The organism is Burkholderia sp. Bp9012, from assembly GCF_003853825.1.
GTDB classification, from domain to species: Bacteria; Pseudomonadota; Gammaproteobacteria; order Burkholderiales; family Burkholderiaceae; genus Burkholderia; species Burkholderia diffusa.
The window spans coordinates 227,311-284,094 of record NZ_QTQA01000008.1 but is presented as its reverse complement, the minus strand read 5'-3'; the positions used below and the strand labels follow the sequence as shown (position 1 = coordinate 284,094).

Genomic DNA, 56,784 nt, shown 5'->3' with positions numbered 1-56,784 from the left:
AACGGGCAGTTCCTGATCGTCTGCAATACGAATGAAGACCCGCTGCAGGGGCGCGCGTATCTCGACCAGATCGCCGGTACGATCTCCGAAGGCATCCTCGTGACGAACGCGAACCTGCACCTGCCGGATCTCGCCGACGTTGCGCGGCGCGGCGTGCCGGTCGTGCTGTGTCTGTGGGAGCGGCCCGATGCGCCGCCGGAAGGGTTGCCGTGCGTCGCGGTGGATTTCCGCGAGGCGGGGCGGATCGCGACGCGGCATCTGGTCGAACTCGGGCATCGCGAGATCGGCGTGATCGTCGGCGGGTCGGCAAACGGCGTGCAGGCCGCGCGCTACGACGGTTTCGTCGATGTGATGCGCGAAGCCGGGCTGGACGCGTCACGCGTCGGCGCCGGGCACGATTCGATCGAAGGCGGCGTGCACGCGGCGGGGCAGTTGCTGGACGCGCATCCCGGGCTGACCGCGCTGGTCGCGACCAACGACCTGCCCGCGATCGGCGCGCTGCACGCGGCAGCCGATCGCGGCAGGCGCGTGCCCGACGACCTGTCGATCGTCGGCATTACCGATATTCATCTGGCGAGCGATACGCGGCCTACGTTGACGACGGTCGCGATCCCGACCGGCGAGGCGGCGGGGCTCGCGGTCGAGCTGCTCAATGCATTGCGCGAGGCGGGCGGGCAGATCGACGATGCGTCGCGCGTGCGAACGGCGTCGGCCCCGCGGCTGGTGGTGCGCGGTACGACAGGCCGTGTATCGAGTGAGAGCGCGACGCGGTAGATATCGCGCGGGGCGGCGCGGAGCACTTCGAGGTTCCCGCCGCAACCGGCGCGGCCCGCCGCGCAGCCGCGTGCGGTGTGGAACACGGCAGACGCGGTGCCGGCCTCAACCGCCTTCGACGAGCCGCATCACGATGCTTCTGGCCGATTCGAGGTGCGCAACCGTCATCGAACGGGCGGCGCGCGCATTGCGCGCGCGGCACGCCTGCAGGATCTCCTCGTGCTCGACCTGGAACGACGGCGTATCCGCGAGCAGCGTGGTCTGCAAGCGCTCGTAGCGTTCGACCTGGCTGCGCAGCTCCCCGATCGACTTCAACTGCCGCGCGTTGCCGCAGCACTTCGTGCTCGAAGAAGTCAACGCGGGCGGGCCACACCCCCCGTCGCCGCGTCACAGCGCGACGCCGTAAACCTCCCGCGCAGCCGCCCGAATCGCGTCGGCCATCACCTCGACGGCCGGCGAATGCAGCCGGTCGGTGCGCGTGATGATTCCGAAATCGTCCATCCGGCAGTCCATCTCCAGCGGCAGCACCGTGACGATCCCGTGTCGCGCGTAGTACCGCGCGACATCCTCCGCGAGCACCGCGATCATGTCGCTCTGCTCGATCAACTGCGTGATGAACAGTAGCGCGGCCGTCTCGACGACGTTCGCCGGCGGCGCGAGGCTCGCGCGCTGGAACACGAGCTCGAACCGATGGCGCAGCACGCTGCCGGCCGGCGGCATCACCCACGCGGCGCGCTGCACGTCGGCGAGCGACAGCGGCGCCTGCGCGAGCAGCGGATGGCCGGGCCGCACGACCGCGGCGACCGGCTCGCCGGTCAGCGGCTCGTAGCGCAGGTGCAGCTTGTCGTGTTCGGCGGACAGCCGGCCGAGCACGATGTCGAGCTTGTCCTGCGCGAGGTGTTCGAGCAGCGCGTTGCTCGTGTCGATCGCGACGGACACGCGCACGTTCGCATGTGTCCCCTTCACGGCCGCGACGGCCGGCGGCACGAGCCGCAATCCCGGCGACGTGATCGCGCCCACCGCCACGTGCCCGAGATGGCCGGCCTTCAGCGCGGCCAGTTCCTCGCGCGCCTGATCGAGGCTGCCGAGCGCCGCGCGCGCGTGGCGGATCAGCGCGTCGCCGTACAGCGTCGGCCGCATCCCGCGCGGCAGCCGCTCGAACAGCACGGCGCCGATCGATTCCTCGAGCTCGCGCAGCAGCTTCGACGCGGCCGGCTGCGTCATGTTCAGCGCGGCCGCCGCGCGGTGAATGCTGCCTTCGTCGGCGAGCGCGACGACCAGCAGCAACTGGCGCGTCTTCAGGCGATTGCGGTTTCCCCACGGGCTGGCTTCGGTCATCGTACGGGTTTATATCGATATCGGAATCGATATCGTAATCGCCTAAAACGTCATTAGCGAGTTATCAAAATTCTGCCTAGACTGCGCCGGTATCCCGTCACCACAGGACTGACGATGTCGGCAACAAAACCCAGGCTGCGCTCCACCCAATGGTTCGGCACGAACGACAAGAACGGCTTCATGTACCGGAGCTGGATGAAGAACCAGGGCATTCCCGATCACGAATTCGACGGCCGGCCGATCATCGGCATCTGCAACACGTGGTCCGAACTGACGCCGTGCAACGCACACTTTCGCAAGCTCGCCGAGCACGTGAAGCGCGGGATCTCGGAAGCCGGTGGCTTCCCGGTCGAGTTCCCGGTGTTCTCGAACGGCGAATCGAACCTGCGGCCGTCCGCGATGCTCACGCGCAATCTTGCCTCGATGGACGTCGAGGAAGCGATCCGCGGCAACCCGATCGACGCAGTCGTGCTGCTCGCCGGCTGCGACAAGACGACACCGGCGCTGCTGATGGGCGCGGCGAGCTGCGACGTGCCGGCGATCGTCGTATCGGGCGGCCCGATGCTGAACGGCAAGCTCGAAGGCAAGAACATCGGCTCGGGCACGGCCGTGTGGCAGCTGCATGAAGCGCTGAAGGCCGGCGAGATCGACCTGCATCACTTCCTGTCGGCCGAAGCTGGAATGTCGCGCTCGGCCGGCACCTGCAACACGATGGGCACCGCGTCGACGATGGCGTGCATGGCCGAGGCGCTCGGCGTCGCGCTGCCGCACAACGCGGCGATTCCGGCCGTCGATTCGCGCCGCTACGTGCTCGCGCACATGTCCGGCATTCGCATCGTCGAGATGGCGCTCGAAGGGCTCGTGCTGTCGAAGGTGCTGACGCGCGCCGCGTTCGAGAACGCGATCCGCGCGAACGCGGCGATCGGCGGCTCGACCAACGCGGTGATCCACCTGAAGGCGATCGCGGGCCGCATCGGCGTGCCGCTGGAACTGGAAGACTGGATGCGCATCGGCCGCGGCACGCCGACGATCGTCGACCTGATGCCGTCGGGACGCTTCCTGATGGAGGAGTTCTATTACGCGGGCGGGCTGCCGGCCGTGCTGCGCCGGCTCGGCGAAGGCGGGCTGCTGCCGCATCCGGACGCGCTGACGGTCAACGGCAAGTCGCTGTGGGACAACGTGCGCGAAGCGCCGAACTACGACGACGAAGTGATCCGCCCGCTCGACCGGCCGCTGATCGCGGACGGCGGAATCTGCATCCTGCGCGGCAATCTCGCGCCGCGCGGTGCGGTGCTGAAGCCGTCGGCGGCGAGCCCCGAGCTGCTGAAGCATCGCGGCCGCGCGGTGGTGTTCGAGAACCTCGAGCACTACAAGGCGACGATCAACGACGAAGCGCTCGACATCGATGCGAGCTCGGTGATGGTGCTGAAGAACTGCGGGCCGCGCGGGTATCCGGGGATGGCCGAGGTCGGCAACATGGGGCTGCCGCCGAAGCTGCTGCGCCAGGGCGTGAAGGACATGGTGCGGATCTCGGATGCGCGGATGAGCGGGACCGCGTACGGCACGGTCGTGCTGCACGTGGCGCCGGAAGCGGCTGCCGGCGGGCCGCTCGCCGCCGTGCGCAACGGCGACTGGATCGAGCTCGATTGCGAGGCCGGCACGCTGCACCTGGATATTACGGATGACGAACTGCAGCGCCGCCTGTCGGACGTCGATCCGACCGCGGCACCGGGCGTGGCCGGGCAGCTCGGCAAGGGCGGTTACGCACGGCTGTATATCGATCACGTGCTGCAGGCCGACGAGGGGTGCGACCTCGACTTCCTGGTCGGCACGCGCGGCGCGGACGTGCCGAGCCATTCGCATTGAGCGGCGGGCAGGTGCATACCGACACGGACGGCGGCGGGGCCTGAGGGAAGCAGGGTGATGCGCTGGATGTGGTCGAGCGCTCAGGAAGGCGTAGCGTAAGGGCTAAGGCGCAAACGCAGACCGACCGCGAAGCATGGGACGTACGCAAGCGCCAAAGCGCTAACGCAGACCGACAGGAGACAAGATGACGACGCAGTACACGCCCGCGCACATCGCGGCGGAACAGTCCGATTCGCCGGCAGCCGTCGACGAACGGCAACTGACCCGCCTGCTTACGCGCAAGCTGGTGCCGTTCCTCGCGCTGATCTACGTGGTCGCCTACGTCGACCGCACCGTCGTCGGCTTCGCGAAGCTGCACATGAACGCGGCGATCGGCCTCGGCGATGCCGCGTACGGACTCGGCGCCGGCCTGTTCTTCATCGGCTACTTCCTGTGCGAGGTGCCGAGCAACCTCGCGCTCGGACGCTTCGGCGCGCGCGTGTGGTTCGCGCGCATCCTCGCGACGTGGGGCGTGATCACGATGGCGATGGCGCTCGTGCAGGGGCCGACCAGCTTCTACGTGCTGCGCTTTCTGCTTGGTGCTGCCGAAGCCGGCCTCTATCCCGGCATCCTGTACTTCCTCACGCAATGGTTCCCGATGCGCGACCGTGCCCGCGTGATCGGCCTGCTCGTGCTCGCGCAGCCGCTCGCCGGCATCGTGACGGGCCCGCTCGCCGGCTGGCTGCTGTCCACGCACGGGCTGTTCGGCCTGTCGGACTGGCAGACGCTGTTCGTCGTGAGCGGCCTGCCGGCCGTGCTGCTCGCATGGCCCACGCTGCGGCTGCTTCCGGAGTCGCCCGCGCATGCGCGCTGGCTGAACGACGACGAACGCCGCTGGATCGCGCGGCAGCTCGCCGCCGACCGCGACACGTATCGCCCCGATTCGCACGGCAATCCGCTCGCCGCATTGCGCGACCGCCGCGTGCTGCTGCTCGCCGCGCTGTTTCTGCCGTTTCCGCTGTGCATCTACGGGCTCTCGCTGTGGCTGCCGACGATCATCCACGCATTCGGCACCGGCGATGCGGCGACCGGGCTGCTGTCCGCGGTGCCGTACCTGTTCGCGGTGGCCGGCCTGCTCGTCGTGCCGCGCCATTCGGATCGCAAGCGCGAGCGCTACTGGCACATCGTCGTCGTGTCGGCCGCCGCCGCGGTGACGATGGCCGCGAGCGCGTGGGTGCGGCAACCGGCGCTGCAGTTCATGTTCATCTGCCTGACCGCGTTCTCGCTCTATTCGATCCAGGCCGTCGTGTGGGCGCTGCCCGGCGAATTCCTGACCGGCACGAGCGCGGCGGTCGGTATCGCGGCGATCAATTCGCTCGCGAATCTCGGCGGCTACTTCGGGCCGTACGGGATCGGGCTGATCAAGGCATCGACCGGCAGCCTCGCGGCCGGCCTGTATTTTCTCGCGGCCACGCTGCTGTTCGCGGTGCTGATGACGTTCGTGGTCCGCGCCGCGCTGCGCACGCCCGAGCCGGCCGCGGGCGCGTTCGCCGGCGAATCCTGAACGCATTGTTTTCCGGCTGAACGCCGCTTCGACTGACGCAGGACCGAACCATGACATCGAGCAGCACACCGCGCTATCGCGGCATCTTCCCCGTCGTCCCGACGACGTTTACCGACACCGGCGAGCTCGACCTCGCGAGCCAGAAGCGCGCGGTCGATTTCATGATCGACGCCGGCTCGGACGGCCTGTGCATCCTCGCGAACTTCTCCGAGCAATTCGCGGTCACCGACGACGAGCGCGACGTGCTCACGCGCACGATCCTCGAGCACGTCGCCGGCCGCGTGCCGGTGATCGTCACGACATCGCACTACAGCACGCAGGTCTGCGCGGCGCGCAGCCTGCGCGCGCAGCAGCTCGGCGCGGCGATGGTGATGGCGATGCCGCCGTACCACGGCGCGACGTTCCGCGTGCCCGAAGCGCAGATCTTCGATTTCTATGCGCGCGTGTCGGATGCGATCGACATCCCGATCATGATCCAGGACGCGCCCGCGAGCGGCACCGCGCTGTCCGCGCCGTTCCTTGCGCGGATGGCGCGCGAGATCGAGCAGGTCGCGTACTTCAAGATCGAGACGCCCGGTGCGGCGAACAAGCTGCGCGAGCTGATCCGGCTCGGCGGCGACGCGATCGAAGGGCCGTGGGACGGCGAGGAAGCGATCACGCTGCTCGCCGACCTGCATGCGGGCGCGACCGGCGCGATGACGGGCGGCGGGTTTCCGGACGGCATCCGGCCGATCCTCGAAGCGTTCCGCGAAGGGCGGCACGACGATGCGTTCGCGCGCTATCAGGCGTGGCTGCCGCTGATCAATCACGAGAACCGCCAGTCCGGGATTCTGACTGCGAAGGCGCTGATGCGCGAAGGCGGCGTGATCGCGTGCGAGCGGCCGCGGCATCCGATGCCGGAACTGCACCCTGATACGCGTGCGGAGCTGATCGCGATCGCACGCCGGCTCGATCCGCTCGTGCTGCGCTGGGCGCGCTGAGCGAATGGCGAAGGAGAAACGCAAATGAGCAAGGTGATTTCGCTGGGCGTGATCGGGATCGGCAAGATCGCGCGCGACCAGCATCTGCCGGCGATCGCCGCCGAGCCGGGCTTCATGTTGACCGCCTGCGCGAGCCGTCACGCGGAGGTCAACGGGGTACGCAATTATCCGGATCTGACCGCGCTGCTGGCCGCCGAGCGCGAGCTCGACGCCGTGTCGCTGTGCGCGCCGCCACAGGTGCGCTACGCGCAGGCACGCGCCGCGCTCGAAGCCGGCAAGCACGTGATGCTCGAGAAGCCGCCGGGCGCGACGCTCGGCGAAGTGGCTGCGCTGGACGCGCTCGCGCGCGAACGCGGCCTCACGCTGTTCGCGACCTGGCATTCGCGCTGCGCGAGCGCGGTCGAGCCGGCGCGGGCATGGCTCGCGACGCGCACGATCCGCGCGGTGCAGGTGCGCTGGAAGGAAGACGTGCGACGCTGGCATCCGGGGCAGCAATGGATCTGGGAGCCGGGCGGCCTCGGTGTGTTCGATCCAGGCATCAACGCGCTGTCGATCGTCACGCGGATCCTGCCGCGCGAACTCGTGCTGCGCGAAGCGACGCTCTATGTGCCGAGCGACGCGCAGATGCCGATCGCGGCCGAACTCGATTGCGCGGATACGGACGGCGTGCCGGTGCGTGCGGAATTCGACTGGCGCCACGGCCCGGTCGAGCAGTGGGAGATCGCGGTCGACACGTCGGACGGCGTGCTCGCGATCAGCCGCGGCGGCGCGCAGTTGTCGATCGACGGCGCGCCGGTCGAGATCGGGCCGGAGCGCGAGTATCCGGCGCTGTATGCGCATTTCCGCGCGCTGATCGCGCGCGGCGAAAGCGACGTCGACGTACGGCCGTTGCGGCTCGTCGCCGACGCGTTTCTGTTCGGGCGGCGCGTCGGGACCGACGCGTTCGGCCGCTGACACCGTGCCGGCGCACGCCACAGCGAGCGCGACCCGGCGCGATGAGTATTGAAGACCCCAGCCAATAGACAAGGAGACACCGCATGAACCGAACCAACCGAACGATTCGCCGGCACACCCTGCGCGCGCTGCTGGCCGCGCTTTGCATCGCGCCGCTCGGCATGCACGGCGCCGCGCATGCCGACGCGCCGCTGAAGATCGGCTTCCTGGTGAAGATGCCCGAGCAGGCATGGTTCATCAACGAGCAGAACGCGGCGTCCGCGCTGGGCCAGAAGGAAAACTTCTCGGTCGTGAAGATCGGCACGCCGGATGGCGAGAAGGTGCTGGCCGCGATCGACAACCTCAACTCCCAAGGCGCGCAGGGTTTCGTGATCTGCGCACCCGACGTGCGCCTCGGGCCGGCGATCGCCGCGCGCGCGAAGCGCTACAACATGAAGTTCGTGACGGTTGACGACCAGCTCGTCGACTCGACCGGCAAGCCGCTCACGAATGTGCCGCACCTCGGGATGTCGGCGACCAAGATCGGCAACCAGGTCGGCCAGGCGATCGCCGACGAGATGAAGCGACGCGGCTGGAAGCCTGAGGAAGTCGGCGCGTTGCGCATCACCAACTACGAGCTGCCGACGGCGAAGCTGCGTACCGACGGCGCGACGCAGGCGTTGCTCGCGAACGGCTTCCGCAAGGAGAACATCTTCGACGCGCCGCAGAAGACGACCGATGACAGCGGCGGCCTCGAAGCGGCCTTCCCGGTGCTCTCACGCCATCCGAACGTGAAGAAGTGGGTGGTCTTCGCGCTGAACGAGGAAACCGTGCTCGGCGCGGTGCGCGCGACCGAACAGCTGCACATCCCGGCGGCCGACGTGATCGGCGTCGGCATCAACGGCGCGGGCGAGGCGTTCGCCGAATTCCAGAAGAAGGAACCGACCGGCTTCTACGGGACGATCGCGGTCAGCTCGACGAACCACGGCAAGGACAGCACGCAGAACCTCGTCGACTGGATCCGTAACGGCAAGACGCCGCCCGCCGACACGCAGACGAGCGGCAAGCTGATGACGCGCGCGAACTGGCAGGCCGTGCGCACCGAGCTCGGCATCTGAGCGTGCGGGGCGACGACGCGATGACGATGCAGACGATGACGGCCGTGTCCGACAACGACGACGCGGCCACCTCCGGCGGCGCACTGCTCGCGCTCGACGGCATCACGGTGACGTTCCCGGGCGTGCGCGCGCTCGATGGCGTGTCGCTGTCGGTGCGCGCGGGCGAAGTGCACGGGCTGATGGGCGAGAACGGCGCGGGCAAGTCGACGCTGCTGAAGGTGCTGTCCGGCGTGAACCAGCCGCAGGCCGGCACGCTGACGCTGAACGGCACCGTGCAGCGCTTCGCGTCGACGCGCGCGGCGCTCGAGGCCGGCATCGCGATCATCTACCAGGAGCTGCATCTGGTGCCCGAGCTGACGGTCGCGGAGAACCTGATGCTCGGCCAGTTGCCGAGCCGGCTCGGCGTGGTCGACGAACGTGCGCTTGCCGTACGCGCGCTCGATGCGCTGGAGCGGCTCGGCGAGCACATCGATCCGGGCATTCCGGTGAAGTATCTGTCGATCGGCCAGCGCCAGATGATCGAGATCGGCAAGGCGCTGATGCGCGACGCGCGCGTGATCGCGTTCGACGAACCGACCAGCTCGCTGTCCGCGCGCGAAACCAAGCAGCTGTTCCGCATCATCCGCGCGCTGCGCGCGGAAGGCCGCGCGATCATCTACGTCACGCACCGGATGGAGGAAGTGTATGAACTGTGCGACCGCGTGACCGTGTTTCGCGACGGCCGCCGCATCGACACGTTCGAATCCGTCGCCGATCTCGATCGCGACCGGCTGATCGGCTGCATGGTCGGCCGCTCGATCGAGGACGTGTACGGCTACCGGCCGCGCACGGCCGGCGACGTGCTGATCGAGGCGAAAGGGCTGGCGGGGCCCGGGTTATCCGAGCCCGTGTCGTTCGCCGCGCGGCGCGGCGAGATCGTCGGCTTCTTCGGGCTCGTCGGCGCGGGCCGTTCGGAGCTGATGAAGCTGCTGTACGGCGCCGCGCGCCCGAGTGCGGGGCACGTCGAGCTGAACGGGCGTCGCGTCGCGTTCGGGAGCCCGCGCGACGCGGTGCGTGCCGGCATCGCGCTGTGCCCGGAAGACCGCAAGCAGGAGGGCATCGTCGCGATCGCGTCGGTGGCCGACAACCTGAACATCAGCGCGCGCCGGCATTTCAGCCCGGCGCGCGTGCTGCTCGACGCACGGCGTGAACGCGAGCTCGCGCAACGCTACATCGAGCGGCTGGCGATCAAGACCCGCGACGGCGAGACGCCGATCGGCGCGCTGTCGGGCGGCAACCAGCAGAAAGTCGTCCTCGCGCGCTGGCTGGCCGAGCGCATCGACGTGTTCCTGATGGACGAGCCGACGCGCGGCATCGATGTCGGCGCGCGCGCGGAAATCTACAACCTGTTCTACGAGCTCGCGGAAGCGGGCCGCACGGTGATCATCGTGTCGAGCGACCTGGCCGAGGTGATCGGCGTGTCGGACCGGATCGTCGTGATGAAGGAAGGACGGATCGCGGGCGAGGTCGCGAAGGCGCAGGCGACGCCCGACGCGCTGATCAAGCTCGCGCTGCCGCGCTAGCGCCCCGCAATGATCAACCGGATGCAAATGAAATGAGCCAGGCAATGCAACCCCAACGCACTTCCCCGTCCCCCGATGCCGCCGCCGTGCCCGCACGCGCGCGCGGCGGCGTGTGGCAATTGATCAACCGTTCCGGCATCGTGATGGTGTTTCTCGTGCTGTTCGCGACGCTGTCGCTGACCGTGCCGGACTTCCTCACGCCCCGTAACATCCAGGGCCTGCTGCTGTCGGTCACGCTGATCGGCTCGATCGCGGTGACGATGATGTTCGTGCTCGCGCTCGGCGAGGTCGACCTGTCGGTCGCGTCCATCGTCGCGTTCTCGGGCGTCGTCGCGTCGACGCTGATCACCGCGACGCACAGCGTCGTGCTCGGCATCGCGGCCGGCGTGCTCGCGGGCGGTGCGGTCGGGCTCGTCAACGGCGTGCTGATCGCGCGCTGGCGGATCAATTCCCTGATCGTCACGCTCGCGATGATGGAAGTCGTGCGTGGGCTCGCGTTCATCACGTCGAACGGCGACGCGGTGATGATTTCGGAGGAGCGCTTCTTCGAGCTCGGCGGCGGGTCGTTCCTCGGCATCTCGTATCCGATCTGGAGCAACATCGTCGGCTTCGTCGTGTTCGGCTTCCTCTTGCGCAAGACGGTGTTCGGCAAGAACGTGCTGGCCGTCGGCGGCAACGGCGAGGCCGCGCTGCTCGCGGGGCTGCCGGTGATGCGCATCAAGATCGCGGTGTTCGTGCTGCAGGGGCTCGTGACCGGCTTCGCCGGCGTGATGCTTGCGTCGCGGATGAGCCTCGGCGATCCGAAAACGTCCGTCGGCCTCGAGCTCGGCGTGATCTCCGCGTGCGTGCTCGGCGGCGTGTCGCTGACGGGTGGCGTCGCGACGATTTCCGGCGTGCTGGTCGGCGTGCTGATCATGGGTTCCGTGCAGGACGCGATGAGCCTGCTGAACGTGCCGACCTTTTACCAATATCTGATACGCGGCGGAATTCTGTTGCTCGCGGTGCTGTTCGACCAGTATCGTCGCAACCAGCGGCGCGCGATGAAGATCTGACCCTGACGAACGCGCGGCCGCCCGCGAAGGCGACAGACATCGGGAGACGGCATGCAACAGATTCATCCGGGCGCGGCGGCGCTGCTGGTCGACAGCCGCAATACGCTCGGCGAAGGCGCGACGTGGTGCGACGCGACGCACGCGCTGTACTGGACGGACATCGAAGGCGCGCGGCTGTGGCGCTGCCGCGCGGACGGCTCGCACCTCGCGCAGTGGCCGATGCCTGAACGGCTCGCGTGCTTCGCGCTGACGAACGAGCCGAATGTGCTGCTCGTCGGGCTCGCGACGCATCTTGCGTTCTTCGATCTGCGCAGCGGCGAATTCACGCGGATCGTCGACGTCGAACCCGATCTGCCGACACGCCTGAACGACGGCCGCTGCGATCCGTTCGGCGCGTTCGTGTTCGGGATGAAGGACGAAGGCGGCGACCCGCCGCGCGCGGTCGGCGGCTTCTACCGGCTCAATCCGGACCTCACGCTCGACCGGCTTGCGTTGCCGGCGGCGGCGATCGCGAACAGCATAGCGTTCTCGCCGGACGGCACGAAGATGACCTTCTGCGATTCGATGGTGCGCGAGATTCGCGTCTGCGATTACGGCGCGGGCGGCGACGTGGCCAATGTGCGGCCGTTCGCGCGACTGACCGATGCGGACGGCGACCCGGACGGCTCGACGATGGATCGCGACGGCGGCCTGTGGAACGCGCAGTGGGGCGGCCGGCGGGTGGTGCGCTACGGGCCGGACGGCGTCGAGACGGACCGCGTTACCGTGCCGACTGCGCAGCCGAGCTGCGTGACGCTCGACGGCGAAGGCCGGCTTTATGTGACGAGCGCCCGTGTCGGGTTGAGCGATGACGCGCTGGCGAGCGATGCGCACGCCGGCGGCGTATTCGTCGCCCGGACGCGCTACATGGGGCTGCCGACGGCGCGATTCGCGGGGGCGCCGCGCGGCTGACCGCGTATCGGATCCCGTTCATGGGATGCGTCTGACGCGGCGAGCCAGGCGATCAGGCGCGCGGTCTGCCGCGCATGCACGAACGCACGGTGGCAGTCCGGCTTGCCGGAGCACGCCGTTCGCGCCCCGACGTGCTGGTAAGATGGCCCGCAATTCCATCCCGCCCGCACCATGAGTTCCGCACCGACCAAGCCCGCGAACCCGAAAAACGCCGCGAAGAACGCCGCGAAGAACGCCGCCCGTGCGACGCGCGACAAGCCGAAGGCCCGCGTGCCGCAGCGCCTGACCTACGTGGTCGGCAGTCTCGAACGGCTGCTGCGCCGCCACATGACCGACGCGCTCGCGCCGCTCGGCATCACGCTCGCGCAATACACGGCGCTGTCGGTGCTCGAGGCGCGCGGTGCGTCGTCGAACGCGCAGCTGGCGGAGCGCTCGTTCATCACGCCGCAATCGGCGAACGAGGTCATGAGCGTGATGGCCGCCCGCGGTTTCGTCACGCGCGAAGCCGACCCGTCGCATGGCCGCATCATCCTGCTGACGCTGACCGACGAAGGCGCGGCGATGCTGCGCGAATGCGAAGCCGTGCTGCGTCCGCTCGAGACGCGAATGCTCGGCGACGTCTCCATCGACGACGCGACGCACGTGCAGCGCGCGCTCGAACTGTTCGCACGCAACCTGCGCGGCTGACCCTTTCCCCGAACCTCCACGACACGGGCCCGTGCGGCCCGTGTTCGCTTTCCCGCCTGCTCACCGGTCGCCTGACCGTTCCCCGATTTCATCGTTGCCGCCGCGTTCCGCTCCGGGTTTACACCGGCGCTCGTGCCGCTTGCAATATCAGGTAGCCTGATATTAAATGAAGCCGTCCGCAGCAGGAATGCTGCGCACCGAATCGCACAGGAACGAACGACAGGAACCGACATGAGCAAGTACGACAACCGCTGGCAGACCGTTGAAGTGAAGGTGGAGGCCGGCATCGCGTGGGTCACGCTGAACCGCCCCGAGAAGCGCAACGCAATGAGCCCGACGCTGAACCGGGAGATGCTGGAAGTCCTCGACGCGGTCGAATTCGACGACGAGGCAAAGGTGCTGGTGCTGACCGGCGCGGGCGCCGCGTGGACGGCCGGCATGGATCTGAAGGAATATTTCCGCGAGATCGACGGCGGCTCCGACGCGCTGCAGGAAAAGGTGCGACGCGACGCATCGGAGTGGCAGTGGCGCCGCCTGCGGATGTACAACAAGCCGACGATCGCGATGGTGAACGGCTGGTGCTTCGGCGGCGGATTCTCGCCGCTCGTCGCGTGCGACCTTGCGATCGCGGCGGACGAAGCGGTGTTCGGCCTGTCGGAAATCAACTGGGGCATCCCGCCGGGCAACCTCGTCAGCAAGGCGATGGCGGACACGGTCGGGCATCGCCGCGCGCTGCACTACATCATGACCGGCGACACGTTCACCGGTGCGGAGGCCGCTGAAATGGGCCTCGTGAACAGCAGCGTGCCGCTGGCCGGCCTGCGCGACGCGACGATCGCTCTCGCCGCGCGGCTGATGGACAAGAACCCGGTCGTGCTGCGCGCGGCGAAGCACGGCTTCAAGCGTTCGCGCGAACTCACGTGGGAGCAGTGCGAGGATTACCTGTATGCGAAGCTCGACCAGGCGCAGCTGCGCGATCCGGAGCGCGGCCGCGAGCAGGGGCTGAAGCAGTTCCTCGACGACAAGACGATCAAGCCGGGCCTGCAGGCATACAAGCGCTGATACAAGCGCCGACGCAATCGACAGAGACAGGCAAGGCAGGAGACGACATGACCGACAGACGGATGCTGATCGCCGGCGAGTGGTGTACCGCCCGCGACGGCCGAACCTTCGACCGATTCAACCCCGCGACGGGCGCGCTCGCGTCGCGCGCGCCGGCGGCCGGCCTGGCCGACGCCGACGCGGCGATCGATGCCGCGCACCGCGCATTCCCCGCATGGGCGGCGCTCGCGCCGACCGAGCGGCGCCGCCGGCTGCTGAAGGCGGCCGACCTGATGGACGCACGCATCGACGCGTTCATCGCGACCGGCGTTGCCGAAACCGGCGCGACACCCGGCTGGCTCGGCTTCAACGTGACGCTCGCGGCGAACATGCTGCGCGAGGCCGCGTCGATGACGACGCAGATCGACGGCGACGTGATTCCGTCCGACGTGCCCGGCAATCTCGCGCTCGCGATGCGCGTGCCGTGCGGCGTCGTGCTCGGCATCGCGCCGTGGAACGCGCCGGTGATCCTCGGCACACGCGCGCTGGCGATGCCGCTCGCGTGCGGCAATACGGTCGTGCTGAAGGCGTCCGAAGCGTGCCCGGGCGTGCACGCGCTGATCGGCGCGGTGCTGGATGACGCCGGGCTCGGCGCGGGTGTGGTCAACGTGATCACGCACGCGGCGGCCGACGCACCCGAACTCGTCGAGCGGCTGATCGCGCATCCGCACGTGAAGCGGATCAACTTCACCGGGTCCACGCACGTCGGGCGCATCATCGCGCGCCATGCGGCCGCGCACCTGAAACCCGTGCTGCTGGAACTCGGCGGCAAGGCGCCGGTGCTCGTGCTCGACGATGCCGATCTCGATGCGGCCGTCGACGCGATCGCGTTCGGCGCGTTCTTCAACCAGGGGCAGATCTGCATGTCGACCGAACGCGTGATCGCCGCGCGGCCGGTCGCCGATGCGCTCGTCGAACGGCTGACCGACAAGGCGCGCACGCTGGTCGCCGGCGATCCGCTGGCGGGCCATGCGCTCGGCACGATGGTCGATGCGGCCGCGGCCGCGCGTGCCGCGTCGCTCGTCGAGGATGCGCGTTTGCACGGCGCGCGCCTGCCGCTCGGCTGCCGGATCGAGGGCGCGACGATGCAGCCCGCGATCGTAGACGGCGTCACGCGCGACATGCGGCTTTATCGCGAGGAATCGTTCGCGCCGGTGGTGGCGATCCTGCGCGCGGACAGCGACGACGAAGCCGTCGCGCTCGCGAACGACAGCGAGTTCGGGCTGTCGGCGAGCGTGTTCAGCCGCGATATCGCACGCGCGATGACGGTCGCGCGCCGGATCGAATCGGGGATCTGCCACGTCAACGGGCCGACCGTGCACGACGAGGCGCAGATGCCGTTCGGCGGCACGAAGGCGAGCGGCTACGGCCGCTTCGGCAGCCGCGCGTCGATCGCCGAATTCACCGAGCTGCGCTGGATCACCGTGCAGACCACACCGCGTCACTACCCGATATGAGCGAGCCGACGATGAATGTTGCGACGCCCGCGAGCGGGCCGGCGAACGACACGGACGGCGTGCGCTATCGCGCGGCGGCCGTCGCGGTCGGCTCGGCCGAAATTCGTCGCGCGGAAAACGGCACGTGGTACCTGCGCTCGCGCGAACCGCTCGGCGACTATCCGACGCGCCTGACCGACTGCCTCGTGCGCGGCGCGCACGCGCATCCCGACCGCGTGCTCGCCGCGCGGCGCGGCGCCGACGGCCGCTGGATCGAGATCACTTACGCGCGGATGCTCGAACGCGCCCGCGCGCTCGGCCAGGGCCTCGTCGATCTCGGGCTGTCGGTCGAGCGGCCGCTCGCGGTGCTGTCCGGCAACGATCTCGAGCATCTGCAGCTGATGTTCGCGGCGATGCTGGCCGGCGTGCCCTATGCGCCGATCTCGCCCGCGTATTCGCTGGTGTCGACCGACTACGGCAAGCTGCGTCACACGCTCGGCGTGCTGCGGCCGGGCGCGGTGTTCGTCGCCGAACGCGCGCCGTTTGCGCGTGCGCTCGACGCGACGCTGCCGGCCGATGCGGCGCTGATCGTCGCGAACGATGCGGATGCGGAAACCGGCGCGGCGGGCGGCGTCGTGCCGCTGTCGCGCCTGCTCGCGACCGTACCGCGTACGATCGACGCGATCCATGAAGCGATCGGCCCCGATCATCTCGCGAAGATCCTGTTCACGTCGGGTTCGACGAAGCTGCCGAAGGCGGTGCCGACCACGCACCGGATGCTGTGCAGCAACCAGCAGATGCTGCGCCAGACGATGCCCGAGCTGACGCGCGAACCGCCGGTGCTGGTCGACTGGCTGCCGTGGAATCACACGTTCGGCGGCAGTCACAACCTCGGCATCGCGCTGTACAACGGCGGCACGCTGTACATCGACGACGGCCGCCCGATGCCGGGCCGCTTCGACGAAACCGTGCGCAACCTGCGCGAGATCGCGCCGACGATCTACTTCAACGTGCCGAAGGGCTGGGAAGAGTTGACGGCCGCGCTCGAGCGCGATGCCGTGCTGCGCGACACGTTTTTCTCGCGCGTGAAGCTGTATTTCTTCGGCGGCGCGGGGCTGTCGCAGGCCGCGTGGGATCGGCTCGACCGCGTGACCGACGCGCATTGCGGCGAGCGCATCCGGATCATGGCCGGCCTCGGGATGACGGAGGCGTCGCCGTCGTGCCTGTTCACGACCGGGCCGCTGATGCGCGCCGGCTACATCGGCCTGCCCGCGCCCGGCTGCGACGCGAAGCTCGTGCCGTGCGGCGGCAAGCTCGAACTGCGCTTCAAGGGGCCGAACGTGATGCGCGGCTACTGGCATGCCGACGTCGATCCGCGCGATGTGTTCGACGAAGAGGGTTATTACCGCAGCGGCGACGCGGGCGTCTTCGCCGATCCGGCGCGGCCGGAACTCGGGCTGCTGTTCGACGGCCGGCTGACCGAGGATTTCAAGCTGAGCAGCGGCACGTTCGTCAGCGTCGGGCCGTTGCGGGCGAACGCGGTGTCGAGCGGCGCGCCGTACGTGCAGGACGTGGTCGTCACCGGGATCAATCGCGACGACATCGGGCTGCTGGTGTTTCCGCGCATCGACGCGTGCCGTGCGCTGGCGGGGCTCGCAGCCGATGCATCGGTTTCCGACGTGCTGCGCGCGCCGGCCGTGCGCGCGGCGTTCGCAGCATGGCTCACCGGGCTGAACCGGCATGCGAGCGGCGGTTCGACGTTCGTCGCGCGCATCCGGCTGATCGACACGCCGCCGTCGCTCGATCTCGGTGAAGTGACCGACAAGGGTTCGCTGAACCAGGCGGCCGTGCAGAAGCATCGCGCGGCGACGATCGACGCGCTGTACGACCCGGCGCGACGCGATCCCGACGTGATCTACGCGTAAGCAGAAGCAAACCGAAGCAAGCAGGAACAACGACCTGCCGGCCACGATACCGGCAGGCATTCTTGCGGCCAGTGAATCAGGCTGCCTGATAAGGTCGGCCGGTACGGGCCGACCGACTACAAGACATGGGACTGGAGACACGATGAACACTTACGTTGCCGAAAAACCCACGGTCGCGACCACGCTCGCGCTGTGTTTCGCGATCGCACTCCTCGAAGGGCTCGACCTGCAGTCGGTCGGCGTCGCCGCGCCCCGCATGGCGCGCGAATTCGGGCTTTCCGTGTCGCAGATGGGCATCGCGTTCAGCGCGGGCACCTTCGGGCTGCTGCCGGGCGCGATGCTCGGCGGGTGGCTCGCCGACCGGATCGGACGCAAGCGCGTGCTGATCGCGTCGACCGTGCTGTTCGGACTGCTGTCGATCGCCACCGCGCAGGTATCGACCTTCGCGATGCTCGTCGTCGTGCGCGTGCTGACCGGCATCGGCCTTGGCGGCGCGATGCCGAACCTGATCGCGTTGTCGTCCGAGGCGGTCGAGCCGCGCTCGCGCAGCAGCGCGGTGGCGACGATGTACTGCGGCATCCCGTTCGGCGGCGTGATCGCGTCGCTGATCGGCGTGCTGCTCGCCGGCGACACCGAATGGCGGCACATCTTCTACGTCGGCGGCGTGGGGCCGCTGCTGCTCGTGCCGCTGCTGGCGTTGTTCCTGCCGGAATCGCGCGCGTATCTCGACGTCGCCGGCACGCCGGCCGCGCGCACCAGCGTCGCGCGCACGCTGTTCGGCGACGGCCGTACGACGTCGACGGTCGCGCTGTGGGTCAGCTACTTCTGCACGCTGATCGTCCTCTACTTCCTGTTGAACTGGCTGCCTTCGCTGATGGCCTCGCGCGGGCTCGATCGCGCGCACGTCGGCCTCGTGCAGATCGCGTTCAACGTCGGCGCGGGGCTCGGCGCGCTCGGCATCGGCGCGGCGCTCGACCGGATGCGCGCGTCGCGCGTGGTTGGCGGCATGTATGTCGGGATCGTGCTGTCGCTCACCGCGCTCGCGGCCGCGCCCGGTTTCGCGTCGCTCGCGGCGGCCGCGTTCGCGGCGGGGATGTTCGTGGTCGGCGGGCAGTCGGTGCTGTATGCGCTCGCGGCGATCTATTACCCGACCGCGATGCGCGGCACCGGCGTCGGCGCGGCGGTGGCAGTCGGTCGGCTCGGTTCCGTCGTCGGGCCGCTCGCGGCCGCGACGCTGCTGGCCGCCGGCCGCAGCGCGCCCGTCGTGATCGGCGCGAGCATCCCCGTCACGCTCGTCGCGGCCATCGCCGCGCTGGTGCTGATTCGCCGCCCGCAAGCGAGCGACTGACGTTTCGTTTTTATCCATGCGCGCCGACAGAGCGCGCAATTCATCAAGGTCTGGAGACGCAACGAAATGAAGACGAAGACAAGGAACGGCCTGCTGGCCGCCGGCGCGTGCTGCGCGCTGGCCGCGCCGGTTGCGCACGCGCAGTCGAGCGTGACGCTGTACGGGATCATCGACACCGGCGTCGAGTTCGTGTCGCACGCGAACGCCGCCGGCGACCACGTCGTGCGCATGCCGGGCGTGACGGGCGAGCTGCCGTCGCGCTGGGGCCTGCGCGGCACCGAGGATCTCGGCGGCGGCTACCAGGCGGTATTCACGCTCGAAAGCGGCTTCAACGTGCGCGGCGGCGATCTCGGGCAGGGCGGCAGGCTGTTCGGGCGGCAGGCGTTCGTCGGGCTGAAGAGCGGCTTCGGCACGCTCGCGTTCGGCCGCCAGTACACGATGACCTATCTCGCGCTGCAGGGCGCGGACATCATCGGCCCCGACATCTACGGGCTCGGCTCGTTCGACGCATACGTGCCGAACGGCCGCGCCGACAACGCGGTGACCTACGTCGGGACGTATCGCGGCGTGACGCTCGGCGCCGCGTATTCGTTCGGCCGCGACGGCGCCGGCACCGGCAACTCGCCGGGGCAGGGCACGTGCGCGGGGCAGGTGCCGGGTGATGCCGTCCAGTGCCGCAACTGGTCGGTGATGCTCAAGTACGACAGCGCGTATTTCGGTGCGGCGGCGTCGTACGAGGAGCAGCGCGGCGGCACCGGCGCGGCCGCGAATTTCTTCGACGGCGTGGCGCCCGTCCCCTTCACCAGCAGCGGCGGCAAGGACGCGCGCACGCACGTGAGCGCCTATGCGCAGGCGGCCGGCGCGAAGATCGGCGCGGGCTGGATCGGGCGGCGCGTGTCGACCGGTTCGCCGGCCGCGCCCGGCGCGCATTCGGACCTGTTCTTCGTCGGTGCGTCGTATGCGATCAAGCCCGACTTCGTCGTCGACGGCGAGGGTTACCGGATCGTCAACAGCGCGCACGACACGCGCGCGACGATGGCCACGCTGCGCGCGACCTATCTGCTGACCAAGCGCACGGCTGTCTATGCGCAGTCGTCGTATCTGTGGAACAGCGCGCATGCACGCTACGCGGTCAGCGGCGGCGGGCCCGGCACGACGCCCGGCGCGGGGATGGGGCAGCTCGGCGCGATGGTCGGCGTGCGGCACATGTTCTGATCCGGCAGCCTGACGAACGGGAGCTATCTTGAACAGAAAATCTGCATTCCTTTGCATTGCACCGCTGTCGGCGGCGACCATGCTCGCCGGGTGCGGCGGCGACGATTCGGTCAGCGCCACGCCGACGCACCTGAGCGCCGCGACGCCGGCCGCGATGACGCAGACCTGCGACGCGCTTGCCGCGAAGCTGTCGTATGCGAACACGTCGTTCACGTCGGTGACGACCGCGGCCGCCGGCGCGCTGACGGTGGCCGGCAAGCCGATCGCCGAGCACTGCGTGATCGACGGGAAGATGAACGAGCGCGTGAGCGCGGTCGACGGCAAGACCTATGCGATCGGTTTCGAGATGCGCTTGCCGAAAGCGTGGAACGGCCGCTTCTTCTACCAGGCGAACGGCGGGCTCGACGGCAACGTCGTGACCGCGACCGGCGAGATCGGCGGCGGCGGACCGCTGACCGACGCGCTGAACATGGGCTTCGCGGTGATCAGCTCGGATTCCGGGCACAGCGCCGCGCAGAACCCGCTGTTCGGCGTCGATCCGCAGGCGCGCATCGACTACGGCTACGGCGCGGTCGACGCGCTCACGCCGATGGCGAAGCAGGTGATCCGGCTTGCATACGGCAAGGCGCCCGACCGCAGCTATTTCGGCGGCTGCTCGAACGGCGGCCGTCATGCGATGGTCACGGCTGTGCGCAACCCGGCCGACTACGACGGCATCATCGCGGGCGACCCGGGCTTCCATCTGCCGAAGGCGGCAATCGGCGAGATGTACGGCGCGCAGCAGTTCGCGAAGATCGCGTCGGCGACCGGCTCGAACGGGCTGCCGGACATCCGTAGCGGCTTCACCGACACGGAGCGCCGGTTCGTCGGCGCGACGATTCTCGACAAGTGCGATGCGCTCGACGGCGCGGCCGACGGGATGGTGCAGGACGTCGCCGCATGCCAGGCGCATTTCAGCGTCGAGACGGACATCCCGACCTGCGCGAACGGCACGCGTACCGGCACCTGCCTGACGATCGCGCAGAAGAGCGCGCTCGAGAACGTGTTCGCGGGCGCGCGCAACAGCGCGGGCACGGCGCTCTATGCGAGCTTTCCGTACGATCCGGGCATTGCCGGCGGCGGCTGGGCCGCGTGGAAGCAGTCGAATTCGATCACGCTCGACCCGGCCGCGATGGCGTTCACGTTCATGACGCCGCCGAAAACCGCCGCGACGCTCGCGAACCTCGCCGGCTTCGCGCTCGGCTTCGACATGGACAACGACGCGCCGGCGATCTTCGCGACGAACGGCCCATACACGCAATCCGCGTGGTCGTTCATGACGCCGCCCGACGAGACCAACCTGTCCGCGCTGAAGTCGCGCGGCGCGAAGCTGCTGGTCTATCACGGCACCGGCGACCCGGTCTTCTCGTACAACGACACGAGCGACTGGTACGGGCGGCTCGCGCAGGTGAACGGCGGCGACGCGTCGGACTTCGCGCGCTTCTATCCCGTGCCGGGCATGAACCACTGCTCGGGCGGGCCGGCAGCCGACCAGTTCGACATGCTGACGCCGCTCGTCGCGTGGGTCGAGCAGGGGCAGGCGCCCAAGGCGATCGTCGCCGCGGCGCGCGACACGACGAACGCGGTGCCGAATGCGGACGTGCCGACGTCGTGGGGAGCGGGGCGCACGCGTCCGCTGTGTCCGTATCCGCAGGTCGCGCGCTACAACGGGTCGGGCGACGTGAACTCGGCGGCGAGCTTCAGTTGTCGCTGACGTAGCGGGCGTGTGAATGTACCGATGCGCGGGTGCATCGGTGCATTCACCGTCGTTTTGCAGGGGAAGTGGCGATCGTGCCGGCCTGAACGGAAGCGGCGATGCGCCGCGCACGACGATGGCGTTTGCCGCCGGACGCCGCATCCGGGGATACTATGGCGCTTTTCCATCGGCGCGACGCGTCCTGATCGACGTTGCCCGCCAGGTATCCTTCCTCTGATTCGACCATGCAAACCGTTGCGGTACTCGACTTCGAAACAACCGGGCTTTCCCCGAACATGGGAGACAGGGCGACCGAGATCGCCGTGATTCTTCTGCGCGACGGCGAGATCGTCGACCGCTACCAGAGCCTGATGAACGCGGGGCGCCGCATTCCGTCCGACGTCGTCGCGCTCACCGGAATCACGAATGAGATGATTGCGTCGGCGCCGCCGGTGTCGAAGGTCATGAAGGAAGCCGCCGCATTCGTCGGAAGCCACCCCGTCGTCGCGCACAACGCCGGCTTCGACAAGCGATTCTGGCAGGCCGAGCTCGGCATGCTCGGCATGGCGGCCGAGCATGCGTTCGCGTGCACGATGCTCGTCGCGCGGCGCATCTACCCGCACGCTCAAAGTCACCGGCTGTCGAGCCTCGCCGACATGCTGCGGCTGCCGAAGGCAGGCCGTGCGCACCGCGCGATGGTCGACGCGGAGATCGCGAGCCATCTGTGGTGCCGGATGCAGCGCGACATCGGCGAGACTTACGGGCTGCGACAAGTCGATCACGGGCTCATGTCGCGATTGCAGGCGACGAGCAAGGCCAAGGTCGCGATGTTTTTCGGTTCATTGGCCGCCGACCGTCGCTGACGTCGATCGTCACTCGCCGATCTCCACCGGCACTTCGAGCCCGACCTTCACGCGGCTCACGCTCACCAGCGTCTTGAACCGCTTCACGTTGTTGTTCGCGAAGAACAGCTCGCGCGTGAGCGCGTGGTGCCGATGGCCGGTCGGTGCGCGCTATTTCGCGGAAGTGGCGCGGCGCGCGTTGAAGGCGGTGTAACGGGCGTCAGGCCGCCGGAACAGGGCGGCTGTCACGAAGCGCTTACGCTTCGGCCGCCCGCTTGCCCGGCGCGTCGGCCGTGCTCGTGCGATCGAGGATCGCCAGCACTTCGCGCGCGGTGTTCTCCGAATGGCTGCGCAGCACCTGCGGCAGCTGCGTGTGGTCGGGATCGGCGAGCGCGGCCATGATGGCTTCGTGCTCGTGCAGCGATTCGGCCCAGCGCAGCGTGTCCGCGTTCGCGGCGCCGCGTGCGCGGTGCACCTTCGACATCAGCGACGCATAGATGCCCGACATCACCGGGTTGCCCGCCGCGTCGACGATCATCTGATGAATCTGCTGGTTCAGCCGGAAATATTCGACGCGCTTGCCGGCCTCGTGGCACTCCACCATCCGCCGGTGCTTCGCCTGCAACGCGGTGAGCGTCGACGCGGCGATGCGCTTGCGCAGCAACTCTCCCGCCATCGCCTCGAGCCCGTGCAGCAGCTCGAACGTCGATACGAGATCGTCGACGTCGATCGGTGCGACGCGATAGCCGATGTACTGGCGATGCGTGACGGCGCCCTCCGCGACGAGGACCTTCAGCGCTTCGCGCAGCGGCGTTTTCGACACGTCGAACGCGAGGCTCAGTTCCTTTTCGTCGATCCGCGCGCCGGGCGGCAATTCGCCTTCGTCGATCATCACGCGCAGGCGCGCGGCGATCTCCGCGGCCATGCCGCGGGTGCGCAGAAGCAGGGGATTGCGGGGTGTCTGGCTCATGATGGGGCAAGCTTATCACGATATCGGGGCTTACCCTGCACCATCTTAGTGATACAACAAATTCAATTAAACCAAGTGTTTACGCTAACGGTAATTATAAATTTCTAATCCTATACTCGGCTCCACGTTGCGCGACGTCCTGACCATCCTCGTTCACTCCTGGAGTCCGTCCATGTCTTCAACCTCCGGTGTCGCCGCCATGACGGTCGGCAAATCCGCCGTCCGCTGGAAGATATTCGTCGTCATGCTGAGCCTCATCGCGATCAACTACGTCGATCGCGCGTCGCTGTCCGTCGCCATGCCTTACATCTCGCAAGAGTTCAACATCGGGCCGGCGATGGAGGGTCTGATCCTCAGTTCGTTCTTCTGGACCTATGCGGTGATGCAGATCCCGGGGGGGATGCTGGCCGACCGGTTCAAGCCGCGCATCGTGATCGCGACGGCAACCGTGTTCTGGGGCTTCTTCCAGGCGATCGCCGCGCTGTGCACGAACGCGCCGTCGCTGTTGCTCACGCGCCTCGGCCTCGGCGCGTCCGAAGCGCCGATCTATCCGGCCGGCGGCAAGCTCAACGCGATCTGGATGACGCAGACCGAGCGCGGTCGCGGCGCCACGCTGCTCGACGGCGGCGCGCCGCTCGGCGCGGCCCTGGGCGCGGTACTGATCGCCGGGCTGATCGCGCTGCTCGGCTCGTGGCGGCTCGCGTTTGCGGTCGCCGGTGTCGGCACCGTGCTGGCCGGTTTCCTCGCGTGGTACTACATCCGCAATACGCCGCGCGAGCATCCGGGCGTCAACGATCTCGAAGCCGACTACATCGAGGCGTCGCACGCGAGTGATCTCGCGGCCGAGCCGGCCAATGCGTCGGGCCGCTCGCGCGATTTCTTCAAGTACCGCTCGGTGTGGTGCATGTTCTTCGGCTGGATGTGCTTCAACAGCGTGTTCTACGGGCTGCTCACGTGGATGCCGAACTACCTGCACAAGGTGCACGGCTTCGACATCAAGCAGATGGGCGGCTCGACCTTCATCATCTTTTTCTGCGGCTTCGTCGGCGAGCTGCTCGGCGGCTGGATCGCCGACAAGTGGAAGGCCGCGGGCGGCCGTCCGAACGTCGTGATGCGCACGCTGTTCGGCATCGCGGCCGTGATCGCGACCGTGTCGATCTTTTCCGTCGCCTACGTGAAGAGCCCGGTCGTGTGCGTCGCGCTGCTGTCGTCGACCCTGTTCTTCCTGCGTTGGTGCGGGCTGTACTGGTGCATTCCGTCGTCGCTCGGCACGCGCAACAAGATCGGCTTCCTCGGCGGCTTCATGAACCTCGGCGGCAACATCGGCGGCATCACCGTGCCGATCGTCGTCGGCACGATCGTGCAGTTCACCGGTTCCTATTTCCTTGCGCTGATGGTGTTCGCGGCGGCCGGCGTCGGCCTGCTCGTGTGCTCCAGCGCGATCGACTACGAAAACAAGCTCCCGGTCTGACCGACCACTTTCACTGCATCGACTGCATTCACTGGTAGAGAGAAATCCATCATGAAGAAACGTACCCTGCTCGGCATGCTCACCCCGTCGTCCAACACGTCGCTCGAACCGCTGACGAGCGCGATGGTCGCCGGCCTGCCGGGCGTGTCCGCGCACTTCGCGCGCTTCCCGGTCACCGAGATCTCGCTGACGGGCCAGGCGCTCGGCCAGTTCGACGACGACAAGATCATCCAGGCCGCGATGCTGCTCGCCGACGCGAAGGTCGACGTGATCGCGTGGAACGGCACGTCGTCCGGCTGGCTCGGCTTCGAGGCCGACGAGCGGCTGTGCCAGCGCATCACCGAGGCGACGGGGATTCCCGCCACGACCTCCGTGCTCGCGCTCAACGAGATCCTGAAGAAGACCCACGCGCACGAGTTCGGCCTCGTTACGCCGTACCTCGACGACGTGCAGACGAAGATCGTCGACAACTACCGCCGCTCGGGGCTGAACTGCATCGCCGAGCGCCACCTGAATCTCAAGGTCAATTTCTCGTTCTCCGAAGTGACCGGCGACCAGATCGGCGGGATGGTGCGCGAAGTCGCGAAGGCCGGCCCGCGCGCGATCTCGATCTTCTGCACGAACCTGAACGCCGCGCACCTGGTGCCGGCGCTCGAGGAAGAGACGGGCATTCCGATCTACGACACGATCTCGACCGTCGTGTGGAAGTCGCTGCAGCTCGCCGACTACGACACGCGGCAGGTGAAGGGCTGGGGGCGTCTCTTCAGCGACGTGATCTGAGGCGCGCGCCATGTCGAACGATCTCGATTTCGTGATCCGTCACGCGGACGTCGTGACGGCGGCGGACCGGTTCTCGTGCGACATCGGCATCCGCGCGGGGCGCGTGGCCATGCTCGGCCACGGGCTCCCGCGCGCGCCGCGCGAGCTCGACGCGACCGGGATGCTGGTGATGCCGGGCGGCGTCGATGCGCATTGCCATCTCGACCAGCCGATGCCCGACGGGCTGAAGATGGCCGACGACTTCCTGTCCGGCACGCGCTCCGCGCTGTGCGGCGGCACGACCACCGTGGTGCCGTTCGCCGCGCAGGCGAAGGGGCAGTCGCTGCAGGCGGCCGTCGACGACTATCACCGGCGCGCGGAAGGGCGCGCGCTGATCGACTACGGCTTTCACCTGATCGTCGCCGATCCGACGCCGCACGTGCTGGCCGAGGAACTGCCGCGGCTGATCGCGAACGGCTACACGTCGTTCAAGGTGTACATGACCTACGACGACCTGAAGCTGAACGACCGGCAGATGCTCGACGTGCTGTCGGTCGCGCGCGAGCACGGCGCGCTCGTGATGGTGCATGCGGAGAACTCGGACTGCATCGGCTGGCTGACCGAGCGGCTGCTCGGCGACGGCCACGTCGCGCCGCATTTCCACGCGCATGCGCGGCCGGCGGTGGTCGAGCGCGAGGCGACGCATCGCGCGATCGCGTTCGCGGAACTCGTCGACGTGCCGATCCTGATCGTGCATGTGTCGGGTGCCGAGGCGATCGAGCAGATCCGCTGGGGGCAATCGCGCGGATTGCCGATCCTGGCCGAAACCTGCCCGCAGTACCTGTACCTGACGGCAGCCGATCTCGGCCATGGCGGTCACGACGGGTACGAAGGCGCGAAGTGCGTGTGCAGCCCGCCGCCGCGCGATCCGGCGAACCAGCAGGCCGTGTGGAAGGCGTTGAAGCAGGGCGTGTTCTCGGTATTCTCGTCCGATCACGCGCCGTTCAACTACGACGATCCGTGCGGCAAGCATCCGGGTGGGCATGCCGTGTCGTTCGACCATATCCCGAACGGAATTCCGGGGCTCGAGACGCGCTTGCCGCTGCTGTTCGACGGCGTGCGCAAGGGGCACCTGTCGCTGCACCAGTTCGTCGAGCTGACGTCGCTGCGGCCCGCGAAGCTGTACGGGCTGTATCCGCGCAAGGGGACGATCGCGGTCGGCGCCGATGCGGATATCGTCGTGTGGGACCCGGACAAGCGCGTGCGGATCGCGAATGCGTCGCTGCATCATGCTGTCGACTACACGCCTTATGAAGGGATCGAGGTGACGGGCTGGCCGCGTCATTGCCTGTCGCGCGGCGAACTGCTCGTCGAGGATGGCCGGCTGCTCGCCGCAGAGCCGGGGCGCGGGCAGTTCCTGCCGGCCGGCAAACCGTGTCTCGACTGACTTCACGGCAATTTGATGTGACGCTCCGCCGACAACGGCGGATGCGCATTTCCACAGGAGCAAGCATGAGCATTTCCCACGCAATGCGCGGCATCGCGGCCGCCGCGATCGTCGCCGGGTCGTGCGGCGGCCCGGCGCTGGCCGCGGGCGGCGGGCCGCAGGACCTGCCGAGCGTCGTGCCCGAAGCGGCCGGCGTCGATTCCGCGCCGCTCGTGCGGATGTCCGAATGGCTGCGCCGCGACCGGATGGACGTGCGCAGCCTCGTCGTCGTGAAGGACGGCAAGATCGTGTTCGAGCGCTACGGTGACGGCCTCACGCGCGACAACAACTACGAGTTGTATTCGGTGACGAAGACGATCACCGCGCTGCTCGCCGGCATCCTCGACGGCGAGGGCAAGCTCGGCCCGTCGACCAAGGTCGCGCCGCTGATCGCGGCCGCGCGGCCCGATCTCGCGAGCGAACTCGCGGACAAGCAGGATATCGAGCTGCGGCATCTGATGTCGATGTCGAGCGGCTTGCGCTACACGACGCGCGAAGGCACCGATCCGCTGTACTACGACGCGCCCGACCGGTTGCGCGTCGCGGTGACGAGCCGGGCCGCGCAGCCGCCCGGCGCGCATTTCGACTACATCGACGTGAACCCGGTGCTGGTCGGCACCGCCGTGTCGATCGCCGCGCGGGAGCGCGAGGACGACTTCGCGCGCAAGCGGCTGTTCGAGCCGCTCGGCTTCGCGCATTACCGCTGGAGCGGCGCCGACGGCACCGGCGCGGTGGCGGGCGGCTGGGGCCTGCGGCTGCGCGCCGTCGACATGGCGAAGATCGGCATGCTGCTGCTCGACAACGGCCGCTGGAACGGCAAGCAGGTCGTGCCGGCCGGCTGGGTCCGGCAAATGACCACGCCGTCGCCGGCCGCGGCCGACTACGGCTATTACTGCTGGATCAGCCACGTCGTCGAACACGGCACGCCGGAATTCGGCGCGATGGGCTTCAAGGGGCAGTTCATCACGGTGCTGCCCGCGCAGCGTGCGGTCATCGTGATGACGAGCCTGCTGCCGACCGACGGCGGCTTGCGCGACGCGACCTATCTGAACCTGTATCGGCGGATGGTCGGCGACTACATCCTGCCGGCGCTTGCGCCCGCGCAGCCGCCGGTCGAGCGCGCGGAAACCACGCAGGCGCTGCGCGACGAACTCGCGCGCAGCCGTCGCACGAAAGGCGTGCCCGGGACCGCCGCCGCGTTCAACGATGCGCCGGAGATTTGATGAGGATTGCAAATTTCATTGACCGTTTGTCCATGTGGCGTCGCGATGGGCGGCGCCCGGCGGCGCCTTTCATGCGACGGCTGCTCGCGCGGGTTGCGGCGCTGCTGATCGGCGGCGGCGCGCTGGCGTCGGCGCCGGTGCTATCCGTGGCGCACGCGGCCGATGCGCTGCCGCCGCTGCATGAAACCGGCATCGCGGCGGCTGCGCCGGAAGACGTCGGCGTGGATTCGCGCAAGCTCGTCGAGCTGTCGCGCTGGATCCGCGAGCAGAAGCTCGACGTGTACAGCCTGCTCGTCGTGAAGGACGGCAAGCTGATCTTCGAGCGCTACGGTGCGAACGCGTCGCGCGATTCGACCTACGAGCTGTATTCGGTGACGAAGGCCGTGACGTCGCTCGTCGCGGGCATCCTGGTCGATCGCGGTGCCGTGCATCTCGACGAGCCGGTGGCCGCGCGGCTCACCGCGTGGCGCCCCGATCTCGGCGACGCGCTCGCGGACAAGCGCGACATCGAGCTGAAGCACGTGCTGTCGATGTCGAGCGGCCTGCATTACGACTTCAGCCCGAAGGACGATCCGATCTACTACACCGCGCCGGACCGGCTGAAGCTCGCCGCGTCGGCCGCGCCGAAGGTAGCGCCCGGCGCCGCGTTCGAGTACACCGACGTGAATCCGATCCTCGCATCGGCGATGTTGAGCGCGGCGGCCGGCGAGCCCGTCGAGCGCTATGCGCAGGCGCACCTGTTCGGCCCGCTCGACATGAAGCGCGCCGCATGGGAGCGCGCGGACCGCACGGGGCTCGTATCGGCCGGCTGGGGGCTGCGGCTGCGCGCGGTCGACATGGCGAAGATCGGCATGCTCGTGCTCGACGGCGGGCGCTGGCAGGGGCGCCAGGTCGTGCCGCAGGCGTGGATCGCGCAGATGACGTCGCCGCGCGTGTCGCCGCATTTCGGCTACTACTGGTGGATCAACAACATCGTCGAGCGCGAGCCCGAATTCGACGCGATGGGCTTCAAGGGGCAATTCATCACGGTGCTGCCGAAGCGCAACACGGTGATCGTGATGACCGGCGTGCTGCCGGTGGACGGCGGCCTGCGCGACGCGGAGAACGTGAAGCTGTTCCGGCGGATGGTGAACGGCTACATCCTGCCGGCGCTCGATGGCGCCGCCGCGTCGGGGCAGCGGGTCGGCGGCGGCGATCCGCGTGCGGCGCTGCGCGACGAGCTTGCAGCGAGCGCGCGCACCGCAGGCGTGCCCGGCACGCAGGTCGATCCGACGGATTTGCCGAAGTAGCGCCGGGCGTGCGTTCGGCTTGCCGCTGCGGGCGAGCCGAACGGCCGCCGCATCACGTCACGCCAGTTCGCCCAGGCATGCGTCGAACCGCGCGACGAGCGTATCGACGTCGTCGGTCGTCGTCTGCGGGCATACGAGCATCATGTTGTGGAACGGCGTGATCAGCACGCCGCGGTTCAGCAGGTACAGATGCACGATGTGCTCGAGCTCGCTGTCGAGCTGTTCGCCCGCAATCGTGCCGTTGCGCGGCGGCACGGGCGTGAACTGGAACTCGGTGCGCGCGCCGATGCGCGTCACGCACCATGGCAGCCCGTGTTTCGCGATTGCCCGTTCGAGCCCGGTCGCGAGCCGCGCGGCCAGTTCGAACATGTGCGCATACGCGGCATCGGTCGCGACTTCGGCGAGCGTCGCGCGCATCGCGTGCATGGCCAGCATATTCGCGGTGAGCGTCGTGCCGATCCCGGAATGGCCGGGCGGCGCGTTCAGCTTCGCCTCTTTCGCGCGCTCCGCGAATTCGGCGCTGAACCCGTAGACCGCGCACGGCACGCCGCCCGCGATCGGCTTGCCGACCACCAGCGCGTCCGGTTCGAGGCCGTGCGCGGCCGCGTAGCCGCCGGGGCCGCTGCTGATCGTGTGCGTTTCGTCGATCACGAGCAGCGTGCCGTAGCGGCGCGTCAGTGCGCGTGCGGCTTCCCAGAAGCCCGGATCGGGCAGCACCATCCCGATGTTCGTCATCGCCGGCTCGGCGAGCACGCACGCGACGTCGCCGTCCTTCAGCGCCGCTTCGAGCGCGTCGAGATCGTTGAACTCGACGACGCGCGTGTTCGCGAGCAGATCGTAGGACTGCCCGAGCAGGCTGTCGCGCTGCACCGGGCGGCCGTCCACGAGGTCGACGAACACGTCGTCGACCGTGCCGTGATAGCAGCCGTTGAACACGACGATCGTGTTGCGGCCGGTGGCCGCGCGCGCCCAGCGCAGCACGAAGCGGTTCGCGTCGCTCGCGCTCAACGCGAATTGCCAGACGGGTAGCTTGAAGCGGCGCGCGAGTTCGCGCGAGACCCACGCGGCGTCCTCGCTCGGCAGCATCGTCGTGTAGCCGCGCGTCGCCTGTTCGGCAAGTGCACGCGCGACCGGCTCGGGCGCATGGCCGAACATCGCGCCGGTGTCGCCGAGACAGAAGTCCGCGTAGCGATGACCGTCGACGTCGGTGAACGTCGCGCCGCGCGCCTCCTTCACGACCAGCGAGAACGGCGTCGACCAGTCCTGCATCCAGTGCAACGGCACGCCGAACAGCAAATGCTCGGACGCTTCCGCGGACAACGCGCGGGAGATCGGCATGGCTTCGGTGAATGCACGGCGCTCGCGATTGAACAGCGCGCGGGCGCGGATGAGGTCGACTCCGTGGCGGGTCTGCAATTGAGGCTCCTGTGACGGGTTTGCATGGACGGGTGATGCCTCCGAGAGCTTGTCATATTCCATGCGCGCGGTCGATTCGGGCCTGACCGCGTATCCATCAGACATCGAGTTTCTGCGCATAAAGATACGACAACATATGTCTTTTCTCTGTCACTGAGAAGTGAGTGTGCGCACACATTCCGGCGAAGGCAGCTTTGAAACGAGGTAAGCGACAGATGCATCCTCGATTTCGATCACGGCGAGGCTTTGCCGTGTGGTGCGACGACGTATGAATGGAGGTCCGCCGCCTGGCGTGTCGATACCCCAACCATTGAAGGAATGCCCATGGCCGCAAACCGCTGCCGTTCGCCTTCGTCCGTCCGATCGCCTTCGCCGCAGCAGAGGTGTCGTGCCGCGATTTCATCGGCTGGACCAGCGCACTCGCAGGCGGCGCTGTGCTCGGCGGACCGCTCGCGGCCACACGAGCATTGGCTGCCGGCACCGTGCCCAACGCGGCGGTTGACCTGACGAACGTGACGATCGCCGGGCAGGCTGTCAACACGACGATCATCGACAAGCGATGACGTAACGACGTGGAGGGGCGTTCGCGTGCGACCGGCCAAGGGCGCGCGAACGCGACGCGTCATGCCAGCGTTTTGACCATGTGGTGTTCGTCGTAGAAGCGGCCGTCGACGAACAGCGAACGCGGTTCCGTGCCGAACCGGACGAACCCCCGCGACGCGTACACCCGTTCCGCGGCGCCGTTGATTTCATTCACGCACAGGACCAGTTGCATGCACTGCCACGCTTGCGCTGCGTGCGCGGTCGCGTTGTCGAGCAGCGATTGCGCGATGCCGCGCCCGCGATACGCGGGGTCGACGAACACGCCCCAGATCGTCGCCTTGTGCGCGACCTTGGCACGCGCATCGCGGCGCACGCCCGTGATGCCGACGAGCGTTGCGTCGTCGAACGCGCCGAACACGGCGCGCTCGTGGGTTGGGGTGATGCGCGTCGCGAATTCGTCGACCGGGACGCGTGCTTCTTCGTCGCGGGTCGGCAGGAACGAGGTCGGCGACGTGTCGACCGCGCGGAGGCGGACGGACTGGAATTGCGCCGCGTCGGCGGCGTCGAGCAGGCGGATCGTGATCATCGGTCGGGATTGTCGTTGGTGTGCCGTGACATCGGAATCTGCGGCGCGATGCGCGGCAGGGCATCGACAATGCTAAGCGGAAACGCATGCACTCGTTTGCCCGATCGGCGTGCCCGATCGGCACGCGTGATGAAGGGCGCCGATGCGCGAAGGGCGATGGAGATGACGCGTGGAGAATCGATGAGCGTTCGCGATGTCTGCGGGCAATCGCGCACTCGGCGTCGAAGGGATGCGAGCGGAAACGAACCGAATGCGGACATGCCGGCCGCTGCGTTCGATGCGAGCCCGACCGCGGCCTGTGCGCGACGTGAGGCGCGTGACGGCGCAGTGCCGTACGCGACAAGCGTGCCGCGCTGATGGAAGGAGCGGGGATGAAGCAATGCGCGCCCGTGCGTTGCGCCGAAGCGGCGCACGGCGTCGGACGCGCGAAATGCAGACGCGACGTGAGGTGTCCGCGATGCACCCGATCAGCTCAGGTGCACGCGACCCAAATCAATAACGCGACAGCTGATTGCCGTTGATCTGGACGCGATCGCCCGGGCGCAGGTTGCCTGGCGACTGCACGTCGAACGAGCGCGTCGAGCCGTCGCTGACCTGCACGTCGATCCGGTAGCTGCTCGGCGGTTGGGCCGCGCCCATCTGCTGGCCGATCTGGTTGCCGGCGACGGCGCCGCCGAGCGCGCCGATCACGGTGGCAGCATCGCGGCCGTGGCCGCGGCCGAACTGGTTGCCCACCAGGCCGCCGACCAGCGCACCGACGACGGTGCCGGCGACGCCCGACGTGCCGATCGAGCCGCTGACCGGCTGGATGTTCGTGACGGTGCCGTATTGCGTGCCGTAGCCGTTGCCGTATTGCCCGGCGTAAGGCTGCGGGTTGCCGTATTGGTCGTACTGCGGGGCCTGGCTCGGATACGCCGGCTGCTGCGACTGCACGTAGCCGGGTTGCGAATACGCGGGCTGCGCGTAACCGGGCGTCGCGTACTGTTGCTGCGGATAGCCCGGTTGCGCGCCGTAGTATCCCGGCGCGACACAGGCGGTCAGCGGAAGCGCCGCCACGGCGACGAGCGAGGCGAACAGAACGGTCTTCGTGGAAGGCATGCGCATCATGATGTTTCCTGCATCGGCAACGTGTTCGCCGACGAATTCCCGGACGGGTGGCGAACTCGGCGTGAGTATAAGGAAAGGGCGGATGCGCGTCCGGTGCGGCCGGGTAACAACGTGTAAAGTCTGTTGCCGCGCAAATCGCGGCCGGGCGAGGCGGCGCGCTACGCCCCGCCGCGACCGTGCCGAGGCACGCTTGTCGGCAATGCGGGCACCGTCCCGGCGATCGCACCCGATCGCCGCGCCAGGCGCGACGGGGCGGCCCGTCCGTATATCGCGAAATCGAATGCGCGGCATCGCGACATTTAATTGGCCACTGGCCATCGCGTCCGATATCGTGACCGCATTCCCTGCCAACGGCCGGGCCGTGCCGGCCGCGGTTCTTTCGGCCATCCGAGCCTGCGTCGCGCAGCGACCGCCCCACACGTTCCGAGTCATGACCGATCGCTTCTTCACCAACGCCTTCGATGCCGGCGGCCAGCCCGTCAACCTCGCCGTCCATGACGGCCGCTTCGTCGCGATCGGGGCCGATTGCACCGCCACGCCCGGTGCGGAAACGATCGACCTCGGCGGGCGCGTCGTGCTGCCCGGCTTCGTCGACGGCCACATCCATCTCGACAAGAGCTTCGTCGGCGACCGCTGGGTGCCACACGAACCGGTCGGCTCGCTGCGCGAACGGCTCGCGGTCGAGAAGCGCCAGCTCGCGGCCGCTCCGCCGATCGTCGAGCGCGCGAATGCGCTGATCGCGCAGGCCGCCGCGTTCGGCACGATCGCGATGCGCAGCCATGTCGACGTCGACGCGACGACCGGCCTGTCGAACCTGCACGCCGTGATGGCCGCGCGCGAACAATGGCGCGGGGTCGTCGACATCGAACTGGTCGCGTTCCCGCAGGCCGGCGTGGTGACGTGCCCGGGCACCGCCGAGATCCTCGATGCGGCCGTGCGCGAGGGCGCCGACGTGGTCGGCGGGATCGACCCGACGACGCTCGACGGCGACGCGGACGGCCAACTCGACATCGTATTCGGCATCGCCGAGAAGCGCGGCGCGAAGATCGACATCCACCTGCACGAACCGGGCGAGACCGGCATCGCGCAACTGTTGCTGATCGCGGCGCGCACGCGCGCGGCGGGCCTCGGTGGCCGCGTGAACGTGAGCCACGCGTATGCGCTCGGCCAGGTCGATCAAGGCGAGGTCGAGCGTGCGGCCGCGGCACTCGCCGGCGCCGGCGTGTCGATCCTGACCAATGCGCCGGGCGACTGCGCATTCCCGCCGGTGCGGCAGCTGCGCGACGCGGGCGTGCACGTGTTCGCCGGCAACGACAACATTCGCGATGCGTGGTGGCCGTACGGCAACGGCGACATGCTGCAGCGCGCGATGATGGTCGGCTACCGCTCGGGTTTCTACACCGACGACGCGCTCGCCATCGCGCTCGACATGGCGACGCATGCCGGCGCGCGCGCGATCGGCAAGGCCGGCTACGGCATCGCGGTTGGCTGCGAAGCGAGCTTCGTCGCGGTGCGCGCGCCGAATGCGGCCGCCGCCGTCGCCGGCGTGCCGGCCGAACGCTGGGTGTTCCGCCGCGGCGAAAGCGATACCGGTGCGCCGTTCGCGCCGGCACAACGTTTCACGCGATAACGACCTGCCCGCCGACGCGGTGCGTGCATCGTGAAGGCCCTGCACTGACCGACCACACAGGAACCGACATGACGAACCTGCTGATCCGCAACGTCCGCACGCATGCAGACGAAGCACTCGACATCCTGATCGAAGGCGAGCGCATCGCGCGCGTCGGCCCGTCGCTCGACGCGCCCGCCGGCTGCGCGATCGAGGACGGTGCAGGCGCGCTCGCGCTGCCCGGCCTCGTCGAAGGCCACACGCACCTCGACAAGACCCACTGGGGGATGCCGTGGTATCGCAACGCGGTGGGGCCGCGCCTGGTCGACCGCATCGAGAACGAACGCAACTACCGCGCGACGAGCGGCCACGATGCAGGCGCCGCGTCGCTCGCGCTGTCGCGCGCGTTCCTCGCGGCCGGCACGACGCGCATCCGGACGCACGTGGACGTCGACACCGAGGCCGGGCTGCGGCATCTGCACGGCGTGCTCGCGACGCGCGAGACGCTGCGCGGCCAGGTGGAGATCCAGATCGTCGCGTTTCCGCAGTCGGGCGTGCTGAAGCGGCCGGGCACCGATGCGCTGTTGTCCGAAGCCCTCGCCGCCGGTGCCGATCTGCTCGGCGGCCTCGATCCGTGCGCGATCGAAGGCGATCCGGTCGAGGCGGTGGACGTGCTGTTCGGGATCGCCGAGCGTCACGGTCGCGGGCTCGACCTGCACCTGCACGAGCGCGGGTCGATGGGCGCGTATTCGCTCGACCTCATCCTGCAGCGCACTGCCGCGCTTGGCATGCAGAGCAAGGTCACGATCAGTCACGGGTTCTGTCTCGGCGATATCACCGAACGCGAGCGCGACGCGCTGCTCGCGCGGATGGCCGAACTCGGCGTCGCGATCGTCACGACCGCGCCGGCCGCGGTGCCGGTGCCGCCGGTCGCCGCGTGCCGTGCGGCCGGCGTGACCGTGATCGGCGGCAACGACGGCGTGCGCGATACGTGGACGCCGTACGGGTCGCCCGACATGCTCGAACGCGCGATGCTGATCGGCATGCGCAACGATTTCCGCCGTGACGACGCACTCGAAGTCGCGCTCGATTGCGTGACGCACGGCGCGGCACGCGGTTGCGGCTTCGCCGACTACGGTCTGGAGGTGGGCAAGCGTGCGGACGTCGTGCTCGTCGATGCGCTGACGTTCGCCGAGGCCGTCGTCGCGCGGCCGACGCGGCGGCTTGTCGTGTCGTCGGGGAAGATCGTCGCGCGCAACGGCGTGCTGGTCTGAGTGAAGCGTGAGCGCAGCGTCGCCCCGGTATGATCCGGTTTTCAGCCGGATTTCCCGGGAGACGACGATGCGACGCACGACAGCGGCACGGGCCGCACGATGGATGACGGCGGCCCTGTTCGCCGCGAGCGCCGCGCATGCGGTGGCGGCCGGCCCGATCGACGCGCAGCAGGAAGCCAACCGGCGGACGGTGCTCGCGTTCTACGAGAAAGGCCTGAACGAGAAGGATGCGGACGCCGCGCTCGCGTACGTCGGCGATCGTTACGTGCAGCACAACCCGAACGCGGCCGACGGCCGCGACGGCTTTCGCCAATTCATTGCATTCCTGCGTGACAAATATCCGCAGTCGCACAGCGAGATCAAGCGCTCGTTCGTCGACGGCGATTACGTGATCCTGCACGTGCATGCGGTGCGCGAACCCGGCACACGCGGCAGCGCGATCATGGACATCTTCAAGCTCGAGAACGGCAAGATCGTCGAGCACTGGGACGTGAACCAGCCGGTGCCGGAGCAGGCGGCGAACGGGAACACGATGTTCTGACGCGCGTGCATTCCCCGGTTACGCCGTTGCTCGGCTGATGCCGGCCCGCATCGCCGCGCTCATTCCTCCTCGTGCTCCAGCATCGCCGCGAGCGCCTTCGTCAGTTCGCTGACCATCGGATCGGCCGTCGGCCGATGCAGGATCGCGATGTCCATGTTCTCGATCGGCGCGAAGCCGCCGTGTTGCTCGGTCAGCACCACGTGGTCGTCGGTCACCACGCGCGCGGGCAGCACGCTGATGCCGAGCCCGTCCGCGACGGCCGCCTGGATGCCGCTCAGGCTCGACGTCGTGAAGCTGATCCGCCAGCGGCGGCCGCGTTCCTCGATCGCCTTGATCATGTCGTCGCGATAGAGCCCGCGCGGCGGGAACACGACGATCGGCACCGGATCGAGCTCGATCGTCGGATGTTGTGCGCTGTCGATCCAGCGCAGCTTCTCCGGCCAGCGCACCACCGCCTCGCGGCTGTCGCGCCGTTGCTTGATCAGCACCAGATCGAGCTCGCCGCGATCGTAGGCCGCGCAGATATCGCGGCTCAACCCGCACATCACCTCAAGCTTCACCTGCGGATGATCGCGCTTGAAGGCAGCGAGCGCATGGGTCGTGCGGCCCGCCGCGAAATCGTCGGGCACGCCGAGCCGGATCGTCAGCGCGACGGTCGCGCCCGACAGCGCTTCCAGCATCTCGTCGTTCAGCGCGATCATGCGCCGTGCGTAGCTGAGCACCGTCACGCCGGCGTCAGTCGGCCGCACGTCGCGCGTGCCGCGGTCGAGCAGGCGATGCCCGGCGATTTCCTCCAGCCGCCGCACCTTCTGGCTGACCGTCGACTGCGTTGAATGCAGGCGCGCGGACGCGGTCGTGAAGCTGCCGCAGTCGGCGACCATCACGAGCGCGCGCAACAGGTCGAGGTCGAACAAAGGTCTATTCATTTCTGCACTTTTCCGGCGTCGAACATTTCATTTACAAATACATGCGACGACTTTTAACATGGCCCGAGCCCGTGGGCAATCGCGGTTTCGCCGGACCCGGCGTCGGAGCCGCTGCCGCGCGGCGCGGCCGATCGCGGTGCACGGCAATCATGTGGAGGCGGCGCGCGCGGACATGAGCGCCGATCACATGAATCGGTTCGACCGTAACATCAACGCGGTATAGGTCAGAACCCGGTCCGGGTAAATCGCGAGGGGGATTCCCGATCGTCCCGGCTTGTGGATATTCAATCAAATACACTCTCCGCCGACTGTGCGCATTACCGGGTAAACGCGTGAACGCCCGGGAATTTCCGGTAAATTTTTATATTTTTCATGTTACATCGCTCTTTCAGCGCGAATTCTCCATGCAATTCCCGCCCGTGGGCTCCACGTTCATTCGCTTGGCTTGCGCTCGAATATCGTGCGGTCTAGACTGCATCGCAGTTTCATCGAAGTCCCAGTCTTTCGCGCACCGCGCCGGGCCTGCCGGCACGACGCTCCCCAACGGACGCCCGGCGCTCGCCCGCCGCGTCGAGACCACAAGGACACACCATGAACCGCACTGCAAAGCTCGTCGTTTCCGCGCTGGCGTTCGCGCCGCTCGTCGCGTTCGCGCAGGACACGGCGACGATCCGCTGGGGCATCGATCCCACGTATCCGCCGTTCGAGGCGAAGCAGCCCGACGGCTCGCTCGCCGGTTTCGACATCGACCTGCGCAACGCGATCTGCGAGCAGTTGCGCGCGAAATGCGTGTGGGTCGAGCAGGGCTTCGACGGGATGATTCCGGCGCTGCGCGCGCGCAAGTTCGACGTGATCATGTCCGCGATGACGGCCACCGACGAGCGACTCAAGCAAATCGACTTCTCGAACAAGCTGTACGCGTCGCCCGGTGCGCTCGTCGCGCCGGCCGGTTCGAAGCTGCTGCCGACCGCCGCGTCGCTCGCCGGCAAGCGCATCGGGATCGACCAGGGCACGACGCAGGAGGCGTACGCGAAGGCCGAATGGGCGACCAAGGGCGTGACGATCGTGTCGTACCAGAACCAGGACCAGGTGTATCAGGATCTGGTGAACGGCCGCCTCGACGCGACCTTCCAGGACAAGACGCAGGCCGGCTACTCGTTCCTGAAGACGCCGCGCGGCAAGGGCTACGCGTTCGCGGGCCCCGACTTGACCGACGTGCGCATCACCGGGTACGGCGTCGCGATGGGCGTGCGCAAGGGCGACGCCGAGATGAAGAAGCGGCTGAACGACGCGATCGTCGCGATCCGCGCGAACGGCACGTACCAGAAGATCGCCGCGAAATACTTCGACTTCGACATCTACGGCGCGAAGCAGTGAGCGTCGGACCGTGACTCCGTGATTCATTCCATCGACAGGCAAACCATGACGAGTATCCAGGAGCGCGTCGCGCAAGCCGTGACGCCCGAGCTGATCGCCGCCTTCCGTGAGGAAGGCGCGGTCTGCATCAAGGGCATCTTCTCGCCCGACGAAGTGGCCGCGCTGCGTGCCGGCATCGACGCGAACCTCGCGCAGCCCAGCGCGCGCGCGAAGGTCGCGAGCCGGCCCGACGACCCGGGCTGGTTCTTCGAGGACTTCTGCAACTGGCAGCACAACGACGCGTACCGCGACTTCATCGTGCGCTCGCCCGCACCGTCGGTGGCCGCGGCGCTGATGGGCACGCAGACGGTGCGGCTGCATCACGACCACCTGCTCGTGAAGGAGCCCGGCACGCGGCAGCGCACGCCGTGGCACCAGGACCAGCCGTACTACAACATCGAAGGCGACGACAACGTCAGCATGTGGATTCCGGTCGATCCGGTGCCGCTCGAATCGACGCTGGAATTCGTCGCGGGTTCGCACCAGGGGCCGTGGCTGATGCCGCGCACGTTCATGGACAAGGAGGCGAAGTGGTTCCCGGAAGGCAGCCTCGCCGACCTGCCCGACATCGAAGCCGACCGCGCGGCGTTCCCGATCCGCCACTGGGCGCTCGAGCCCGGCGACATGGTGTGCTTCCGGATGCTCACGCTGCATGCGTCGGGCGGCACGCAGAATCGCCGGCGCGCGTTCTCGATCCGCTTCGTCGGCGACGACATCCGTCACGCGCCGCGCCGCTGGAAGACGTCGCCCGATTTCCCGGGGCTCGCGGACGAACTGCCGGACGGCGCGCCGCTCGAGCATGCGCTGTTTCCGGTCGTGTGGTCGCGTGGCGCGGGGCAGGTCGGGGCGATCTGAGCGTGAGCGACGCTGAGCGACGCCATCGGGTGAGATCACGCGTGCGGCGTCCGTTTTGCGATGAAGCGGCCGCCGCGCGTGGTCGTTTTCGAGTGTCGGGGAAGGTTCAGGTCTGGTGCCGCCCGGCGCCCGGCTTGAAGCGCGAGCCGAGCCGGTAGCGGTTGCCCGGATGCAGGAAGTGCACGAACGTGACTGGCAGTCCGTTCGTCCAGGTGCGGCGCGTGAGCGTGAGGCACGGCTCGTCGGCGCGCATATCGAGCAGCCGCGCCTGTTCGCCGGTCGGCAGCGACGCGTCGACCACGTGCTCGATCTCCAGTTCGTAGTGCGACACGTTGTTGAACAGGTATTCGGACGGCGGCTCGGCCTGGAAATCCTGATCGATGAATTCGGGCGCGGCGGCCGGGTTCACGTAACGATCCTCGAGCTGGATCGGGCGGCCGTTTTCCTCGTGCACGCACACCACGTGAAAGACCGGCGTGTTGACCGCGAGCCCGAACGCGGCCGCGACGTCGAATGATGCAGGCTCGCGCGACTGGCTGAGCACGCGGCAGCGGTACTCGTGGCCGCGCGCGCGGATCTCGTCGCGGATATGCGCGATCATCAGCAAGTTCGACTGCGGCTTCACCTCGGCGACGAAGGTGCCGACGCCCGCGATGCGCTTCAGCACGCCTTCCTCGGTCAGCTCGCGCAGCGCGCGGTTGACCGTCATGCGCGCGACGCCGAACTGCGCGGCAAGATCGAGTTCGGACGGAATGCGGTCCCCCGGGCGCCAGTCGCCCGCATCGACATGCTGGCGGACGAGCGTCTTGATCTGCTGGAACGGTGCGGTGGTCTTCGTGACCATCGGGGGATCCTCGGGGAAAGGCAACCGCGAAATTCTATCCCGGATCAGGTCGCGGACAGTTCGCGAACGTCGGCCGTCGGCGCCGAACCGAACGCGTCGCTCAGTGCATGGCCGATCAATTGCCGCGCGGCCGCTTCGGGCGTCGACAGCGCGCCGCTCGACTTCAACTGGTCGAATTTCTCGCGCATCGGGAAGTTCGCTTCGCTGGTCGAGCGGATCGTCGCCTGCATGCCCGTATCGACGACGCCCGGCGCGACGCTGCAGATCCGCAGCGCGCGGTTCGCGTCGAGCGCGACCGCGCGCGCGTGATGATCGAGCGCCGCCTTTGTAGCGCAGTAAACGCTCCAGCCCGCATACGCGTTGCGCGCGGCGCCGCTCGACACGTGCAGGATCCGGCATTCGGTCGGCGCCGCTGCCGCCTGTACGAGCGCGGCCGACAGCATCAGTGGCGCCGCGACGTTCACGCCGACCGCGCGCGCGACGAGCGCCGGGTCCTGCGCGTCGAGCGGGCCGATCGGATCGACGATGCCCGCGTTGTTGAAGAGCAGCACGATCGACGCGCCGTCGACGAAGCGGCGCAGCGTGTCGCCGGCGAGCCACGTCGCGATGGCCGACGTGTCCGACAGGTCGAGCTCGATTTCTGCGAAACGGCCGCCGGCCTGCGCGGCGAGCGACGGATGACGCCTGCGCGACACACCGAGCACGGCAATGCCTTCCTGCAGCAATTGTTCGGCGAGCGACGCGCCGAGGCCGCGCGTGTGTCCGGTGACGATGGCGCGCACGGGCGGCGCTGAGGTGAATGCAGTCATGGCGGTGAACGAGTGAACAGATGAACCGTGTCGACGCGTGGCGCGCATGCGCGGCGGCACGGCGGGCGGGACGGGCGATGCGCGGTGCTGGCGTGGTGTGCGAAATCGGCCGCGTGCGGCACCGCATCCCCAGGTGAACGCGTATCGTACCGCCGGCCCGCGCGACGCGCAAACGCGGGGCGACGCCGCGCGCAGGCGCGGTGCGTGAATTCGCGACGTCGAACGCATGCGCCGCCGCGCACCGCCGCGTGGCCGATACGTTGGACGAAAGCGGGCTGCGGCAAGTCCGCACGCCATGGCCGCGAGTGGCGCCGGGCGCCACGTCGCGAGCTATCATATGGCTCGCCCGTTCGCGACGCCGGACGGGGCGCGACCGTTTCCCTTCACTTGCTGCACGCTGCGACGCATCCATGAACACCACGCCGGACATGCCCACGCCACGCGCCCTGCGCGAACTTACGCCTCTCGAGGCCCGCATTCTCGGGGTGCTCGTCGAGAAGCAGCACACCGTGCCCGACACCTATCCGCTCTCGCTGAATGCGCTGACCTCGGGCTGCAACCAGAAAACCGCGCGCTCGCCGGTGATGAACGTCAGCGAGGACGAAGTCACGACCGCGCTCGACGGGCTCAAGCATCTGAGCCTCGTGATGGAAGGGAGCAGCAGCCGCGTGCCGCGTTTCGAGCACAACATGAACCGTGTGCTCGGGATTCCGAGCCAGGCGATCGCGCTGCTGACGATCCTGCTGCTGCGCGGCCCGCAGACGGCCGCCGAACTGCGCCTGAACAGCGCACGCCTGCACGGATTCGCGGACATCTCGTCGGTCGAGGCGTTCCTCGACGAACTCGCGGCGCGTGCGCAGCCGCTCGTCATTCGGCTGCCGCGCGCGCCCGGTGCGCGCGAGAATCGCTGGATGCACCTGATGTGCGGCGAGGTGAACATCGCCGAATTCGCCGGTTCGGATGCGGTCGGCGGCGCGGACTCCGTTCCGCCGTCCGAGTTCGAGGCGCTGAAGGCCGAACAGAAGCGGCTTGCGGATGAGGTGGCGCGGCTGAACGCGCTCGTTCAGCGCATGGCGACCGAACTCGGGATCGACGTCGACACCCCAGGCGACGCCGGCTGACCGCCCGCCCGAGCCAACTCGACACCGGCGCGGCCGAGGGCGCGCCGGGTGACGAACGCGCCTCCCGGCACCGCTCGAATCCGCGCTACCAGCGGCACCCCGTCTTCTCGGACGCATCGACGTCCTGCGCCCACGCGAAGTCGGTCTTCTTGCCGGTGCGCGCATTGGTGTACGTCATCGAATAGACGATCGCACCCTGGCTCATCATTTCGTATTCACCGTTGATCTTGCCGTCGACCATTTCCCACCACGTCGTCGTGAACTGGTACGGGCGGTCTTCCGCGAGTTCTTCCTGATCCACGTGCTTGAACAGCAGCGGAATCGCCGCCTTCGATTTCGCGTAGCGGACGACACCACCTTGCCACTTCGCCACGTCGTCGTAATACGTGCGCAACTCGAAGCGCACGGGTTTGTCGCCAGTCGTCCTGAAGCACAGCACCTCGATGCTGACTTCGGCCGACGCAGGCAATGCGATGCACAGCAGCAACGCGGCAAGTGTCTTTTTCATGTTTGCGTGTGAGTCGTGGATGGAACGGCGATTCAGCCGACGGTGATCCGCGTCGCGCCCGCGTCGACGAGCCGGAACAGCAGATCCTCGGCGGCCGCCTCCGGCGCCGGACCGAGATCCGCGTTCACGCGGCATCCCTGCTCCGTGCGCGCCGGTTCGGACAGATAGTGAACGATACCGTGCAAACCGTCTTCCGCCGGCACGCCTTCGTCGTCGGCGTCGACCCGCGCGAAGAACCATGTCTTGAACGCGTTGGTGACCGCGACTTCGTCGGGACCGCGACTTCGTCGGGACCGCCGGCTTCGATCGTCGCGATGGAGTTTAGGCGTTTACCTTCAAACAAAGGGAAATCCGCGTCAATTCCGTTCTCGCTGTGCTTCAATTCATCCGGTTCGCAGTCCTACCAAATTACATATCGAAAACAGAACGGACAATTCACTCAAAGGAGACAGACGATGGCCAGAAACCCGTCTTGACGCCGCAATCCGGACAAGTCGCAACACAGCGAACTTCCTCGATGAAAAGCAGGTTATCCCCAGGGGCAACTTCGATGTTCTCCAAACGTTTGATGACGATCGCGGCCGCCGTGCTGGCCGTCACCACGTCGTCGGTTCACGCCGGCGCAGCCACCGTGACGGACCCGTTCTATACGTATACGGGCGCTACGCCGTTGAAATCGATTGCACCCGGCACGGTGCTCAACACGCGAACCGTCACCTATCACGTGGCCGGAATGCCGACGGCGTTGATCGCCCAGCAGTTGCTGTATCGCACCAGCGACGCGCAGAACCGGCCGGTCGTCAACGTGACGTCGGTGATCCGGAGCCCGGTCAGCAACGGCCGGGCGATCTCGTACCAGTCGGCCTACGACTCGTTGAATCCTTACGACGAACCGTCGCAGGTGATCGCCGGCGATCGCGACGTCACGAAGATCATCAACGTCGGCACCTTGCTCTACAGCGCGGAATCGATCCCGCTGTCGACGCTGCTGCTGCTCGGCTACAACGTGATCGTGCCCGATACGGAAGGCCAGACGGCGGACTTCGCCGCCGGCCCCGAATACGGGATGACGACGCTCGATTCGATCCGCGCGGCGCTCAACACACCGTCGACGGGCCTCGCGCCGACCAGCAAGGTCGCGATGATCGGCTATTCCGGCGGTGCGATTGCGACGAACTGGGCCGCGCAACTCGCGCCGAGCTATGCGCCGGACATCAACAAGCAACTCGTCGGCGCGGCCGAGGGCGGCGTGCTGGTCGATCCCGCGCACAACCTGCGCTACGTCGACGGCAGCATCGTCTGGGGCGGCGTCGCGGCGGCTGCGCTCGCCGGGCTGTCGCGCGGCTTCGGCTTCGATCTGACGCCGTATCTGAGCGACAGCGGCGTCGCCGTGTTCAACGACATCCAGAACCAGTCGCTCGCCTATATCCTGCCGAAGTACACGGGGCTGCATTGGGCGACGCTGTTCAAGCCGCGATACGCGAACGACATCAACAGCATTCCGGCGTACGTGACCTACGCGAACAAGGTGAATGCCGGGCTGGCCGCGTCGCCGACGATTCCGATGTATATCGGTCAGGGCACGGCCGGCGTGCTCGACGGCACCTTCGGCAGCCAGGTGGGCGACGGCGTGATGCTCGCGTACGATGTACGCGCGCTGGCGCAGAAATTCTGTGCCAGCGGCGTACCGGTCGTGTACACCGAATATCCGCTCGAACATGCGGGCGCGATCGCGCCTTGGGTGGCCGGGATGCTGCCCTGGCTCTACGACCGCTTCGGCGGCAAGGCCGCGCCGAGCAATTGCGCGCTGACGGCATTGTTGCCGAGCAATTCGCTTGCGCCCGAGACGCTGCACTAGCCGCCACGCGCATCGACATCGATCGCCGGGCGATCCTTCGCGGATCGCCTTTTTTCATCCGGCGCCTTGACGCCGGTCGCCGTCCCCCGCCGCGCCTCGCTGCCGCCACGCGCGAGTGCCATAATCGAGCCTGCACATCATTCCAGACGTCCCCGGAGAATCCCCATGCAGAACCTCGACAATCCTTCCCACGATCGCGAGGTAGGCAGCGCCGACGCGACGCAGGACACCACGCGCATCGACGACGTCCGCATCGGCGCCGTGCGCCCGCTGATCTCGCCCGCGCTGCTGCAGGATGAACTGCCGGTGCCGGCCGCCACGCAGACGCTCGTCGAGGACACGCGCCGCGCGATCGGCGACATCCTGCACGGCCGCGACGACCGGCTGCTGCTCGTCGTCGGCCCGTGCTCGATCCACGACCACGACCAGGCGCTCGACTACGCACGTCGCCTGAAGGCCGCCGCCGATGCGCTGAAGGACGACCTGCTGATCACGATGCGCGTGTACTTCGAGAAGCCGCGCACGACCGTCGGCTGGAAGGGCTACATCAACGATCCGCGCCTGGACGGCAGCTTCCGCATCAACGAAGGGCTGCGCGCGGCGCGGCAACTGCTGCTCGACATCAACGCGCTCGGCCTCCCCGCGTCGACCGAATTCCTCGACCTGCTGAGCCCGCAGTACATCGCCGACCTGATCGCGTGGGGCGCGATCGGCGCGCGCACGACCGAGAGCCAGAGTCATCGCCAGCTCGCGTCGGGGCTCAGCTGCCCGATCGGCTTCAAGAACGGCACCGACGGCGGCGTGCAGGTCGCGTCGGACGCGATCGTCGCCGCGCGCGCGAGCCACGCGTTCATGGGGATGACGAAGATGGGCATGGCCGCGATCTTCGAGACGCGCGGCAACGACGACGCGCACGTGATCCTGCGCGGTGGCAAGAACGGGCCGAACTACGATGCGGAGCACGTCGAGGCGAGCTGCGCGGTGCTGCGCAAGAGCGGGTTGCGCGAGCAGGTGATGGTCGATTGCTCGCACGCGAACTCGAACAAGTCGCATGAGCGGCAGATCGAAGTCGCGCAGGATCTTGCGCGGCAACTGTCGCAGGGCGAGCACCGGATCGTCGGCGTGATGGTGGAGAGTCATCTCGAGGCCGGGCGTCAGGATCTGAAGCCCGGCGTGCCGTTGCAGTATGGCGTGTCGATTACGGATGCATGTTTGAGCTGGACGCAGACGGAACCGGTGCTGGACGTGCTGGCGGAAGCGGTGCGGCATCGGCGCGTGTATTCGCGCAATGCGTGAGGTCACGGCGGCGGGTTGAGGCCCGCCGCCGTCATAGTTGGCCCATCGACGAAGACGGGTGCCGAGCAAGTTGTTTCATTTTCCCCGTGTGCCGCGCCACGCGGAAACCTCTCTCGCGCGTGTTCTGCCCGCGGCACGTCGCATATCGGCGGTATCCATCGGAACTACTTGAATCGCGGCGACGCTGGCGAGACATACGTCCAGTCGTGCCGTGACCGTTGCGCCGACCGCTCACCGGCGCGGCGCAAATTGCCAGGCGCGTGCGCCCGAGCCGCCGTGCCGCGTGCGGCCGCGCTGTGGGCGATCCTGCTGATACGAACCCGATTGCCGCCGGCAAAATTTAGGCCAATTCTTAAGGCATCTGTCTGAAATAGGATTGGATGGACGGTTGATTTGCGAATCGTCGGATAGAGTCGACACATCTGCAAACCTCAACCGACGGCGCATGCCGTGCATGGTCTCCGATGCACCTGCTCCGGCCGCCCCATCGTACATGGAAGGACGTCCTATCGCGTATCGCACCGCATCGCGCCTGCTCCTGCGCGCAATGTTCCTTTTGCTCGTTGCCTCGTCGCTCCCTGCGAACGGCGCGACCGCCTGCTGGAAGCCCACTTTCACTGACGAGGAGCTGCAGTGGATGCGCGCGCACCCGGTTGTCAATATCGCAGTCGAGGCGAACTGGCATCCGATCGAATACATGCGCAACGGCAACCATGCCGGCCTTGTCGCGGGGTACCTGAACGCAATCTCGAAAATGACCGGGCTGACGTTCGAGACAGTGCCGGGCACGGAATGGGGTCACGCGTACGCTGCGCTTGCGGCGCACAAGGTCGATCTGCTGCCGGGCGTGTGGCGCGAACTGGTGCCGGACCGCGCCGGCACCGGTGCTCTCGTCAGTGCGCCCTACCTGGTCGGGCGGCTGACCGCCGTCACGCGCAACGACTCCGCGATGATCTTCAACCTGAAGCGGCTCGAAGGCCGGCGCGTCGCGATCAAGGGGCGAGGCGCGGTCGAGTATTTCACGCGCAACAGCGGCGTGATGCTCGACGTGCTTACGTTCGACACCGAGGAACTCGCGCTCGCCGCGGTTGCCAACGGCGAGGCCGATGCCGCGCTCGGCGTCGACGTCACGGTTCTGCCGATCGTGCAGCGGCAGTTTCCCGGGCAGCTTTACATGTCGGGGATGCTTGCAGACCGCCCCGTATCGCTGGCGATGCTCACGCGGGCAGACCTGCCGATCCTCGCATCGATCATCGACAAGTCTCTCGCAGCCATTCCCGTGAGCAAGACGGCGGAGCTCACCCGCGACTGGGTCGAGATGGCCGATTACGGCAAGCCGACGATCCGTTCGATCCTGCATTACCGGGCGCCCCAGGTGGTCGCGATTGTCGCCGCGCTGCTGGCGTTCGCGATGCTCGCATTCCTGTCGTGGAAGTCGCGCCTGGCCGCGATCCGCAGCGAGCGCGACAAGGCGACGTTTCTCGCGTTCGTCAGTCACGAAATCCGCACGCCGATGCACACGATCCTGTCGTCACTGGAATTGCTGCAGCGCTCCCGGTTGACCGAGCAACAGGCGAATCGCGCGGATGCGGCGATTTCGGCATCCGAGACGCTTCTGACGCTGCTCGACGATATCCTCGAATATTCTCGCCTCGAATCGCGCAAGGTCCAGCTTGCCACGCAGGCAGTCGAGCTTGAGTCGTGGGCGCGACATACGGTCGACATGGTGCGCTGGCGCGCCGACGAGAAGATGGTGGAGCTGGTGCTCGACTTTGCTTGTCCGCCGGCGGTGCGTGTTTCAATCGATCCGGTCCGTGTGCGCCAGATCGTGCTGAATCTGCTCGTCAACGCCATCAAGTTCACATCCGCAGGCTCGGTGACGCTGCGCGTCGAGTATGTGTCGAGCCGCCACGGGCAAAATGGCACGCTGACCCTCGAAGTGCGCGATACCGGCATCGGCATTGCGCCCGAGCGGCTCGAACACATCTTCGACGCATACTGGCAGGGGCCTGCCTCGCTTCACCAGGACGTCAACGGCAGCGGGCTTGGCCTCGCGATCTGCCGTGAACTGGTCGCATTGATGCATGGCACGATCACCGTCCAAAGCCTGCCGCACGTCGAAACGACGATGACGGTGCGATTGCCCGTCACGGCAGTGGACGAGCCGTTGCCGGTGCGGCCTGCCGCGTCGATGCCCGTGCCGGTCGACGCACAGCCTGGACACGCTCATCCCGACTCGCCGCGCATCCTGATTGTCGACGATCACGAAACCGTGCAGTTGGCGCTGCAGCAGCAATGCGACGAGCTCGGCTGCGTCGGCATCGTCGCCGGCACCGGCGAGGACGCGCTGCGTCAACTGGCGCACGGCCGTGTCGACCTCGTGCTGCTCGACGGCGATCTGCCGGACTTCGACGGTTATGCGCTCGCGAAGATGATCCGTCAGGATGAGTCGGCACGCGAAGCCAGACATGTTCCGATCATCGCGATTTCGGCGGTGTCCGGCGACGCGCATCGCGAGCGCTGCTTCGACAGCGGCATGGACGGCGTGCTGGGCAAGCCGCTGCGGCTCGAAACGTTGCGGGAGCTGATCGCAATGTGGTGCCCAGCGTATGCCGAGACGAAACCGGCGGCGCCGCATGCCGCCGATCTCAGCGCGGTCTATGACCGCGAAGTGGCGAAGGATCTCGATGCCCTTGTCAACGGATTGCTATCGCGCGATTTCGCCGCAGCCGCACGGGCCGCGCACCGGATTGCGGGGGCATCGCATCTGACCAAACTGGGCGATATCGCCGATGTCGCGTTGCAAGCCGAAACGCGGCTTCGCGAACTCCACGGCGTTCATCAAGTCAACCCGTTCGCGACAGATCAATAGACCCAGTCCACTGCCGTTCACGCGGTGGCGAGCCGGCGGACGTGGACTTGATGGCGTTGACAAGCAGGTTCAGCACGATCTGCCGTGTGCGCACCGGATCGATCAGCACGCACAGCTCGGTCTGGCACGCGAGTTGGAGCGCCAGGCTCAGGTTTTTCTCGTCGACGCGCCAGCGCACTATGTCGGCGCTGCGCTACGTCCATGCGTGGATGTGCCGTCAGACTCGGGCGCGAGCGTCACGTTTCGAGACTCGAGACGTGAATATTCGAGGACGTCGTCGAGCAGCATCAGCAGCGATTCCGAAGCAGCAACCGCCGCATCCGCACGGCCAGCCTGTTTCGGTGGCAGTTGCGAGCGCTGTAGCAAGCTCGAGCGACGACCGGATCGTACGATCAGCGTGCGGATCCCGTGGCTGGAAAGGGATTCAAGCGCTCCGATGTGGCCACCACCAATGTGCCGGCGAAGTACGGCAGGCTGGCAAATGGTGCCGCTGCGGTATTGCGAGATGTCGGCGCTTCTTGACGCGCCCGGCGCCATGTCGCTCTTCGCCGACATGAGAGCCTGGTATGAATTGGCCCATGATACGTTGTCGACATACTCGAAGCGCAGTCCGCCGATTCGCGAAATCGCATCGAGACATGGCGGCACGACGCCAACGACCTTCCCGCGTTTGCGAAATTCGAACGGACGCCAATGCGTGTCGGCATAGGTTTGCACGACCGGATGCGCGGCGATCCATGCTTTCTCCTCAGGCGTCAACTTTGCACGTGGGATGATCTGTATCAGGCGATGCAGTGGCGTGAGAAATGCGCAGAGCGAGGGCGTCATCACAGACGGTCTGTTGCGTCGACGCAACGCGGTGCGGACGAGAGCAACGGCGTCAACAGTGCCTTTCGACGACGCGAGCGCCAAGGTCTCGGCGATTCGTTGCGGGTCGGGCCAGCGCCCGGCGCCATACGCCGTTCTGGCGGCGGAGACGGGGCGCGCGGGCCGTTCCCCATGCTGTCGCTACCGCGAATGCCGAATCAGATTGCATGGTGCCCGCCACGACTGTTCGCACATAGGCTGTTTAGCTGGCGGGGTTAAAAATTATCCAGAAAGCCGGTAAGCTAATTCGAATAATCCGCTCCGGTTTGCGATGGCAAGAATGCGCCAACCGTTGATGGCCGTATCGCCAGAAAGAAAAGGGGTAGCAATGAGACCAGAGCTCCAACCGATCCGCGTCGTGATCCTGGACGACCATGCCGTCGTTCAGCACGGGATCGCCAGTTATTTGACGGAGAGGACCGGCATCGAAGTGGCGGCGAGCTTTGCGAGGTCGCGCGACCTGATCAGCTGGCTCGAGTCGAATCACGCGGACGTCGTGCTGCTCGACTACACGCTGGGCCCGGACGAAATCGACGGCCTCAATCTCGTCAAGCTGGTGAGTACGCGCTTCCCGGATTGCAGGATCCTGATGACGTCGAGCAGCGATACGCCCGCAACCGTCAACATGACCATGCGCGCAGGCGCGCTCGGTTTCTTCGGCAAGAGCGAAAATCTTCGCGAACTGGTACATGCAATCCGTGTGGTCGCAGAGGGACGCTCGTATATCAGCACCGAATTGGCAGGCAGGGTGATGGCGAGTGCGACGCCTGTCCAGAGTGTGGCGGCACCGAAACCGGCGGTCAGCGAAGACGCACCGGCAGCCGAATCGGAATCATCCGCCGACCTGCGCCTGAGCCCGCGCGAGCACGAGGTGCTGCGCTGTTATCTGGCGGGCATGTCGGTATCCGATATCGCATTGAAATTTTCCCGCAGCCGCAAGACGATCAGCGCGCAAAAGCAATCGGCATATCGCAAGCTCGGCATCCGCAGCGATGCCGAATTGTTCGCGTCCCGCAAGCTGCTCGAGAAGCAGTGAACGTCGTCTGATTCCGAATCTCGCTCGGCATTTTCTACGCCGACATTGATCTTCGTTCATTTCCGCGCGCCGCTGTGTAATGCAGCCTGATGGCAGCACTTCTCGACTGGCGCTACCATGACCCGTGTTGCGTTACCCGACGCGCCCGTCCGGGCCCGTTGCGCGCACACGCAGCGGCGGCGCGGCCGGCCGCTGCTGCATCGACGAAGCGCGGGGTGCTCACCGATTCACCACCGCACCTGCGCCGCTTCGCTCCCGGCACCAACTACAACCTAACCGGAGTGCAATCAGCATGGCTTTCACCAAGACAATCGTCGCAGCCGCCGTTCTCGTATCGAGCATCAACGTTCATGCGCAGATCGCGGGCGCCCAGCCACTCAGCGTCACCGTCGAGCAATCGCAGGCGCTGCTCGAAGGCTGGAGCGTGAAGAAGAGCGTGCTCGGCAAGGCCGTGTACAACGACCAGAACCAGAAAGTCGGCACGGTGCGCGACCTGATCGTCGCGCCTGACGGCTCGGTGTCGGCCGCGATCGTGTCGGCTGGCGGTTTCCTGGGCGTCGCGGCGCATGACGTCGCGGTGCCGATCGCATCGCTCGACGTGCGCAATGGCAACATCTACCTGCCGGGCGCGACGAAGGACGCGCTGAAGGCGACGCCGGCGTTCCAGTACGCGAAGGTGCCGTCGCCGCCGAAGCCGAAGAAGCTCGACGACAAGCACTGATGCATGCGGCCCGGCGCGCAATGCGCCGGGCATGGCCAACCGCGGGGCGTGTTCGGTCGCGCGTCGGTCAATCACGGCCTCAACCCGAGTTCTCGCCCCGTGGCTACGTAATTCTACGTAGCCACGCATACGTAGTTGTGCGCTTGTAAGGCTCCCCCGTCGCGCGGAATACTACGGCCCACCGCCGTGTCTTCCGCGAGACGCGGCACGACGCATCGACGTCACGCGGATCCGGCGCCTCGCCGGATCCACTCAAAAACACATTGGAGACCAGGAGACGCCATGAATCGGGCTTCCAGCACCCTGCTCTGGATTGCGGTCGCGCTGCTCGGCGCGTTCGCGTTCGGGACGATCGCACTTGCGCACGGCGAACGCGTCAGCGCGCTCTGGATCGTGATCGCCGCAGTCTGCGTATATCTGATCGCATATCGCTTCTACAGCCGTTTCATCGCCAGCAAGGTCATGCAGCTCGATGGGCTGCGGATGACGCCGGCCGTCCGGCACAACGACGGCCTCGACTACGTGCCGACCAACAAGTACGTGCTGTTCGGCCATCACTTCGCCGCGATCGCCGGCGCCGGGCCGCTCGTCGGACCGGTGCTCGCCGCGCAGATGGGCTACACGCCCGGCATGCTGTGGATCCTGGCCGGCGTCGTGTTCGCCGGCGCGGTGCAGGACTTCATCGTGCTGTTCATCTCGACGCGCCGCGACGGCCGCTCGCTCGGCGACCTCGTCAAGATGGAGCTCGGCACGGTGCCCGGCGTGATCGCGCTGTTCGGCGCATTCCTGATCATGGTGATCATCCTCGCAGTGCTCGCGCTGATCGTCGTGAAGGCGCTGACGAATTCGCCGTGGGGCACGTTCACCGTCGCCGCGACGATTCCGATCGCGCTGTTCATGGGCGTCTACACGCGCTACATCCGTCCGGGCCGCATCGGCGAAGTGTCGATCATCGGCTTCGTGCTGCTGATGGCGTCGATCGCGTTCGGCCAGACCGTGCACGATTCGCCGGCGCTCGCCGCATGGTTCACGTTCAGCGGCACGCAGCTTACGTGGATCCTGATCGGCTACGGCTTCGTCGCATCGGTGCTGCCGGTGTGGCTGCTGCTCGCGCCGCGCGACTACCTGTCGACGTTCCTGAAGATCGGTACGATCCTCGGCCTCGCGATCGGCATCCTGGTCGTCGCGCCGGAACTGAAGATGCCCGCGCTGACGAAGTTCGTCGACGGCACGGGCCCCGTGTGGTCGGGCAACCTGTTCCCGTTCCTGTTCATCACGATCGCATGCGGCGCGGTGTCGGGCTTCCACGCGCTGATCTCGTCGGGCACGACGCCGAAGCTGATCGACAACGAAACCAACGCGCGCTTCATCGGTTACGGCGCGATGCTGATGGAATCGTTCGTCGCGATCATGGCGCTGGTGGCCGCTTGCGTGATCGAGCCGGGCATCTACTTCGCGATGAACGCGCCGGCCGCCGTGCTCGGCTCGACGCCCGAAGCTGTCGCGAACACGGTCACGCAATGGGGCTTCGTGCTGACGCCCGACATGCTGACGCAGACCGCGAAGGCCGTCGGCGAAACGACGATCATCGCGCGCGCGGGCGGCGCACCGACGCTGGCCGTCGGCATGGCGCACATCCTGCACCAGGTGATCGGCGGCGAAGCGATGATGGCGTTCTGGTATCACTTCGCGATCCTGTTCGAGGCGCTGTTCATCCTGACGGCCGTCGACGCCGGCACGCGCGCGGGCCGCTTCATGCTGCAGGACCTGCTCGGCACGTTCCACCCGGCGCTCAAGCGCACCGAGTCGCTGCCCGCGAACCTCGTCGCCACCGCGCTGTGCGTGGCCGCGTGGGGCTATTTCCTGTATCAGGGCGTGGTCGATCCGCTCGGCGGCATCAACACGTTGTGGCCGCTGTTCGGGATCTCGAACCAGATGCTCGCCGCGATCGCGCTGGTGCTCGGCACCGTCGTGCTGTTCAAGATGAAGCGCGAGCGCTACGCATGGGTGACGATCGTGCCGACCGCATGGCTCTTGATCTGCACGCTGACGGCCGGCTGGCAGAAGATCTTCGATTCGAATCCGAAGGTCAGCTTCCTCGCGCACGCGGCGAAGCTGCAGGCCGCGGTGGACGAAGGCAAGGTGCTCGCGCCGGCGAAGTCGATCGCGCAGATGCAGCGGATCATCTTCAACGACTACATCGATGCGGCGCTGGCCGGCCTGTTCATCTTCGTCGTCGTGGCGATCGCGGGGTACGGCCTGCTCGCCGTGCTGCGCGCGCGTCGCGAGTCGAAGCCGACCGTGCGCGAGACGCCGTACGAAGCGATGCCGGCCGCGCAGGCGCTCGGCAGCGGACGATAACGGGAGGCCGCGATGTTCACCGATCTCAGCAGCGACCTGCGCAGTGCGGGGCGTTACCTCGGGCAGGCGTTGCGGCTGATGGTCGGCCTGCCCGACTACGACACCTATGTCGCGCACATGCGCGAAACCCATCCGGACCGCGAGCCGATGACGTACGAGGAGTTTTTCCGCGAGCGCCAGAATGCGCGGTACGGGTCGGGGGCAGGGAAGTGTTGCTGAATTGAGCCGGCGCAGCCGGCCGGTGAGGCGGTCCGGTGACGGACCGGGAAGCGCCGCGAAGGCATTCGCGGCGCTTTTTCTTTGGCGGGCCGGTGCGGTACGCGCGAGGCGCGCGTCACGGCGGCGTTTGACGTCGTTCAGCGCGGCAAAGTCCGGGCGCCGGTATCATATGAGGCATCATTTTTCCCCGAAGAATCCGCGCAGGAGAACCCGTCGTGCATGTCGGTGAGCGTTTCAACAGCATTTCCCATCTCGTCGGCGCGGTGTTGTCGGTGGCAGGGCTGGTCGCGCTGGTGACGATGGGCGCGCTCGACCGCGATCCCTACAAGATCGTGAGCTTCAGCGTGTACGGTGCGATGCTGATCCTGCTCTACGGGATTTCGACGGCGTATCACAGCGTGCGCAACCCGCGCCTGAAGGCGATCCTGCAGAAGTGCGACCATTCGGCCATCTATTTGCTGATTGCGGGCAGCTACACCCCGTTCACGCTCGTCACGCTGCGCGGCCCGTGGGGCTGGTCGCTGTTCGGTGTCAGCTGGGGGCTCGCCGCATTCGGGATCGCGCAGGAACTCACGCTCGGACGGCGCACGCGCATCGTGTCGATGGTGCTGTACGTGCTGATGGGCTGGCTCGCGCTCGTCGCGATCCGCCCGCTGATTCATGCGCTGCCGCCGGTGGGTGCCGCATGGCTCGTGGCCGGCGGCGTCATCTACAGCGCGGGGATCTACTTCTTCATCAACGACGAACGCATCCGCCACGGGCACGGTATCTGGCATCTTTTCGTGCTGGCCGGCAGCCTGTGCCAGTTCGTCAGCGTCGCGATGTATGTCGCGTGAGCGTGAGCGTGAACGCGGGCGGCACGGCGCGTGTCATGCGTGCCCGGCCGCCTGTGCCGCGCCGCGCAGCGCCATGAACCCGACCCACCCCCAGTAGACGCGGTGATGCGCGATCAGCCCGTCGCGCAGATCCATCACCTCGACGAGATCGACCTGATCGCCTTCCGGCGTTTCGCGCGGATATTCCCATGTGAGTTGCCGGCCGTTCGAGAAGAACAGCCCGGTTCGATACCAGCGTCCGAGCTTGTTCCCGGGATTGCGCAGGCCCGCCGCGAAGAACGCGCCGATCGCGGCCTTGCCGTGCAGCACGCCGGAGCCGTGATGGGGCAGCGTGACGACGATCAGCGGCGTTTCGAGTATCGCGTCGTCCGCGTACAGCGACATCAGTGCGTCGAGGTCGCGCGCGACGACGGCGACGTGCCAGTCTTGATGGACGCGTTGCGCATCGGTGTCGGCTTGTGTCACGGCGGCTTCCGGCAAACGTGGGTAAGGGAACCACTGTATCGACGCCGTGCCGCCGGACGTTTCAGCCCAGGCCGAAACGTGGATGTCGCGTATGCCGAACGCGACCGCGTGCCGCCCGTCAGCCGGCCAGCGCGCCGAGATTCAGATCATGTGACTTGCCGATCCACACCGCGCTGTCGCGGTGGTCGCGCAGATCGTCGCCGGTATTCGGATGCAGGAAGACGTCGAGCGCGCCGTGATTCAGCACGAGCCACGGCACGATGGTGTCGAACTGCGCGGCGTCGAACGCGATCTGGTAGGACCAGGCCGGATGCGGGCCGACGAGACGCTCGTGAAAGCGGCCGAGCTCGATGATCGCGCCGAATCGTTCTTCGACGACGAGGCGGAATGCCCATGCTGCGTCGCGGCTCGCGGCGTCGAAGTAGACGTGTGCGTGCCAACTGTCGATGGCGGTGGTGTCGATGGCAGCCATGGTGGAACTCGAGAGAAGAATAGGGAACGGATAAGAGCCGTGCCTGACGGCGCGATGTGCAATTATCTCGCGTCCTCGCGGGACACGTCTCGTCGCGAAGCGGTCAATCGGCGCGGTGGATTTGTCGCGTGTCAGGAAATCCGATGCATTCGTCGAATCGTTTCCCGGTTGTGCCGGCGTGTGCGGCATCGTGCCGAAAGCCGCGCCAGGCAGGGCTTGCGCCGAAATCGCATCTGCAATACGTCATTTCAAAAACTGCAAAAGCGATTGACGTGCCTCGTCGATTCGTCTGCAAAAACGCGATCAGGTAGTTGAATGAAATAAAGAAATTCCGCTCAGGCAGCATTGGCGAATCGCGTGGATCGCACCCCGTTCGCCGGTGCCGAAAATATCCATTGCGGAATCGGCTATTCAAGCGCGTGGTCACGCGACATACGATGATTGCACCGCATCGACGACGATCGATGCGGAAACAACCATCTGGAGGCCATGATGCGATCCGTTGTTTCCCTTGCTGTCCTGTCCGGCGCGCTTGCCGTGCTGCCCGCCGCGAGCTTCGCGCAGTCCGTCGATACCGAGTGGCAGTCGAACGTCGCGCCGTTGACCTGGTCGGCGGCGCGTG

Annotated in this window: 52 protein-coding genes and 2 pseudogenes (2 of these 54 cut by a window edge); 38 read left to right on the top strand and 16 right to left on the bottom strand. The window is 67.4% G+C overall.

Features of this window, described 5'->3' with window-relative positions:
* On the top strand, positions 1-774 hold the 3' portion of the coding sequence (locus DIE11_RS13770) for a LacI family DNA-binding transcriptional regulator (protein ID WP_059604706.1). It extends 261 nt beyond the left edge of the window; the window shows 774 of its 1,035 coding nt (coding positions 262-1,035); the start codon falls outside the window, past its left edge; its stop codon occupies positions 772-774.
* A 105-nt stretch (positions 775-879) separates the two neighbouring features.
* Here DIE11_RS13770 and DIE11_RS13765 read toward each other — a convergent pair whose 3' ends face one another.
* Positions 880-1,131, bottom strand: a complete 252-nt coding sequence (locus tag DIE11_RS13765) for an FCD domain-containing protein (RefSeq protein WP_260437110.1) — start codon at positions 1,129-1,131, stop codon at positions 880-882.
* A 30-nt stretch (positions 1,132-1,161) separates the two neighbouring features.
* Complete coding sequence (locus DIE11_RS13760) at positions 1,162-2,112, bottom strand: LysR family transcriptional regulator (RefSeq protein ID WP_124624626.1); 951 nt, start codon at positions 2,110-2,112, stop codon at positions 1,162-1,164.
* 114 nt (positions 2,113-2,226) lie between these two features.
* Here DIE11_RS13760 and DIE11_RS13755 point away from each other — a divergent pair, with 114 nt between their 5' ends.
* The 16 genes from DIE11_RS13755 to DIE11_RS13680 all read left to right on the top strand — a co-directional run bounded on the left by DIE11_RS13755 (position 2,227) and on the right by DIE11_RS13680 (position 22,427).
* Positions 2,227-3,978 carry an IlvD/Edd family dehydratase gene (locus DIE11_RS13755; protein ID WP_059604718.1) on the top strand — a complete coding sequence of 584 codons (1,752 nt, stop codon included), beginning with the start codon at positions 2,227-2,229 and terminating at the stop codon, positions 3,976-3,978.
* Between the two features lie 184 nt (positions 3,979-4,162).
* A complete protein-coding gene (locus DIE11_RS13750; protein WP_124624623.1) occupies positions 4,163-5,521 on the top strand; it encodes an MFS transporter in 1,359 nt (452 codons plus the stop codon).
* Between the two features lie 50 nt (positions 5,522-5,571).
* Positions 5,572-6,501, top strand: a complete 930-nt coding sequence (locus DIE11_RS13745) for a dihydrodipicolinate synthase family protein (protein ID WP_059604723.1) — start codon at positions 5,572-5,574, stop codon at positions 6,499-6,501.
* A 24-nt stretch (positions 6,502-6,525) separates the two neighbouring features.
* Positions 6,526-7,455 (top strand): Gfo/Idh/MocA family protein, encoded by a 930-nt coding sequence (locus DIE11_RS13740; RefSeq protein ID WP_124624621.1) that lies wholly within the window; start codon positions 6,526-6,528, stop codon positions 7,453-7,455.
* An 83-nt stretch (positions 7,456-7,538) separates the two neighbouring features.
* Complete coding sequence (locus DIE11_RS13735; RefSeq protein WP_124624619.1) at positions 7,539-8,552, top strand: arabinose ABC transporter substrate-binding protein; 1,014 nt, start codon at positions 7,539-7,541, stop codon at positions 8,550-8,552.
* Between the two features lie 20 nt (positions 8,553-8,572).
* The gene (araG, locus tag DIE11_RS13730) at positions 8,573-10,114 is read left to right on the top strand and encodes an L-arabinose ABC transporter ATP-binding protein AraG (protein WP_124624616.1); all 1,542 of its coding nucleotides are present in this window, start codon (positions 8,573-8,575) and stop codon (positions 10,112-10,114) included.
* A gap of 32 nt (positions 10,115-10,146) precedes the next feature.
* Complete coding sequence (gene araH / locus DIE11_RS13725; RefSeq protein WP_124624613.1) at positions 10,147-11,166, top strand: L-arabinose ABC transporter permease AraH; 1,020 nt, start codon at positions 10,147-10,149, stop codon at positions 11,164-11,166.
* 51 nt (positions 11,167-11,217) lie between these two features.
* Complete coding sequence (locus DIE11_RS13720) at positions 11,218-12,117, top strand: SMP-30/gluconolactonase/LRE family protein (protein WP_124624609.1); 900 nt, start codon at positions 11,218-11,220, stop codon at positions 12,115-12,117.
* A gap of 171 nt (positions 12,118-12,288) precedes the next feature.
* Complete coding sequence (locus DIE11_RS13715; RefSeq protein WP_124624607.1) at positions 12,289-12,804, top strand: MarR family winged helix-turn-helix transcriptional regulator; 516 nt, start codon at positions 12,289-12,291, stop codon at positions 12,802-12,804.
* Positions 12,805-13,035: 231 nt separating this feature from the next.
* Positions 13,036-13,866 (top strand): p-hydroxycinnamoyl CoA hydratase/lyase, encoded by an 831-nt coding sequence (locus DIE11_RS13710; RefSeq protein WP_050013424.1) that lies wholly within the window; start codon positions 13,036-13,038, stop codon positions 13,864-13,866.
* 47 nt (positions 13,867-13,913) lie between these two features.
* A complete protein-coding gene (locus tag DIE11_RS13705) occupies positions 13,914-15,362 on the top strand; it encodes an aldehyde dehydrogenase (protein WP_124624604.1) in 1,449 nt (482 codons plus the stop codon).
* A complete protein-coding gene (locus DIE11_RS13700) occupies positions 15,359-17,266 on the top strand; it encodes a feruloyl-CoA synthase (protein WP_124624602.1) in 1,908 nt (635 codons plus the stop codon). Before DIE11_RS13705 ends, DIE11_RS13700 begins: the two co-directional genes overlap by 4 nt.
* A 142-nt stretch (positions 17,267-17,408) precedes the next feature.
* Positions 17,409-18,614 (top strand): 3-(3-hydroxy-phenyl)propionate transporter MhpT, encoded by a 1,206-nt coding sequence (gene mhpT, locus DIE11_RS13695; RefSeq protein WP_124624599.1) that lies wholly within the window; start codon positions 17,409-17,411, stop codon positions 18,612-18,614.
* A gap of 66 nt (positions 18,615-18,680) precedes the next feature.
* Positions 18,681-19,829, top strand: a complete 1,149-nt coding sequence (locus DIE11_RS13690; protein ID WP_059604750.1) for a porin — start codon at positions 18,681-18,683, stop codon at positions 19,827-19,829.
* 28 nt (positions 19,830-19,857) lie between these two features.
* Positions 19,858-21,582 carry a tannase/feruloyl esterase family alpha/beta hydrolase gene (locus DIE11_RS13685; protein WP_124624596.1) on the top strand — a complete coding sequence of 575 codons (1,725 nt, stop codon included), beginning with the start codon at positions 19,858-19,860 and terminating at the stop codon, positions 21,580-21,582.
* A gap of 227 nt (positions 21,583-21,809) precedes the next feature.
* Positions 21,810-22,427: a PolC-type DNA polymerase III gene (locus tag DIE11_RS13680; protein ID WP_124624593.1), complete on the top strand. Its 618-nt coding sequence runs from the start codon at positions 21,810-21,812 to the stop codon at positions 22,425-22,427.
* Between the two features lie 9 nt (positions 22,428-22,436).
* Here DIE11_RS13680 and DIE11_RS36860 read toward each other — a convergent pair.
* Positions 22,437-22,559: pseudogene (locus DIE11_RS36860) on the bottom strand (AsnC family transcriptional regulator); the annotation flags it as partial.
* Positions 22,560-22,662: 103 nt separating this feature from the next.
* Positions 22,663-23,376 (bottom strand): GntR family transcriptional regulator, encoded by a 714-nt coding sequence (locus DIE11_RS13670; protein ID WP_124624590.1) that lies wholly within the window; start codon positions 23,374-23,376, stop codon positions 22,663-22,665.
* A 172-nt stretch (positions 23,377-23,548) separates the two neighbouring features.
* Between DIE11_RS13670 and DIE11_RS13665 the strand changes: the two genes are divergently transcribed.
* From DIE11_RS13665 to DIE11_RS13645, 5 genes are all read left to right on the top strand, one after another.
* Positions 23,549-24,847, top strand: a complete 1,299-nt coding sequence (locus DIE11_RS13665) for an MFS transporter (RefSeq protein ID WP_124624587.1) — start codon at positions 23,549-23,551, stop codon at positions 24,845-24,847.
* A 51-nt stretch (positions 24,848-24,898) separates the two neighbouring features.
* Complete coding sequence (locus DIE11_RS13660; RefSeq protein ID WP_059604763.1) at positions 24,899-25,627, top strand: aspartate/glutamate racemase family protein; 729 nt, start codon at positions 24,899-24,901, stop codon at positions 25,625-25,627.
* A 10-nt stretch (positions 25,628-25,637) separates the two neighbouring features.
* Complete coding sequence (gene hydA / locus DIE11_RS13655; protein WP_124624584.1) at positions 25,638-27,053, top strand: dihydropyrimidinase; 1,416 nt, start codon at positions 25,638-25,640, stop codon at positions 27,051-27,053.
* A gap of 65 nt (positions 27,054-27,118) precedes the next feature.
* A complete protein-coding gene (locus DIE11_RS13650) occupies positions 27,119-28,315 on the top strand; it encodes a serine hydrolase (protein WP_124624581.1) in 1,197 nt (398 codons plus the stop codon).
* A gap of 71 nt (positions 28,316-28,386) precedes the next feature.
* Complete coding sequence (locus DIE11_RS13645; protein ID WP_226115254.1) at positions 28,387-29,604, top strand: serine hydrolase; 1,218 nt, start codon at positions 28,387-28,389, stop codon at positions 29,602-29,604.
* 57 nt (positions 29,605-29,661) lie between these two features.
* On the opposite strand, the gene DIE11_RS13640 is transcribed toward DIE11_RS13645, so the two are convergent.
* Positions 29,662-31,020, bottom strand: a complete 1,359-nt coding sequence (locus DIE11_RS13640) for an aspartate aminotransferase family protein (protein WP_124624576.1) — start codon at positions 31,018-31,020, stop codon at positions 29,662-29,664.
* Between the two features lie 383 nt (positions 31,021-31,403).
* Here DIE11_RS13640 and DIE11_RS13635 point away from each other — a divergent pair, with 383 nt between their 5' ends.
* The gene (locus tag DIE11_RS13635; RefSeq protein ID WP_311767584.1) at positions 31,404-31,583 is read left to right on the top strand and encodes a hypothetical protein; all 180 of its coding nucleotides are present in this window, start codon (positions 31,404-31,406) and stop codon (positions 31,581-31,583) included.
* Positions 31,584-31,642: 59 nt separating this feature from the next.
* Here DIE11_RS13635 and DIE11_RS13630 read toward each other — a convergent pair whose 3' ends face one another.
* Positions 31,643-32,149 carry a GNAT family N-acetyltransferase gene (locus DIE11_RS13630; protein WP_059604778.1) on the bottom strand — a complete coding sequence of 169 codons (507 nt, stop codon included), beginning with the start codon at positions 32,147-32,149 and terminating at the stop codon, positions 31,643-31,645.
* Between the two features lie 492 nt (positions 32,150-32,641).
* Positions 32,642-33,256: a glycine zipper 2TM domain-containing protein gene (locus DIE11_RS13625; protein ID WP_059604781.1), complete on the bottom strand. Its 615-nt coding sequence runs from the start codon at positions 33,254-33,256 to the stop codon at positions 32,642-32,644.
* A 430-nt stretch (positions 33,257-33,686) separates the two neighbouring features.
* Between DIE11_RS13625 and DIE11_RS13620 the strand changes: the two genes are divergently transcribed.
* From DIE11_RS13620 to DIE11_RS13610, 3 genes are all read left to right on the top strand, one after another.
* The gene (locus DIE11_RS13620; RefSeq protein ID WP_124624573.1) at positions 33,687-34,886 is read left to right on the top strand and encodes an amidohydrolase family protein; all 1,200 of its coding nucleotides are present in this window, start codon (positions 33,687-33,689) and stop codon (positions 34,884-34,886) included.
* 68 nt (positions 34,887-34,954) lie between these two features.
* Positions 34,955-36,139 carry an amidohydrolase family protein gene (locus DIE11_RS13615; RefSeq protein WP_124624570.1) on the top strand — a complete coding sequence of 395 codons (1,185 nt, stop codon included), beginning with the start codon at positions 34,955-34,957 and terminating at the stop codon, positions 36,137-36,139.
* 67 nt (positions 36,140-36,206) lie between these two features.
* On the top strand, positions 36,207-36,680 hold the full coding sequence (locus DIE11_RS13610) for a nuclear transport factor 2 family protein (RefSeq protein WP_124624567.1): 474 nt from the start codon (positions 36,207-36,209) through the stop codon (positions 36,678-36,680).
* A gap of 59 nt (positions 36,681-36,739) precedes the next feature.
* Here the strand turns inward: DIE11_RS13610 and DIE11_RS13605 are convergent, their stop codons facing one another.
* Positions 36,740-37,606 (bottom strand): LysR family transcriptional regulator, encoded by an 867-nt coding sequence (locus DIE11_RS13605; protein ID WP_124624564.1) that lies wholly within the window; start codon positions 37,604-37,606, stop codon positions 36,740-36,742.
* 591 nt (positions 37,607-38,197) lie between these two features.
* Between DIE11_RS13605 and DIE11_RS13600 the strand changes: the two genes are divergently transcribed.
* Entirely contained in the window at positions 38,198-38,983 is a 786-nt protein-coding gene (locus tag DIE11_RS13600; RefSeq protein WP_124624561.1) for an ABC transporter substrate-binding protein, read from the top strand.
* 45 nt (positions 38,984-39,028) lie between these two features.
* Complete coding sequence (locus DIE11_RS13595; RefSeq protein WP_059604797.1) at positions 39,029-39,877, top strand: phytanoyl-CoA dioxygenase family protein; 849 nt, start codon at positions 39,029-39,031, stop codon at positions 39,875-39,877.
* A gap of 106 nt (positions 39,878-39,983) precedes the next feature.
* On the opposite strand, the gene hutC is transcribed toward DIE11_RS13595, so the two are convergent.
* Both hutC and DIE11_RS13585 read right to left on the bottom strand, forming a co-directional pair.
* Positions 39,984-40,721: a histidine utilization repressor gene (gene hutC, locus DIE11_RS13590; protein WP_059604799.1), complete on the bottom strand. Its 738-nt coding sequence runs from the start codon at positions 40,719-40,721 to the stop codon at positions 39,984-39,986.
* 44 nt (positions 40,722-40,765) lie between these two features.
* Positions 40,766-41,530 carry an SDR family oxidoreductase gene (locus DIE11_RS13585; RefSeq protein ID WP_124624559.1) on the bottom strand — a complete coding sequence of 255 codons (765 nt, stop codon included), beginning with the start codon at positions 41,528-41,530 and terminating at the stop codon, positions 40,766-40,768.
* Positions 41,531-41,940: 410 nt separating this feature from the next.
* On the opposite strand from DIE11_RS13585, the gene DIE11_RS13580 reads away from it, so the two are divergent.
* Positions 41,941-42,651: a YceH family protein gene (locus DIE11_RS13580; RefSeq protein WP_124624555.1), complete on the top strand. Its 711-nt coding sequence runs from the start codon at positions 41,941-41,943 to the stop codon at positions 42,649-42,651.
* A gap of 85 nt (positions 42,652-42,736) precedes the next feature.
* Here DIE11_RS13580 and DIE11_RS13575 read toward each other — a convergent pair whose 3' ends face one another.
* Positions 42,737-43,159 carry a hypothetical protein gene (locus tag DIE11_RS13575; RefSeq protein WP_124624552.1) on the bottom strand — a complete coding sequence of 141 codons (423 nt, stop codon included), beginning with the start codon at positions 43,157-43,159 and terminating at the stop codon, positions 42,737-42,739.
* A gap of 32 nt (positions 43,160-43,191) precedes the next feature.
* Positions 43,192-43,413, bottom strand: a pseudogene (locus tag DIE11_RS13570) (hypothetical protein); the annotation flags it as partial.
* A gap of 296 nt (positions 43,414-43,709) precedes the next feature.
* Between DIE11_RS13570 and DIE11_RS13565 the strand changes: the two are divergent.
* From DIE11_RS13565 to DIE11_RS13555, 3 genes are all read left to right on the top strand, one after another.
* Positions 43,710-45,017 (top strand): lipase family protein, encoded by a 1,308-nt coding sequence (locus DIE11_RS13565; protein ID WP_124624549.1) that lies wholly within the window; start codon positions 43,710-43,712, stop codon positions 45,015-45,017.
* A gap of 165 nt (positions 45,018-45,182) precedes the next feature.
* A complete protein-coding gene (locus DIE11_RS13560) occupies positions 45,183-46,313 on the top strand; it encodes a 3-deoxy-7-phosphoheptulonate synthase (RefSeq protein ID WP_059528867.1) in 1,131 nt (376 codons plus the stop codon).
* Between the two features lie 493 nt (positions 46,314-46,806).
* Positions 46,807-49,185: an ATP-binding protein gene (locus DIE11_RS13555; RefSeq protein WP_124624546.1), complete on the top strand. Its 2,379-nt coding sequence runs from the start codon at positions 46,807-46,809 to the stop codon at positions 49,183-49,185.
* Here DIE11_RS13555 and DIE11_RS37375 read toward each other — a convergent pair.
* Together DIE11_RS37375 and DIE11_RS36305 are read right to left on the bottom strand one after the other, a co-directional pair.
* Positions 49,160-49,363, bottom strand: a complete 204-nt coding sequence (locus DIE11_RS37375) for an ATP-binding protein (protein ID WP_059598894.1) — start codon at positions 49,361-49,363, stop codon at positions 49,160-49,162. The genes DIE11_RS13555 and DIE11_RS37375 overlap by 26 nt on opposite strands.
* The gene (locus DIE11_RS36305) at positions 49,363-50,013 is read right to left on the bottom strand and encodes a transporter substrate-binding domain-containing protein (protein WP_185633759.1); all 651 of its coding nucleotides are present in this window, start codon (positions 50,011-50,013) and stop codon (positions 49,363-49,365) included. The genes DIE11_RS37375 and DIE11_RS36305 overlap by 1 nt, the downstream gene beginning before the upstream one ends.
* A 319-nt stretch (positions 50,014-50,332) precedes the next feature.
* Between DIE11_RS36305 and cblR the strand changes: the two genes are divergently transcribed.
* From cblR to trhA, 5 genes are all read left to right on the top strand, one after another.
* Positions 50,333-51,088 (top strand): cable pilus system response regulator transcription factor CblR, encoded by a 756-nt coding sequence (gene cblR / locus DIE11_RS13545; protein ID WP_311767583.1) that lies wholly within the window; start codon positions 50,333-50,335, stop codon positions 51,086-51,088.
* Positions 51,089-51,380: 292 nt separating this feature from the next.
* Entirely contained in the window at positions 51,381-51,809 is a 429-nt protein-coding gene (locus DIE11_RS13540; protein ID WP_059680227.1) for a PRC-barrel domain-containing protein, read from the top strand.
* Positions 51,810-52,091: 282 nt separating this feature from the next.
* Positions 52,092-54,170 carry a carbon starvation CstA family protein gene (locus DIE11_RS13535; protein ID WP_059815227.1) on the top strand — a complete coding sequence of 693 codons (2,079 nt, stop codon included), beginning with the start codon at positions 52,092-52,094 and terminating at the stop codon, positions 54,168-54,170.
* A 12-nt stretch (positions 54,171-54,182) separates the two neighbouring features.
* Positions 54,183-54,389 carry a YbdD/YjiX family protein gene (locus DIE11_RS13530; RefSeq protein ID WP_124624543.1) on the top strand — a complete coding sequence of 69 codons (207 nt, stop codon included), beginning with the start codon at positions 54,183-54,185 and terminating at the stop codon, positions 54,387-54,389.
* A gap of 215 nt (positions 54,390-54,604) precedes the next feature.
* Positions 54,605-55,225, top strand: a complete 621-nt coding sequence (gene trhA, locus DIE11_RS13525; RefSeq protein ID WP_059448906.1) for a PAQR family membrane homeostasis protein TrhA — start codon at positions 54,605-54,607, stop codon at positions 55,223-55,225.
* 33 nt (positions 55,226-55,258) lie between these two features.
* On the opposite strand, the gene DIE11_RS13520 is transcribed toward trhA, so the two are convergent.
* Both DIE11_RS13520 and DIE11_RS13515 read right to left on the bottom strand, forming a co-directional pair.
* Positions 55,259-55,690, bottom strand: coding sequence for a nuclear transport factor 2 family protein (locus DIE11_RS13520; protein ID WP_124624540.1), 432 nt, complete (start codon positions 55,688-55,690; stop codon positions 55,259-55,261).
* Between the two features lie 118 nt (positions 55,691-55,808).
* Positions 55,809-56,162, bottom strand: a complete 354-nt coding sequence (locus DIE11_RS13515; protein ID WP_059680239.1) for a DOPA 4,5-dioxygenase family protein — start codon at positions 56,160-56,162, stop codon at positions 55,809-55,811.
* 492 nt (positions 56,163-56,654) lie between these two features.
* Between DIE11_RS13515 and DIE11_RS13510 the strand changes: the two genes are divergently transcribed.
* Positions 56,655-56,784, top strand: the 5' portion of a protein-coding gene (locus tag DIE11_RS13510) for a hypothetical protein (RefSeq protein ID WP_124624537.1). It continues 248 nt past the right edge of the window; 130 of the gene's 378 nt are visible here — the first part of the coding sequence; the start codon lies at positions 56,655-56,657; the stop codon falls past the right edge of the window.

What these genes read in the sequence shown, in the direction of transcription:
- DIE11_RS13750 (WP_124624623.1), top strand. Translation starts at nt 4,163, where the DNA reads ATGACGACGCAGTACACGCCCGCGCACATCGCGGCGGAACAGTCCGAT.
- DIE11_RS13530 (WP_124624543.1), top strand. Translation starts at nt 54,183, where the DNA reads ATGTTCACCGATCTCAGCAGCGACCTGCGCAGTGCGGGGCGTTACCTC.
- DIE11_RS13595 (WP_059604797.1), top strand. Translation starts at nt 39,029, where the DNA reads ATGACGAGTATCCAGGAGCGCGTCGCGCAAGCCGTGACGCCCGAGCTG.
- DIE11_RS13680 (WP_124624593.1), top strand. Translation starts at nt 21,810, where the DNA reads ATGCAAACCGTTGCGGTACTCGACTTCGAAACAACCGGGCTTTCCCCG.
- DIE11_RS13665 (WP_124624587.1), top strand. Translation starts at nt 23,549, where the DNA reads ATGTCTTCAACCTCCGGTGTCGCCGCCATGACGGTCGGCAAATCCGCC.
- DIE11_RS13580 (WP_124624555.1), top strand. Translation starts at nt 41,941, where the DNA reads ATGAACACCACGCCGGACATGCCCACGCCACGCGCCCTGCGCGAACTT.
- DIE11_RS13610 (WP_124624567.1), top strand. Translation starts at nt 36,207, where the DNA reads ATGCGACGCACGACAGCGGCACGGGCCGCACGATGGATGACGGCGGCC.
- DIE11_RS13615 (WP_124624570.1), top strand. Translation starts at nt 34,955, where the DNA reads ATGACGAACCTGCTGATCCGCAACGTCCGCACGCATGCAGACGAAGCA.
- DIE11_RS13650 (WP_124624581.1), top strand. Translation starts at nt 27,119, where the DNA reads ATGAGCATTTCCCACGCAATGCGCGGCATCGCGGCCGCCGCGATCGTC.
- DIE11_RS13745 (WP_059604723.1), top strand. Translation starts at nt 5,572, where the DNA reads ATGACATCGAGCAGCACACCGCGCTATCGCGGCATCTTCCCCGTCGTC.
- DIE11_RS13560 (WP_059528867.1), top strand. Translation starts at nt 45,183, where the DNA reads ATGCAGAACCTCGACAATCCTTCCCACGATCGCGAGGTAGGCAGCGCC.
- DIE11_RS13740 (WP_124624621.1), top strand. Translation starts at nt 6,526, where the DNA reads ATGAGCAAGGTGATTTCGCTGGGCGTGATCGGGATCGGCAAGATCGCG.
- DIE11_RS13540 (WP_059680227.1), top strand. Translation starts at nt 51,381, where the DNA reads ATGGCTTTCACCAAGACAATCGTCGCAGCCGCCGTTCTCGTATCGAGC.
- DIE11_RS13515 (WP_059680239.1), bottom strand. Translation starts at nt 56,162, where the DNA reads ATGGCTGCCATCGACACCACCGCCATCGACAGTTGGCACGCACACGTC.
- DIE11_RS36305 (WP_185633759.1), bottom strand. Translation starts at nt 50,013, where the DNA reads ATGACGCCCTCGCTCTGCGCATTTCTCACGCCACTGCATCGCCTGATA.
- araH (WP_124624613.1), top strand. Translation starts at nt 10,147, where the DNA reads ATGAGCCAGGCAATGCAACCCCAACGCACTTCCCCGTCCCCCGATGCC.
- DIE11_RS13535 (WP_059815227.1), top strand. Translation starts at nt 52,092, where the DNA reads ATGAATCGGGCTTCCAGCACCCTGCTCTGGATTGCGGTCGCGCTGCTC.
- mhpT (WP_124624599.1), top strand. Translation starts at nt 17,409, where the DNA reads ATGAACACTTACGTTGCCGAAAAACCCACGGTCGCGACCACGCTCGCG.
- DIE11_RS13605 (WP_124624564.1), bottom strand. Translation starts at nt 37,606, where the DNA reads ATGAATAGACCTTTGTTCGACCTCGACCTGTTGCGCGCGCTCGTGATG.
- cblR (WP_311767583.1), top strand. Translation starts at nt 50,333, where the DNA reads ATGCGCCAACCGTTGATGGCCGTATCGCCAGAAAGAAAAGGGGTAGCA.
- DIE11_RS13565 (WP_124624549.1), top strand. Translation starts at nt 43,710, where the DNA reads ATGTTCTCCAAACGTTTGATGACGATCGCGGCCGCCGTGCTGGCCGTC.
- DIE11_RS13710 (WP_050013424.1), top strand. Translation starts at nt 13,036, where the DNA reads ATGAGCAAGTACGACAACCGCTGGCAGACCGTTGAAGTGAAGGTGGAG.
- DIE11_RS13715 (WP_124624607.1), top strand. Translation starts at nt 12,289, where the DNA reads ATGAGTTCCGCACCGACCAAGCCCGCGAACCCGAAAAACGCCGCGAAG.
- DIE11_RS13755 (WP_059604718.1), top strand. Translation starts at nt 2,227, where the DNA reads ATGTCGGCAACAAAACCCAGGCTGCGCTCCACCCAATGGTTCGGCACG.
- DIE11_RS13585 (WP_124624559.1), bottom strand. Translation starts at nt 41,530, where the DNA reads ATGACTGCATTCACCTCAGCGCCGCCCGTGCGCGCCATCGTCACCGGA.
- hutC (WP_059604799.1), bottom strand. Translation starts at nt 40,721, where the DNA reads ATGGTCACGAAGACCACCGCACCGTTCCAGCAGATCAAGACGCTCGTC.
- araG (WP_124624616.1), top strand. Translation starts at nt 8,573, where the DNA reads ATGACGATGCAGACGATGACGGCCGTGTCCGACAACGACGACGCGGCC.
- DIE11_RS13670 (WP_124624590.1), bottom strand. Translation starts at nt 23,376, where the DNA reads ATGAGCCAGACACCCCGCAATCCCCTGCTTCTGCGCACCCGCGGCATG.
- DIE11_RS13555 (WP_124624546.1), top strand. Translation starts at nt 46,807, where the DNA reads ATGGAAGGACGTCCTATCGCGTATCGCACCGCATCGCGCCTGCTCCTG.
- DIE11_RS13625 (WP_059604781.1), bottom strand. Translation starts at nt 33,256, where the DNA reads ATGATGCGCATGCCTTCCACGAAGACCGTTCTGTTCGCCTCGCTCGTC.
- hydA (WP_124624584.1), top strand. Translation starts at nt 25,638, where the DNA reads ATGTCGAACGATCTCGATTTCGTGATCCGTCACGCGGACGTCGTGACG.
- DIE11_RS13575 (WP_124624552.1), bottom strand. Translation starts at nt 43,159, where the DNA reads ATGAAAAAGACACTTGCCGCGTTGCTGCTGTGCATCGCATTGCCTGCG.
- DIE11_RS13620 (WP_124624573.1), top strand. Translation starts at nt 33,687, where the DNA reads ATGACCGATCGCTTCTTCACCAACGCCTTCGATGCCGGCGGCCAGCCC.
- DIE11_RS13660 (WP_059604763.1), top strand. Translation starts at nt 24,899, where the DNA reads ATGAAGAAACGTACCCTGCTCGGCATGCTCACCCCGTCGTCCAACACG.
- DIE11_RS13760 (WP_124624626.1), bottom strand. Translation starts at nt 2,112, where the DNA reads ATGACCGAAGCCAGCCCGTGGGGAAACCGCAATCGCCTGAAGACGCGC.
- DIE11_RS13630 (WP_059604778.1), bottom strand. Translation starts at nt 32,149, where the DNA reads ATGATCACGATCCGCCTGCTCGACGCCGCCGACGCGGCGCAATTCCAG.
- DIE11_RS13705 (WP_124624604.1), top strand. Translation starts at nt 13,914, where the DNA reads ATGACCGACAGACGGATGCTGATCGCCGGCGAGTGGTGTACCGCCCGC.
- DIE11_RS13735 (WP_124624619.1), top strand. Translation starts at nt 7,539, where the DNA reads ATGAACCGAACCAACCGAACGATTCGCCGGCACACCCTGCGCGCGCTG.
- DIE11_RS13720 (WP_124624609.1), top strand. Translation starts at nt 11,218, where the DNA reads ATGCAACAGATTCATCCGGGCGCGGCGGCGCTGCTGGTCGACAGCCGC.
- DIE11_RS13690 (WP_059604750.1), top strand. Translation starts at nt 18,681, where the DNA reads ATGAAGACGAAGACAAGGAACGGCCTGCTGGCCGCCGGCGCGTGCTGC.
- DIE11_RS13700 (WP_124624602.1), top strand. Translation starts at nt 15,359, where the DNA reads ATGAGCGAGCCGACGATGAATGTTGCGACGCCCGCGAGCGGGCCGGCG.
- DIE11_RS13645 (WP_226115254.1), top strand. Translation starts at nt 28,387, where the DNA reads ATGCGACGGCTGCTCGCGCGGGTTGCGGCGCTGCTGATCGGCGGCGGC.
- DIE11_RS13600 (WP_124624561.1), top strand. Translation starts at nt 38,198, where the DNA reads ATGAACCGCACTGCAAAGCTCGTCGTTTCCGCGCTGGCGTTCGCGCCG.